General features: G+C 36.6%; 40 protein-coding genes and 1 tRNA gene. 27 read left to right on the forward strand and 14 right to left on the reverse strand.

Annotation, left to right across the window (positions count from 1 at the left end):
- The 5 genes from ACKI30_RS05190 to glyS form a co-directional block, all read left to right on the forward strand.
- Positions 1–204, forward strand: a 204-nt coding sequence (locus ACKI30_RS05190; protein ID WP_407410485.1) for a heterodisulfide reductase-related iron-sulfur binding cluster, incomplete at its 5' end; no start/stop codon positions are given.
- 13 nt (positions 205–217) lie between these two features.
- Positions 218–1,126 (forward strand): TrmJ/YjtD family RNA methyltransferase, encoded by a 909-nt coding sequence (locus tag ACKI30_RS05195; protein WP_407410487.1) that lies wholly within the window; start codon positions 218–220, stop codon positions 1,124–1,126.
- Positions 1,123–1,950, forward strand: coding sequence for a DUF362 domain-containing protein (locus tag ACKI30_RS05200; protein ID WP_407410489.1), 828 nt, complete (start codon positions 1,123–1,125; stop codon positions 1,948–1,950). The genes ACKI30_RS05195 and ACKI30_RS05200 overlap by 4 nt, the downstream gene beginning before the upstream one ends.
- 27 nt (positions 1,951–1,977) lie before the next feature.
- Positions 1,978–2,562, forward strand: coding sequence for a dCTP deaminase (dcd, locus tag ACKI30_RS05205; protein ID WP_295160702.1), 585 nt, complete (start codon positions 1,978–1,980; stop codon positions 2,560–2,562).
- A 15-nt stretch (positions 2,563–2,577) separates the two neighbouring features.
- On the forward strand, positions 2,578–4,272 hold the full coding sequence (gene glyS, locus ACKI30_RS05210; protein WP_407410491.1) for a glycine--tRNA ligase: 1,695 nt from the start codon (positions 2,578–2,580) through the stop codon (positions 4,270–4,272).
- A gap of 9 nt (positions 4,273–4,281) precedes the next feature.
- Here glyS and ACKI30_RS05215 read toward each other — a convergent pair whose 3' ends face one another.
- Positions 4,282–5,058, reverse strand: a complete 777-nt coding sequence (locus ACKI30_RS05215) for a helix-turn-helix transcriptional regulator (RefSeq protein ID WP_407410493.1) — start codon at positions 5,056–5,058, stop codon at positions 4,282–4,284.
- A gap of 186 nt (positions 5,059–5,244) precedes the next feature.
- Between ACKI30_RS05215 and ACKI30_RS05220 the strand changes: the two genes are divergently transcribed.
- Complete coding sequence (locus ACKI30_RS05220; protein WP_407410495.1) at positions 5,245–6,000, forward strand: TatD family hydrolase; 756 nt, start codon at positions 5,245–5,247, stop codon at positions 5,998–6,000.
- Between the two features lie 38 nt (positions 6,001–6,038).
- The gene (locus ACKI30_RS05225) at positions 6,039–6,944 is read left to right on the forward strand and encodes a TDT family transporter (RefSeq protein ID WP_407410497.1); all 906 of its coding nucleotides are present in this window, start codon (positions 6,039–6,041) and stop codon (positions 6,942–6,944) included.
- Between the two features lie 18 nt (positions 6,945–6,962).
- On the opposite strand, the gene ACKI30_RS05230 is transcribed toward ACKI30_RS05225, so the two are convergent.
- Both ACKI30_RS05230 and ACKI30_RS05235 read right to left on the reverse strand, forming a co-directional pair.
- Positions 6,963–7,511, reverse strand: a complete 549-nt coding sequence (locus ACKI30_RS05230) for a cell division protein SepF (RefSeq protein ID WP_407410498.1) — start codon at positions 7,509–7,511, stop codon at positions 6,963–6,965.
- Positions 7,512–7,516: 5 nt separating this feature from the next.
- Positions 7,517–8,569: a DUF1611 domain-containing protein gene (locus tag ACKI30_RS05235; RefSeq protein WP_407410500.1), complete on the reverse strand. Its 1,053-nt coding sequence runs from the start codon at positions 8,567–8,569 to the stop codon at positions 7,517–7,519.
- 208 nt (positions 8,570–8,777) lie between these two features.
- Between ACKI30_RS05235 and ACKI30_RS05240 the strand changes: the two genes are divergently transcribed.
- A complete protein-coding gene (locus ACKI30_RS05240) occupies positions 8,778–9,722 on the forward strand; it encodes a 3H domain-containing protein (RefSeq protein ID WP_407410503.1) in 945 nt (314 codons plus the stop codon).
- Positions 9,715–10,296 (forward strand): ZPR1 zinc finger domain-containing protein, encoded by a 582-nt coding sequence (locus tag ACKI30_RS05245; RefSeq protein WP_407410505.1) that lies wholly within the window; start codon positions 9,715–9,717, stop codon positions 10,294–10,296. Before ACKI30_RS05240 ends, ACKI30_RS05245 begins: the two co-directional genes overlap by 8 nt.
- A 9-nt stretch (positions 10,297–10,305) precedes the next feature.
- On the opposite strand, the gene ACKI30_RS05250 is transcribed toward ACKI30_RS05245, so the two are convergent.
- Together ACKI30_RS05250 and ACKI30_RS05255 are read right to left on the reverse strand one after the other, a co-directional pair.
- Positions 10,306–10,746 carry a hypothetical protein gene (locus tag ACKI30_RS05250; protein WP_407410507.1) on the reverse strand — a complete coding sequence of 147 codons (441 nt, stop codon included), beginning with the start codon at positions 10,744–10,746 and terminating at the stop codon, positions 10,306–10,308.
- A gap of 266 nt (positions 10,747–11,012) precedes the next feature.
- On the reverse strand, positions 11,013–16,676 hold the full coding sequence (locus ACKI30_RS05255; RefSeq protein WP_407410509.1) for a hypothetical protein: 5,664 nt from the start codon (positions 16,674–16,676) through the stop codon (positions 11,013–11,015).
- Between the two features lie 464 nt (positions 16,677–17,140).
- Between ACKI30_RS05255 and ACKI30_RS05260 the strand changes: the two genes are divergently transcribed.
- Entirely contained in the window at positions 17,141–18,274 is a 1,134-nt protein-coding gene (locus tag ACKI30_RS05260; protein WP_407410511.1) for an adhesin, read from the forward strand.
- A gap of 49 nt (positions 18,275–18,323) precedes the next feature.
- Positions 18,324–19,007: an MIP family channel protein gene (locus tag ACKI30_RS05265; RefSeq protein ID WP_407410513.1), complete on the forward strand. Its 684-nt coding sequence runs from the start codon at positions 18,324–18,326 to the stop codon at positions 19,005–19,007.
- Between the two features lie 21 nt (positions 19,008–19,028).
- Here the strand turns inward: ACKI30_RS05265 and ACKI30_RS05270 are convergent, their stop codons facing one another.
- A complete protein-coding gene (locus ACKI30_RS05270) occupies positions 19,029–19,721 on the reverse strand; it encodes a nitroreductase family protein (RefSeq protein ID WP_407410515.1) in 693 nt (230 codons plus the stop codon).
- Between the two features lie 91 nt (positions 19,722–19,812).
- On the opposite strand from ACKI30_RS05270, the gene pyrH reads away from it, so the two are divergent.
- The 7 genes from pyrH to ACKI30_RS05305 all read left to right on the forward strand — a co-directional run bounded on the left by pyrH (position 19,813) and on the right by ACKI30_RS05305 (position 26,069).
- A complete protein-coding gene (gene pyrH, locus ACKI30_RS05275; protein WP_330007968.1) occupies positions 19,813–20,490 on the forward strand; it encodes a UMP kinase in 678 nt (225 codons plus the stop codon).
- 9 nt (positions 20,491–20,499) lie between these two features.
- A complete protein-coding gene (locus ACKI30_RS05280; RefSeq protein ID WP_407410517.1) occupies positions 20,500–21,288 on the forward strand; it encodes a TatD family hydrolase in 789 nt (262 codons plus the stop codon).
- A 12-nt stretch (positions 21,289–21,300) separates the two neighbouring features.
- Positions 21,301–21,492, forward strand: coding sequence for a DUF2116 family Zn-ribbon domain-containing protein (locus ACKI30_RS05285; RefSeq protein WP_292739704.1), 192 nt, complete (start codon positions 21,301–21,303; stop codon positions 21,490–21,492).
- Between the two features lie 7 nt (positions 21,493–21,499).
- A complete protein-coding gene (locus ACKI30_RS05290; RefSeq protein WP_292739706.1) occupies positions 21,500–21,823 on the forward strand; it encodes a YbjQ family protein in 324 nt (107 codons plus the stop codon).
- 2 nt (positions 21,824–21,825) lie between these two features.
- Positions 21,826–22,677, forward strand: coding sequence for a hypothetical protein (locus ACKI30_RS05295; RefSeq protein ID WP_407410520.1), 852 nt, complete (start codon positions 21,826–21,828; stop codon positions 22,675–22,677).
- Positions 22,678–22,981: 304 nt separating this feature from the next.
- Complete coding sequence (locus ACKI30_RS05300) at positions 22,982–25,765, forward strand: transglutaminase domain-containing protein (RefSeq protein ID WP_407410522.1); 2,784 nt, start codon at positions 22,982–22,984, stop codon at positions 25,763–25,765.
- Positions 25,766–25,868: 103 nt separating this feature from the next.
- Entirely contained in the window at positions 25,869–26,069 is a 201-nt protein-coding gene (locus ACKI30_RS05305) for a hypothetical protein (protein ID WP_407410524.1), read from the forward strand.
- 53 nt (positions 26,070–26,122) lie between these two features.
- On the opposite strand, the gene ACKI30_RS05310 is transcribed toward ACKI30_RS05305, so the two are convergent.
- Together ACKI30_RS05310 and ACKI30_RS05315 are read right to left on the reverse strand one after the other, a co-directional pair.
- Positions 26,123–26,488 carry a tetratricopeptide repeat protein gene (locus tag ACKI30_RS05310; RefSeq protein ID WP_407410526.1) on the reverse strand — a complete coding sequence of 122 codons (366 nt, stop codon included), beginning with the start codon at positions 26,486–26,488 and terminating at the stop codon, positions 26,123–26,125.
- A gap of 9 nt (positions 26,489–26,497) precedes the next feature.
- Positions 26,498–27,307: a sulfite exporter TauE/SafE family protein gene (locus ACKI30_RS05315; RefSeq protein WP_407410528.1), complete on the reverse strand. Its 810-nt coding sequence runs from the start codon at positions 27,305–27,307 to the stop codon at positions 26,498–26,500.
- 42 nt (positions 27,308–27,349) lie between these two features.
- Between ACKI30_RS05315 and ACKI30_RS05320 the strand changes: the two genes are divergently transcribed.
- The 4 genes from ACKI30_RS05320 to ACKI30_RS05335 are packed head-to-tail and all read left to right on the forward strand — an operon-like array spanning position 27,350 to position 31,744.
- Entirely contained in the window at positions 27,350–28,426 is a 1,077-nt protein-coding gene (locus ACKI30_RS05320; RefSeq protein ID WP_407410530.1) for a hypothetical protein, read from the forward strand.
- A 7-nt stretch (positions 28,427–28,433) separates the two neighbouring features.
- A complete protein-coding gene (locus tag ACKI30_RS05325; RefSeq protein WP_407410532.1) occupies positions 28,434–29,321 on the forward strand; it encodes a DMT family transporter in 888 nt (295 codons plus the stop codon).
- A 36-nt stretch (positions 29,322–29,357) separates the two neighbouring features.
- A complete protein-coding gene (locus ACKI30_RS05330; RefSeq protein ID WP_407410533.1) occupies positions 29,358–31,262 on the forward strand; it encodes an MJ1255/VC2487 family glycosyltransferase in 1,905 nt (634 codons plus the stop codon).
- A 5-nt stretch (positions 31,263–31,267) separates the two neighbouring features.
- Positions 31,268–31,744, forward strand: coding sequence for a hypothetical protein (locus ACKI30_RS05335; protein ID WP_407410534.1), 477 nt, complete (start codon positions 31,268–31,270; stop codon positions 31,742–31,744).
- 23 nt (positions 31,745–31,767) lie between these two features.
- On the opposite strand, the gene ACKI30_RS05340 is transcribed toward ACKI30_RS05335, so the two are convergent.
- The 3 genes from ACKI30_RS05340 to ACKI30_RS05350 form a co-directional block, all read right to left on the reverse strand.
- Positions 31,768–32,739, reverse strand: a complete 972-nt coding sequence (locus tag ACKI30_RS05340) for a transcription initiation factor IIB (RefSeq protein WP_292739732.1) — start codon at positions 32,737–32,739, stop codon at positions 31,768–31,770.
- 5 nt (positions 32,740–32,744) lie between these two features.
- Positions 32,745–33,032: a Gar1/Naf1 family protein gene (locus tag ACKI30_RS05345; RefSeq protein ID WP_407410535.1), complete on the reverse strand. Its 288-nt coding sequence runs from the start codon at positions 33,030–33,032 to the stop codon at positions 32,745–32,747.
- A gap of 110 nt (positions 33,033–33,142) precedes the next feature.
- Entirely contained in the window at positions 33,143–33,880 is a 738-nt protein-coding gene (locus ACKI30_RS05350; protein WP_407410537.1) for an RraA family protein, read from the reverse strand.
- Positions 33,881–34,339: 459 nt separating this feature from the next.
- Here ACKI30_RS05350 and dnaG point away from each other — a divergent pair, with 459 nt between their 5' ends.
- The 5 genes from dnaG to ACKI30_RS05375 all read left to right on the forward strand — a co-directional run bounded on the left by dnaG (position 34,340) and on the right by ACKI30_RS05375 (position 38,066).
- Positions 34,340–35,572 (forward strand): DNA primase DnaG, encoded by a 1,233-nt coding sequence (gene dnaG, locus ACKI30_RS05355; protein WP_407410539.1) that lies wholly within the window; start codon positions 34,340–34,342, stop codon positions 35,570–35,572.
- A 109-nt stretch (positions 35,573–35,681) separates the two neighbouring features.
- The gene (locus ACKI30_RS05360; RefSeq protein WP_407410549.1) at positions 35,682–36,287 is read left to right on the forward strand and encodes a biotin transporter BioY; all 606 of its coding nucleotides are present in this window, start codon (positions 35,682–35,684) and stop codon (positions 36,285–36,287) included.
- A gap of 41 nt (positions 36,288–36,328) precedes the next feature.
- Positions 36,329–36,715 carry a DUF1284 domain-containing protein gene (locus tag ACKI30_RS05365; RefSeq protein WP_407410541.1) on the forward strand — a complete coding sequence of 129 codons (387 nt, stop codon included), beginning with the start codon at positions 36,329–36,331 and terminating at the stop codon, positions 36,713–36,715.
- Between the two features lie 67 nt (positions 36,716–36,782).
- A tRNA-Gln gene (locus ACKI30_RS05370) sits at positions 36,783–36,854 on the forward strand.
- Between the two features lie 30 nt (positions 36,855–36,884).
- The gene (locus ACKI30_RS05375; RefSeq protein ID WP_407410543.1) at positions 36,885–38,066 is read left to right on the forward strand and encodes an ATP-grasp domain-containing protein; all 1,182 of its coding nucleotides are present in this window, start codon (positions 36,885–36,887) and stop codon (positions 38,064–38,066) included.
- Between the two features lie 271 nt (positions 38,067–38,337).
- Here ACKI30_RS05375 and ACKI30_RS05380 read toward each other — a convergent pair whose 3' ends face one another.
- From ACKI30_RS05380 to ACKI30_RS05390, 3 genes are read right to left on the reverse strand one after another with little or no spacing between them, the layout of a single operon-like run.
- A complete protein-coding gene (locus tag ACKI30_RS05380; protein ID WP_407410545.1) occupies positions 38,338–39,024 on the reverse strand; it encodes a V-type ATP synthase subunit D in 687 nt (228 codons plus the stop codon).
- A 27-nt stretch (positions 39,025–39,051) separates the two neighbouring features.
- Positions 39,052–40,443, reverse strand: a complete 1,392-nt coding sequence (locus ACKI30_RS05385; protein WP_292745135.1) for a V-type ATP synthase subunit B — start codon at positions 40,441–40,443, stop codon at positions 39,052–39,054.
- Between the two features lie 2 nt (positions 40,444–40,445).
- Positions 40,446–42,188 carry an ATP synthase subunit A gene (locus ACKI30_RS05390; RefSeq protein WP_407410547.1) on the reverse strand — a complete coding sequence of 581 codons (1,743 nt, stop codon included), beginning with the start codon at positions 42,186–42,188 and terminating at the stop codon, positions 40,446–40,448.
- Positions 42,189–42,203 lie beyond the last annotated feature (15 nt).

Genomic DNA, 42,203 nt, shown 5'->3' on the forward strand with positions numbered 1-42,203 from the left:
GGAGGAATAAAATCCGGAAAACCTGAAATAGCACTTGATCTTTCAAAATCAAAAGCTGAAATGATTAAAGATACTGAATCTGATGCAGTAATTACAATCTGTCCGTTCTGTCAGCTGAACATTCAGGACGGATTAAATGCAATAGGATGCGAAGACATCAAGTGTATGCACTTGTTAGAATTATTAGATAAAGCTTACGAATAAATTAAATTAGGAGTTGATTAAAATAGGAGATACTGCTGTTGACGAACAGAAAGTTGTTGAAACACAACCAATAAGTTCAGACGAGAAAAAGGAAGAAAGCACTGCAGAAAAAAAGTCAACTTCTACAAAAAAATCAAAACCGAAAGCACAGTCCAGAGGAACCGTAAGAGCGCAGCTTACAAAAGAGCAGGAAGAAAAAGAAACCAAAATGTTTAAAGACAACATTTACATAGTTTTTGTGGAGTGTGAAACTCCAGGAAACATCGGTTTTCTTGCAAGAACCATGGCTAACTTCGGATTGAAGAATTTAGTGTTGATTAACCCTCCAACATTGACCAATGAAGCTTATTATCAGGCAACTCACGGGAAATACATTGTGGAAAATGCAAAAATCTACAAGACCCTTGATGAGTTTTACCAATCACAGAGAATTGATTTTAAGGTTGCTTCAACCGGAATGGCTGGAGGAAGCTATAACTTATCAAGAATTCCACTGAGACCTGAGGAGCTCGGTAAAGCAATGAATGTTTCAAATAAAATAGCAATTTTGTTTGGAAGAGAAGGAAATGGACTTACCAATGCAGAAATTGATGACTGCGATATTTGCGTGTCCATTCCAACAGATCCCACTTACCCAATAATGAATATTTCACATGCGGCTGCAATAATATTCTATGAACTGTTTAAGAACAGGCATGAATATGGAGTTGAAGGCCTGTCCGAAAGCACACCTCTTGAAAAGGAATATCTCGTCAATGATATGAAAGAGCTGATAGACAGTTTAGACATTCCCGACCATAAGAAACGAAACGGCCTTAAAACTTTCAACAACATTATCTCAAGAGCATTCATAACAGGACGGGAAGCACATACATTCAAAGGAATATTGAGAAGATTAAAAAATAAAGTTGGTGAACAATGAGACGACCTAGATTTGCAGACATTAGTATATTTACGCTCAGATACATCTTCAATTGGAGATTTTGGATAGCGGAGATTACCAAAAAATCTAAAATATATAAGAAAATCATCGATAAAATGCTTTTTGAAGATGATGAGATCGTTGTTGTCCCAAATACAATTAATGTTAATAAGAAAATTGAATCTGAAGGCTCCGAATTCCTGCCGACAGATGTTATCAAGGAAGTCATTAAAAGATGTGATGACATCGTCATTATGAATTCCTGCCTTTGCAGAACATCCAACAAATGTACAGATTATCCTCGAGACATTGGTTGCATTTTCCTTGGACCTACCGCCAGAAAAATTCCAAAGCATATCGGTAAACTTTCCACTGTTGAAGAAGCTTTGGCTCAAGTGGACAGGGCAGATGCCGCCGGTTTAAGCCATATTATTGGAAGAAATAAAATTGATACCGTCTGGATGAATGTAAGACCTGGAAAAGGGCTTTTGACAATATGTCACTGCTGCCCATGCTGTTGTCTGTGGAAGGTTTATCCTAATCTGGACGATGATATAAGCGATAAATTGGAAAAACTCGACGGAGTTAATGTGAAACTTCATGAGGACAGATGTAAAAAATGTAAACTGTGTCTGGATGAAGTTTGCATGTTTGATGCAATCAGTTTCGAAAATGGCAGAATAACTATCGATTATGAAGAATGCAAGGGATGCGGCCTTTGCGTTAATACATGTAAATTCGATGCAATAACAATTGACTACAGTGAAAAAACCATTGACAGCGTTGTTGACAGAATTGACAACCTATTTGAAAAAGAATTATAATTTTTATAAACTTACTTGTGTGAAAAAATGGCAATTTTAAGTGATAAAGACATAAAAGAATATTTAAATGAGGGAAAAATAACCATTGACCCTCTTTTAGATGAAAAACAAATTCAGCCATCTTCTATTGATATGAGACTGGGAGATGAGTTTAAAGTATTTAAAGTTATTAGAAAACCTTATATTGACCCTAAAGATGAAGAGGACGTTTCATCTTACATGGAATCAACTACTGTCAGTGAAGGAGAAGCATTTATTATTCACCCTAATGAATTTGCCCTCGCAACCACTCTGGAATATGTTAAAATACCTGACGATTTGGTTGCAAGAGTGGAAGGACGTTCCAGTATGGGAAGATTAGGTGTTACCATGCACGTTACCGCAGGATTCATAGATCCTGGTTTTGAAGGTAAAATCACATTGGAAATCTCAAACATCGGAGCAATGCCTGTAGCGCTTTATCCCGGTCAGAGAGTATGTCAAATTGTTTTTGAAACAATGACCAGTCCTTCAGAAATACCATATGGACACCCAAGTAGAAACAGTAAATATATGGGTCAGACTCGCCCAGAAAGCAGCAGAGTCAAACAAGATTACGAATTGAAAAAATAATTGGAGATAATATTTATGAATCATGATAAAATGTCAAATATAAGTGCAAAAAGAGGATTTTTATGGCCGTCATTCGAGATTTACTCAGGAGTATCCGGATTTACGGATTACGGACCTCTCGGAGCAAGCCTTAAAAACAACATCATGCAAAAATGGAGAAAACAATATGTTTCCGGTGAAGGATTCTATGAAATTGAAGGACCTACCGTAATGCCTAAAGAAGTTTTAAAGGCATCCGGACATGTTGACAACTTCACCGATCCAATGTGTAAGTGTGAAGAGTGCGGAGAAGTGTTCAGAGCAGACCACATCATTGAAGAGGTCATTGGTGAAGATGTGGAAAGCCTTGAAAATGAAGAGCTTGACCAAATTGTCATTGACAACAACATTACCTGTCCTGAGTGTGGCGGAAAACTGTCAAACATCTGGAACTACAACCTGATGTTTAAAACAGAAATCGGTGCCAAAGGAGACAAGGTAGGGTACATGAGGCCTGAAACCGCACAGGGAATATTCATTTTATTCAAGAGACTTGAAAGATTCTTCAGAGGAAAACTTCCATTTGGTGCAGTTCAACTTGGAAAAGCATACAGAAATGAAATTTCACCAAGACAAGGAGTTATCAGACTTAGGGAATTCACACAGGCAGAAGCTGAAATCTTTTTAAACCCTAAAGACAAAACACATCCTAAATTCTCACAAATCGAGGATGTCGTATTGCGTCTAAACTCACAGGAAGTTCAGGAAAAGAATCTTGAACCTATAGAAATCACTGCACGCGAAGCACTTGACAAAGGCATTGTCGCTAATGAAATGTTAATCTACCAATTATACTTAGCCCGTAAATTCCTAACTGAAATAGGCATTCCTGAAGATGTTTTAAGATTCAGACAGCACCTTGCAGGAGAAATGGCTCACTATGCGCTTGACTGCTGGGACGTTGAAGTCTTAACAGACAAATACGGCTGGGTTGAAATCATTGGAATTGCAGACAGAGGAGATTACGACCTAACATCACATTCCAAATACAGTAACGATGAGCTGAACGTGTTCATGGAATACGACGAACCTAAAAAAGTACAAAAAACAGTTGTGAAACCTAACTTATCCAAATTCGGACCAATATTTAAAGGAGATTCCCCTAAGGTAAAACAAGCTATTGAAGATGCTGATGTTGAAGAAATCAAAGCAGCAATTGAAAAAGACGGAAAATATGTCGTGGAATTGGATAAAACTTACGAAATAACTGAAGATTTACTCTTATTCGAAGATGTTGAAGAGGAAATCACCGGTGAAAAGGTTGTTCCTCACGTAATTGAACCTTCATTCGGTATTGACCGTATCACATACTCAGTTTTATTACATTCATTTACCGAAACCGAAGGAAAAGATTACTTCAAATTCAACAAATCTGTTGCTCCTGTACAACTTGGAATTTTCCCACTTGTAAACAAGGAAGGACCTCGTGAAATAGCTCAGGACTTAACCGAACAATTAAGAATGGCAGGTTTCACAGTGGAATACGATGCAACAGGTACCATCGGTAAAAGATATGCAAGAGCAGATGAAATTGGTATTCCTCTTGCAGTCACAGTGGACTTTGACACCCTTGAAGACAACCAGGTTACTGTAAGGGACAGAGACACTGAAGAGCAAGAAAGAATAGCTATTTCCGAATTACCAGAATATCTGGAAAAATATTATAAATGAGTATTCAACTCATTTATTTTTCTTTTTAAAATTTTTAAAAAGCCTATTGGCCCATTCGATACACTCCTCATTTTTTGATGTCAGCAACCTGTTCTGATCAAAGAAGCCATTTTCCATAAACAGCCCCAAAATCATCACGTCATCTGTTACAATCAATAAAAATGAATCCATTTCATTAAATGGAGTCAAATATTCAATGCCTGATTTTTCCTCGAAAACTTCCAAATCACGTTTCGGAACAAGAATTTCAACATCCCTGTTTTTGGAAATCAGGTCATTTAAAACCGTGAAAAACTGTTCCTGATAAAACGGCATAATGCATTTTACAGACTCTGCATCCAGCAGGCATTTTTCAATGAAGTTATAAGTCCGATAGGCATCCACGCCACTTGATTCCATAAGGTTCGCCTTTCCAAGCAGATATAGCTCTGCAACGGATTCGTTGGGAATGACATCAACAATGTGCCCGTCCAAAATATTAAAAAACTTATTCAGCAGGCAGATTACTCTTTTCAATTCAAGGATATTCTGAATCTTGATTTTTGCAGAGCTTGTGAGATAATACCTGTTGTTTTGCCTATACACCATGTCTTTCAGTTCCATGTCATGGATATTGCTTGAAACTGAGCTATAGCTTAGGCCTGTATGGTCAGTCATTGCTTTCATGTTCTGCGGCTTTTCAAATAAACAAGCCAATATCTTCAATCGTACAAATGAGTTTGCTGAGAATTTAACTTCCTCAAAAATCGTATCTAAATCTTCTAAATATTCATCATTTTTAAACATGTGCTACCACCTATGTAGTATTACTTATACTGATATTGTTATTACTAAAGATATAAAATCTACCATAGTGAACCAAAACACATAATAACACTTCCAAAAGATTTAAAAATAAAGACCTCAATCAGATAATTTTTTAAAATATAACAAAGAAAAATGAACACAGATAACAAATATAGGGGAAATATAATGATTGACACACACATGCACGCCGACTCAAGAAGCAGCGAAGATTTCGAAAAGATGTATCTTGCAGGAATCAAAACCGCAATTACCTGCAGCTATTATCCTTACAGGATCGAACATGAAATCATCCTTCTAAACCACCTGAACAGAATCCTGGAATATGACACCAAAAGAGCAGGGGAATACGGACTTGACCTGAAAGTGGCCTTGGGAATACATCCGACAAACACAATCAAAAATCCTGAACCGATTTATGAGAATCTATACAGATGGATTGAAAACAACCAGATTGTTGCAATCGGTGAAATCGGCCTTGAGGATTTAACAGATGAAGAAATTGCCACCTTTAAAAAACAGCTGGACATAGCAAGCGAGACCAACTCAAAAGTCATTATCCACACCCCAAGAAAAAACAAGAGGGAAGTCTTAAAGGAAATCATGGAGATTTTACCACAGCATCTTGATGAAAAGCAGGCTGTTATCGACCACATCAATCCTGAAGTTGTAGGCGATGCGATTGATACCGATTGCATGCTCGGTTTGACCGTGCAGCCTCAAAAAATGAATAAATTTGAAGCCATATCAATTCTAGATGAATACGGATTTGACAGATTCCTCCTAAACAGCGATATCAGCAACAAGCCGTCAGATCCCCTTTCTGTTCCTAAAACAATTCGTGAGCTGGAAAGATTGGGGCATGACGTGGGAGACATTGAAAAAATTTCCCATAAAAATGCACAAGAATTCTTTGAAATTTAATCAATAATTCTAAATAAACTAAAAACAAAATTAAAATTATGAACCTGATTAAAAATATTCCAATACCAATTAGCGGATTGATTCTTGCACTGCTGTCGCTGGGAAATCTCACTCAGGACATCCATCCATACCTAAGGGTAATTTTTGGAGGTATTGGACTAATATTTTTAATTTTAATAATATTAAAACTGATTTTTTACACTGACCTGATTAAAAAGGACTTTAAAAATCCTGTGATTGCAAGCAGTTCGGGTACTTTTTCCATGAGTTTGATAATTCTATCTACATACATCATCACATTTAATCCGAGTATTGCATATGGTGTATGGATTATTGGAATTGCTTTGCATATTCTGCTAATGATTTACTTTACCTATCATTTTATTGTACGTAATTTTAATATTTCGAATGTCTATCCGACATACTGGATAGTCTTTGTAGGAATAACCATGGGTGCAATCACATCAGGAGTTCATTGGGCAACCCCAATAGGATTCATATTTTTCATAATAGGATTTATTGCAATGGTCATAACATTGCCTCTGGTAATATACAGATACATCAGATATCCTGAAGTTCCTGACGGAAATAAGCCATTAATCTGTATTTTCACTGCGGTTTTAAGCATACTGATTGTCGGCTATCTCAACTCAGCTTCCGGCATATCCCTTGAGTTTGTGACTGTGCTTTACATATTTGCCTGCATATTCTATGTCTTTGCCCTTTGGAAATTCATTGAATATAGGAATTTGGATTTTTATCCGAGCTTTGCGGCATTTACGTTTCCTTTTGTTATCAGCGCACTTGCAACAAAAGGAGTATTGTCAAAAATAGGTTCAAATCTAATATTAAACAGCATTTTAGAAATAGAAATTGCAATAGCTGCAGTTATTGTAGTTTATATCCTCATCAGATATAGCGTATTTTTAAAAAATAGTAAATGAAAGTAGAAATTAATCTACTTATCCTTTGTTAATCACTTTCACTTTTTTAGGGGAAACAATGATTAGTTCCTTATCATCAGTTTTAGCAAGCAATAATGCCTGAACACCATATCTTGATCTCATCTGATTAATCTTATCGCCTGCTAATTTAAAATTAGCTGCACTTTCCTTTTCCAAAAAGGACAAGTCCAAAATGACAGGATTGTTTTCCTCTAAAACCTGATCAACAACATAATTTATATCATCAATTGTTTTTGGCCTGATTAGAACAATCTCATAAAATGACTGTTCCGGTGTAATCACATAATCATCGTCGACATAATCCTGAACTGGAGTAGGACGAGGAGCTGGATTTGGATTTGGATTGTTTACTGGCCTTGGTCTTGGTTGATATTGGCTCCTTTGAGGTTGTTGACGTGGGGAATTACTTCTACCTTCAGACCTGGTGAGATTGTTAATCATGTTGGACAAGTTTTCTAAAGCACTATCTGCTGCATTTTTTTCCCTTTTGCTAGTTTCGGTCTCTTCGAAACCTAAACTTCTTTTTAAAGTATCAGTAAAACTCATTTCAATTACTCCTCTAAGTATTCAAAAATAGCATCTAACAATTTAGAAGCTCCATTATTATAAACATCTTCCGCAGGCAATCCATATGTTGACTCGAAATACTCAGGACACATGTCCAATTCAGCATTCTTAAGGTTTACGGAAAGTCCTACAACTTTTGTAGGTTCAACAGCTTCAATAGCTGTGATTTCTTCCACAATGCCGCGAGGTTCCCTGTATGGGTGGTTTGGTCTGTGTCCAACAATTACTGCATCAGGAGAAGCACCAATAAGAATTGCTGCAGACAATCCTCTAGGGTGAGGGTTTCCTTTTTCAGTTAAGCTGGATTGACCTTCAATGAAAATGATATCTGGCTTTTTGGTTTCTTCAACATATTTGATTGCAGATAAAACAGCTGCCGGAACATCCATAGCGGATAGACTTCCAGCCCTGAAATTAAAATCAGTAGGTTCTTCCAATCCCATTTCATCAGTTGAAATTATAGCAGGAGTAAGGCCTCTTTCACTTGCTGCCAGTCCAAGCATTTTAGTGGTGGTTCTTTTACCACATTCCTGGGAGGTTCCTCCAACAAAAATTACCGGAGCGTTAGGAGTATAAGATATTTTTGGTAAAACTTCACATGATTTTTCAGGAGCGATTCCGGCAATTTTTTCCACAACATCTAATCTAGGACCGATTTCCTTAATAACAACATTTTTTGAATCAGCAAATTTCTTTAAAGACAGATTTTCTTCCACTGACAATGATCTAAAGGAAGTGATAACATTCAAACCTGCATCAATAGCCTGAACCGCATACTTCAATGCAGCGCCTTCAGCACCAATAGGCAACATTATAACAAGTGATTTTGCTTCAGGTGCGCTTTCCAAACATTCATTTAGGCTGCCTGCAACAATATGTCCGCAATATTGCTTTCCCTGTTTTCTTTCATCATCATCTATGAATCCTACTGCCTCAACACCTTCAAGATTGGAGAATTTTTCACCTCCTCCACCACATCCGACTACGATGAATGGATTTAAGTCTTGAATCTCTTTAACTGAATTTACTGAATACAAAAATTTCACCCCTATCCTATAATTTATAACTTATAACTAATCATGTAAATCTATTATCTTAATTTTTCAAAAGTAATATTTCAAAAAATAATATATTAATATTAATTATAATTTTTCACATTAATAAAGTATGATGTTTTATAGTGATTATTTATAAATGTAATGACAAAGATAAAAATAAAAAAATTATTGTCAAGGAGAATTTAACATGAGAAAACCTTATGTTATCCTGATTGGAAGCGCATCAGGAATTGGAAAATCCACAATAGCTGCAGAACTGGCTAAAACATTGAATATTAAACATTTAATTGAAAGTGACTTCATAAGAGCAGTTGTCAGAGGCATCATTGGAAAGGAATATGCTCCAGCACTTCACAGCTCATCTTATGATGCATATAAACATTTAAGAAACAAGGAACGTTACGAAAGTTATGATGAACTGGTGTCAGCGGGATTCGATGAGCATGCATCAGCAGTCATTCCGGGACTTGAAAAAATTATCCAGAGGGCAATCACAGATTATGACGACATAATCATTGAAGGGGTCCACCTGGTTCCTGGACTGATTGACATCGAGCAGTTTAAGGAATATGCCAACATTTACTTTTTCATATTGAGCTCCGATGAGGAATCCCACAAGGAAAGATTTGTTAAAAGGGCAGTTCAGATACACCGTGGTGGAAAGCAGCTGGATTTCTTCAGGGAAAACAGAATCATACATGATCACTTAATAGAACAAGCAAAAATAAATGGTGCGAATGTTATTCATGCAGAAGCCATTGACAAGACACTTGACAAGATACTGTCCGCCATAAACAAGTCATGCGCCACAATCAACCTGATAAACAGCGCGGATGAGCTTTCAGACGTAATTGACATAATTATCACAAAGAACAACGGAAGCATGGAAAAGGTTGTATACAACATTAAAGGATTCAGGGAGCCTTTGGTTAGAAACATCAATGTTTCAGATGATGATTCCGCTCACAGATTCATTGAAAAACTTAATGAGGATGAAAGCAAAAAGGAATATCTCAATGAACTGTATAACCTGTCAGAGTACAGGAAAACAACCATCTGTGCTGCTAACGCTGAAAAATTAGATAAAATCATAAAAGAATTAACTGAAAAAGGATATGTTTTAAATGAATGAAGAAGAAATAAATGAAATGATTATCAAATGTCCAGTATGCTTTGTTGAAGGAAAAGCCAAATCAATCATGAGGGAACTGGAAATACCTCATTTTGGAAAGGTTCTTGAAACAACAATCCAATGCCCTGAATGCGGATTCAGACACAGTGACATCATTGCACTCGAACAAAACGACCCTGCAAAATACGTTATCGAAATTAACAAAAGCAATTTAACCGTCAGAGTCGTCAGGTCACAGTCTGCAACAGTTTCAATTCCTGAAGTGGGCATAAAAGTAGAGCCTGGACCAAAATCAGAAGGATACGTTACAAACGTAGAAGGAATGCTCAACAGATTTGAGGATGCAGTAAAAAAAGCCTTGAATCTTTTTGATGATGCCGAATCACAGGAAAATGCTAAAAATACATTAAAGAAAATTCAGGACCTTAAGGAAGGTAATGAAACTGCAACATTGATTATTCTGGATCCATTCGGTCAAAGTAATATTGTCAGTGACAGTGCAGAGATTCTTGAAATTCCAGAAGAGGAACTCAAAGATTTAAAAACAGGTTTCAGTCATATTGAAGAAAATTAAGAAAGAAGATTATTCTTCTTCCTCTTCTTCATCGAGACTTGCTGAGAAGCTTGCGAAAGTGTCTTCTTCAACAACATCTTTTAATTTTAAAGTTTTTTGAACATCCATAGCTAATGCGTTACAGTCCGCTTTGATAGCTTCTAAATGTAATAAGATTCTTTCTTTTTCTTGATTAATTCTTTCAATGTTAGTGTATGGGTAAGTAGATTCTTTAAGCATTTCGTATTCGATTGTAGTGTATGGATAATCGTTTAATTGTTTACATACGTTTTTTAATACTTCGCCTAAAAATTTGTTCATTTCCACTTTTACTCTTTCCCTGATCATTTTGTCGTCATCAAGATTTTCTTTCATTAAACGTACAACTTCAGCTTTTGCGAAAGGTAATTTTTCTTCTTCTTCATCAACAAATTCTTCAGAAGTTTCTTCAATCATTTCTTCTTCAGCCATAATTACACCTCGTTTAATTAATTAAAAATATTGACTCATACATTAATTTTTGTAAAAAAATATAATTTCATCAATATCTAACAATAAATTTGTTGGAACTTTTATTTAAAGGTATTGATTTAATTGAAAAAAAGAAGCAGTATTCGGCTAGTTTTAGCACCAACTATTAAAATAATTTATCGTGAAATTAATAATTTTGGTACTTACAAAATTTTGAAAAATCGTTTGAAAAAAATAAAAAATAGTAGCGTGATAGCTACTTAAAATTATCTTTTCTTCAAGATATTGTTACCATATATTGCACCCAAACTAAACACAAACAAGAGCACGAGCACCATAACAGGATTTCCGGAAGGATATTTTTGAAGAATGGAAGCAGAATAGTGTTTGTGATACTCATCAGAATGTTTTCTGAATTCTTTAGTGACATTGACAGGTTTGTCTTTTTCAGAAACACTGATTGATACGTTATCATCATTGTTATCCAAATCAGGGTCAAAATTATCACTGGTTGCAACAACTTTATTTTCAGCGATTCCTGCTTTTTTAGCAATTGCGCTGATTTTCAGAAATTCTGACTCGCCGACATCAAGCTCATCCAATGACCAGACATCATTGATTATGTCAAAATCTCCTGCGCTTGCATGGAAAGACTTCAACAGTAAAGAATCGTCCATCATTTCCTGAACTTTTATTCCGCTGGCCCTGTCGGGACCGTTATTGGTAATCTTAATGGCATATCTTACAAGGTCGCCTACATTGTATTTATATTTGGATACTGTTTTTGTAACGGAGATGTCACTTGCAGGAGGCACATAGAATGAATCCTCATCCTCATTGTTGCTTAAATCAGGATCCGTTTCCTGCGCCCATACAAATGCAACATTGCTGAATTTACCTGTGGCCTTGATTTTACATATTATTTCCAACTCTCTGGATTGGCCGCTTTTCAAATCGCCAATGTCCCATATTGCATTTTCATATCTTCCCCCAATAACATCAACAACTTCCAAACCGCGCGGGATTACATCACTGACAAATACTCCAGTTGCATCATTAAATCCATTATTGGTTACTATCAATGTCCATTTAACCAAATCCAAATAATTCGCTTGGGAGACATTTGCAAATTTGACAATGGACAGGTCTGCAACAGGATTGGAAGAAATTTTGTCGCTGTCGTTGTTGTTTGACTCATTCCAGTCATGCTGTGACGGGATGACCTTTGCGATGTTTTCAATTTCATCAAGTGCATTTACCAGACAGCGAAGCACCAAACATTCACTGGCGCCGTTAACCAAATGATCAATTTCCCAGACATCTTCAAAGTAACTTCCTGCGCTGCAGCGATAGCTTATCAGCTCCAGACCCTCAGGCAATGAATCAATTACCTGAATATCGTCACTGTCATCAGGGCCGTTATTGACAAGAGTGATCGTCCACTCGACAATGTCTCCATAATCAGGATAGTGATTGTCAACAGTCTTGATTATTTCCAGATCGGATGATTTTGGAACATTTACGGTTACATTATCCCTATTGTTGGTTTTGTTAGGGTCATATTCACTGCCGTTAATTATTGCAACATTGGTGAACTCTCCGGTTTTTACAACTTCACAAATCAATTCCAAAGTCTGGTTTTCACCGGATTCAATGCAGCAAACAGACCACATTCCGTTATCGTAGAAACCTTTGGAAGCGGTGTAGTTTATGAGCTTAAATCCTTCAGGCAATATATCATCAACATATACCCCGGTTGCCTTATCCGGACCGTGATTAATTGCGACTATTGTCCATTTTACAGACTGATGATAATCCACAACGGACTGGTTGACAATCTTGATTATTTCCAGATCTGTTGCATTTGCCACATTTATTGATTCGTTATCCAAATTATTGGACTTGTTCCAGTCAAATTCATTGCCTGAAACTGAAACAATGTTCACAAATTCCCCAGTGGCATTGACTCTGGTAACTATAGCCAATGTTCTGGATTCACCGACACCGACTGTTCCAACATTCCATATTCCAGTGCCTGCATCATAATCACCGTTTGAGTCATCGCTAACCCATACCAAAGATTGCGGAAGAACTTCAATGACATTAACGCCGGTTGCAGTATCAATTCCCCTGTTGTGAACTGTTATTGTCCATTTGACAAGATCCAAATAGTTAGGTTCGGACTCGTTAACATTCTTGGTTACAATCAAATCAGCTGCAGGCTTAACGAATATTGAAGCATTAGCTTTGTTATTGTCCAAATTATAGTCATGCTCATTTCCTTTGACACTTGCAACATTAACAAAGTTTCCAGTGACATTAACACGTGTGTAAATATTGACATTCACAGTTTCGCCAACAGGCAAATCTCCAATATCAATTATGCCATTGACATAAGGTCTTGTGGAGTTCAAATAAACAAAACCTGCAGGCAAAGCATCATAAATCTTAACGCCAGTAGCATCATCCGGACCGTTATTTGACACAGACACAGTCCACCTAACCACATCAGTATAGTTGACAACACTGTCACTGACAGCCTTAACAACAGACAGGTCACATGCAGGACTTACATTAACAATGCTGCTATCGTCATTGTTGGTTTTATTCCAATCAAACTCATTTCCGCTGACGGAAACAAAATTTTCGATAACACCTGTATCGTTAACCATACAAATTATATTCAAACTGACACTAGCGCCATTAGCTAAGGTGCCGATGTCCCATTTACCGGAGTTTTTGTCATATTTTGCGTTGTCTGAGCTGACAAATACCAAAGATTTGGGAAGAACATCCCTAACGACGACTCCAGTTGCAATATCAGGGCCGTTATTGGTTACAGTAACTGTCCATTTAACCAGATCAGTCAAATTAACATCAGATACATTAACATCCTTTACAACTGACAAATCAGCTGCAGGCTTAACGAATATTGAAGCATTGGCTTCGTTATTGTTCAAATTGTAATCATGCTCATTTCCTTTGACACTTGCAACATTAACAAAGTTTCCAGTGATATTTACCATTGTGTAAATATCAACATTCACAGTTTCGCCAACAGGCAAATCTCCAATATCAATTATGCCATGGACATAAGGTCTTGTGGAGTTCAAATAAACAAAACCTGCAGGCAAAGCATCATAAATCTTAACGCCAGTGGCATCATCCGGACCATTATTTGACACAGACACAGTCCACCTAACCACATCAGTATAATTAACGACACTGTCACTGACAGCCTTAACAACAGACAGGTCACATGCAGGATTTACGTTAATTATTTCACGTGCATGGTTATTGGATTTATTCCAGTCATATTGATCCCCAGTTACAGAAACGACATTCTCTATGACACCAGTTGCATTAACCCTGCAGATGATGTTGAGTTTAACGTTTGCACCATTAGCCAAAGTGCCGATATCCCAAACACCATCATTTACATCATATCTGCCGTTTGAATCGTCACTTACCCAAATCAGGGATTCAGGAAGCACATCACTAACCTTAACGCCGGTTGCCATATCAGGACCCTTGTTGGTTACAGAAATTGTCCACTTAACCAGATTTCCCATGTTTGCAACTGAAGCATTGACGGTTTTTTCAATAGCCAAATCAGCTGCGGATGCAACATCTATCTTGGACTGGTCATGATTATTTGTTAAGTTATAGTCATGCTCATCTGCCTTGACATTGACGTCATTAACAATCTCACCGGTTTTATTTACCTGAGTTTTTATTGTCACTATGTAGATTTCGCCGACCTCTAAAAAGTCAATTGTCAGAGTACCTGTTTGAGGGTTATAATCCCCATCGGTATTGTCCTCAAGCCAAATTAACCCTTCAGGCAATATGTCCCTTACAACGACATTGGTTGCATTGCTTGGCCCGTTATTTGTAATATTCAATGTCCAAATCACTATATCGTCATAATTTATCACTTCAGGAGCAACTGACTTTCTGACCTTGCCATCCGCCTGGGCTGTGACCGTAAATGAGGTGGCATTGGCTATGGATTTATAATATTTGTCCTCGAAGTGCTTTGCAGTGACGTAATATTTTCCGACTTTCAGATTGTTTAAGGTATCGCTTACCTCACCAAAGCAGTTTGAGTTCAATGTCTTATTGTAGACAACACTGCCGTCCTCATGTTCAACAGTCAGTAAAATGTCCATGTTATATTCACGGTCATCCTGATATAAACGACCCTGTTCATTAGCTCCTAAAACTGGAGTTTCACCGTCAACATTGATGCAGCTGTTGCCTGCGGCATTGTATATTGCATTTGAAACTGCCAAGTCCCCATATTTTCCGATATTGTTTCCTCCATGAATGATGGATCCGAATTTTTCGCTTTCACCGTAATAGATGTCCTCCGCATAAATCGGCAATGCATAAACCCATGCCTGATTTTCATGCAGAGTATTGTTAACCAATTTCAAATCAATTCCTGATTTGTCGTAATATATTGCACTGCCGTTTCTGGCGGTGTTGTAGTAAAATTCACCGTTTTTCAATAATGCATGAGTACTGTTAATGTAAATCGCTCCGCCCAAACCGTCATTTAACTTATTGACGTCTGGAATAGCATGATTTGATATGAATGAAGAACTTTCAACAAAAGTGTTTGTCCCATTTACAAAAACGGCACCACCGTCAATGTTTGCAACATTGCCTTTAAAAGAGGAATCAGAAATATTGACTGTCTGTGCATTAATGCAAACGGCACCGCCATATTCTGAAGCGTTGTTGTCGTTAAATTCACAGTCATCCACATTAATATTCATTCCGTTTAACTGTATAGCACCTCCAATCGGAGCATTATTTCCTTTAAAAATGCAGTCAACAACATCCAAATCCATAGTTGAATATACCAGATATCCTGTTGATAATGCCCCTCCGAAATATTTAGCTGAATTATCAATAAAAGTACAGTTTCTTATCAGTCCGGATGCATGGTATGTCAATGCACCGCCCTGAGATGCGGAATTATTGATAAATATGCAGTTTTGATAGACTGTACCGTTACGCACACAGCCTGCACCTCCATGAGCATTGACACTATTGGAATAGACATGATTATTCAAGAATGTGCAGTTGAATACGGATGCCCTTGAAATGACCTCATCCAATCCAACCTGGATTGCACCTCCATATGGCACACTGCCTTTGGGATCTCCATAAGCGCTGTTCGAATCAAAAGTACAATTTTTAACTTCAGTATTGTCCCCATGAACACTCATGGCCCCTGCACTGATTAATGCATGATTATTCTTAAACTGACAGTTTGTTATTTTCAGATTTGCAGATGTGTAATTATTTCCAATTGTAGATAATGCCGCCGAACGCAGAGCAACATTATTCTCAAAAATACAGTCCGTAACTTCTATATTTTTCGCTTCGATTCTCACGCCCGCCGTAACGGAATCCGTATATCCATTGATGAATTTAATGTTTTTAAGTGAAGATCCCGCAGATGACGTATTGAAAAACATTATCCGAGACATTTTATTCCCGTCAAGTGTCGCCCCTGAATCAGAGGTGAATATAATCTTTTTGTCCACAACGATACGGTCATACTTCTTTTCCGCCTTATACGTATCCCTCAATATCAGGGTATCCCCATTTTTAGCATTTTTAATTGCATTTCTTATATCGTCAAATGTGTTTCCGGACACCACAGTACTTTTACCAAGAAGTTCACTGTCCTGAGCTACGCCCAATACATTGTTACTTTCCAACATTACATTTTGAGAATTTTCTAGCTTATCTTCAAGATTTAATTCACTTCCAATTCCAGCCCCGCTTTGATTTAAGTTTGAGGCACTTACATCGTCCATACTCACACCTGCAGAGGCAAAAATCAGGACAATGAATAGCAGTGAAATTAAAAAGTGCTTGCCAACAAGTATTTTTTTACCATTTTTAAACATTTAATCACCTATTGAGGACGATTATGAAAACTATTAATTAGTAAAAACTATTAATCAGCAATTAAACTTTTTATTTTACCTTAAATTAGATAAATTCCAACCCCAATAATAAATTTGACAATAACCGACAATTTAATGGAACGGCATTTAATATAGTCGCCCAACACGAGAGTATTTTAGGCCAAATATCCCGACAAAAATTATGCAATTATTCCAATTTACTACATTGAATTAAATTTTTATAAAACTCGATTATATTGTAGTTAAAATAAAAGATAATCTTTTTAAATCCTCAAAAAAGTTATTGGAGATAAAACTATTTAAATTTATGCTTCAAACAGAATTTAAATCTTTAAATTTAAAAAATATGCTGTTTAAAAAGAATTATTATATTAAAAAAGTAATAAAATATTTTAGTTATGAAAATTATAATTATATACAATTGAAAGTTAAGGAAAAGAGATATGAAAAAACAAATTGCAATACTAATACTGGCCATATTAATTGTTGCCCCATTAGTTCAAGACGTAACTGCATCAAAAACCGTTTTCATAACTGCGGACAACATTATTGACCATGATAATGACGTGAAAATGTTAAACTCAATTAAGAGTTACATAGAAGAGATAAGCGGAGGAGAACTTCAAGTAATTGTAGACAATCAAGCCCCATCTCCAGGTGAGGGGTACCGGGCGATACAGGTAACAAGTGACATAAGCATATGCCTTGCAGCTTGCGACGGCGGAAATTATTTACAGCTGGTGCAAGCAACTTCCAACTCAACCAAACAGATAATCCTTGTGAATACCGGAGATTATGATTTGGACAATCACAGCAACTATCTCAGAAGAGCTTGGGATGACAACTATTCCAATGAAAGCTTTATGGGAATGCATGATCCTGGAACATTTATCAAAAATGCAGGAATATACTATGTCCAGCCACTCAAAGAATTCCCAGATAATGGAAAAAACGGATACATCGACAGATACGATGAGGAAATGAACAAAAAAATTGCTCAGGAAGTTGTGGATATTGTAAACGGCCATGCAAACGATACAAAAATAGTGAGCGACAATCTGCTGGTAACCAATAAAATATCACCTGCAGCAATGGCAAATGCAAGTAAAGAATTAGTCAACAGCAATGATACTGAGATGAATGGAACTTACGGAAACTATACAGCTGCCCAATTGCTATATCAGACAAGTTCCTACTTAAATGGAAACGGACTGGACATTCCTCAATCATTCAAAGGACCTGAAAGCCCTATGGGAATTTCCTTTTTGGTAAAAGACAAATATACAATTTATGATTATATGGCAATGGCAGGAATCGTCAGAAACTATATGGATGAAAATGGACGTGCACCAGATTCAATTGAGTACAACGGAGCACATATAGGTTATTACGACCTGTTATACAACTTTGCAAAAATAACTCAAAACCATACCGATGCCAAACATATGGGATTCGATAAGGAATACGAGTTTGAAAAAGTCAACGATTCAATATTACTACACATTTTCCCATTTGTTCTAATATTGTTCGTGTTGTTCCTTGCATACTTGGCATATAAACGGTTTAGAAGATATTAATATGAAAAAGTAATATAAATTATACATGTAAAATTAATAGAGGAAAATTATGAAAAGATATATTTCAGAATTAATTGGAACAATGGTTCTTGTATTATTCGGTTGTGGAAGTGCAGCTATAGCCGGATCAGTATTGGGAAACCTAGGAATTGCATTAGCATTCGGTTTATCCATTGTGGCCATGGCATATGTAATAGGAGACATCTCAGGATGTCACATCAACCCTGCAGTTTCAATCGGCATGTGGATTGATGGAAGGATGGACGCAAAAGACCTAATCATGTATATTGTATTCCAATGTATTGGAGCTATAATCGGTATTGCAATCTTAGCAGTTATTATCAACTGCGCTCCAAGTCTCGGAGGATACACCGCTACCGGATTAGGTGCAAACGGATTCGGTTCCGCATCAAGCGTTGGCATTGATGCTGTTGGAGCTATAATCGTGGAAATAATTTTAACCTTTGTATTCGTATTCACTGTTCTCGGAGTTACTAAAAAAGCAGAAAACAGTGCGGTTGCAGGTATCGTTATCGGTTTAACCCTTACATTCGTACACATAATGGGCATTCCATTAACAGGTACTTCAGTTAACCCTGCTAGAAGTTTAGCTCCTGCATTATTCCTTGGAGGACAAGCATTGCAACAAGTTTGGGTATTCATATTAGCTCCAATTGTTGGTGCAGTCCTTGCAGGTTTATTATACAAAGGATTAATTTCAGAGGATATTTAAATCCTCTAAACTTTCTTTTTTTTAAAATTCAACGCTGCCAATATAGGCATAACCTTTAAGATTCTCAAAACTGGTTTTTACTTCAAAGTTAAATGAGTCCTCATTTTCAACGTATAGATGTGCCAATGCGATTCCCATGTCTATAGGATTCCAATTTTTAAGAACCTGCCTTTTCAGTATGTTTTGTTTTTTCTGGTAAACATCGAAGCCGTCATCGGCGTGTTTGAAATACCAAGGCTGTGAGTTTATAGCTGAAGGGGCAAGCTGTGCGGGAATCAGTCTCTCATCTGCATTATCGCTGATTTCAGATAGGGATTTTCTTTTAAATGAAGACCTGTTCCTGGTCATTTTGTCTGACTTTCCGAATGCGATTAAGATAACAAATTCGGGATCTTTTTCTTTTATGGAAGCCATTCCAACCCAGCAGCTGCCGATTCCAATGCTTTGCATGAAAAGGGAAACCTGCTGATAAATGAAACCCAAATTTACTCCTGACAAAGGTTTATTTTCTGAAAACAAAGCCAAATAATACGGAGCTTTCCAACGGGTCCTGATATTAACTTCATCCTTTTTAAAAATCTTATAATGGCATCCGATTGAATCATCCAAGTGTCTGACATTTGAAATGAACTCATGAATCGGAGACATATCTATTTCATCATCCAAGTAATTGCGACAAGATTTACGAACATATATCTGACTGGCCAAATCCATTAAAAAACCACCTTTAACTAATTATATTTTAATCTGTAATAATTAAAATTTAAATAATATCTATCGGATATATTATATATAAGGTGAATATATGAAAATTGTTATTGCAATTGGAGGATCTATTTTATTAAAAGAATATGACTGTAAGAAATTCCAAGAATACAGTGCTATTTTAAAAGATTTAGCAAAAGAACATGAACTGTTTATTGTTGTAGGGGGAGGAAAACCTGCCAGAGAATACATAAGCGTAGTTCGTGATTTAGGTGCTGGTGAAGCGCAATGTGACGATATTGGAATTGAAGTTACCAGAATTAATGCAAAATTAATGTTATCCGCACTTGGAGATGCGGCATACCAAAGAGTGCCTCATAATTTCCAGGAAGCTTTAGAGTTCTCAGCAAGCGGTAAAATAATCGTCATGGGCGGAACAGAACCTGCACACAGTACCGATGCGGTATCTGCAATTTTAGCAGAATACATTAATGCTGATAAACTTATCAATTTAACATCCGTAGACGGAATGTATACAAAAGACCCTAACAAATTCGATGATGCTGAACTTGTTCCTGAAATTACAGCAACCGATTTGCTTGAATTTTTAAGCGGCAAAGACGTCAAGGCTGGAACCTATGAGTTCTTTGACACCACTGCAGTTCAGATGATTAAGAGGTCAAATCTTGAAACCGTAATCACAAACGGATTTGAACCTGAAAATCTCATCAAGGCTGTCAACGGTGAAAACATAGGAACCAAAGTCATTAATGAATAGGTGAAAAAATTGGATAACCTAATCGATATCGGATTAAATCTGATGCATTCTTCATTTAAAAAGGACAGGGTTGAAATTATTGAAGATGCAAAAAATGCCGGCGTTAAACAATTTATAATCACCGGGACCAATGTAAATTCAAGTCAGCTCGCAGCGGAATATGCATCAAAGTATCTGGGAACCTTATTTTCAACATCAGGCGTCCATCCTCATGATGCAAAGACCTGCAATGGACATACAATGTTTGAACTGGAAAAAATTTCCAAAAGCGACAGCGTAGTGGCCATTGGAGAATGCGGCCTTGACTACAACAGAAATTTTTCACCGCAGGACTTGCAGAGAAAATGGTTTGAAGCACAGATTGAAGTTGCAGAAAGAACAAATTTACCATTGTTTTTACATGAAAGAGAAGCGCATGAAGATTTATACAGTATTCTAGAAAGGCATGACAGCGTTGTTGAAAAATCAGTCGTTCACTGTTTTACAGGAACCAAACAAGAAGCACAGAATTATGTTGATTTAGGCTGTTACATTGGTGTTACCGGATGGATTTGTGACATGAAACGTGGAAGGGACTTGCAGGAAGCGGTAAGTGTAATTCCTCCCGAAAAACTGATGATTGAAACAGATGCGCCCTTTTTAATACCGAAAAACTTTGATAAGAAGCCTAAAAAAAATAGAAACGAACCGAAATATTTACCTCACATCCTCGAAACAATTGCAATGTGCATGGGTATTGACAGTGAAGAGCTGGCAATTCAAGTTACTAAAAATACTAAAGAATTTTTTAAAATATAAGGAGATGAAAAAATGGCAGTAGAACCTCACAAACATTGTCCAATATGCGGAACCCCAATTCCATTAAACGAACTTGTATGCTCACCGGATTGTCAAAAAGTCTGGGACGCAAGATTAAACAGAAGAAAAAGATCACAAATAATTTTATACGTAGTTATTGCAATCTTTTTAATTATCTGGGCAATATTGACCTTTGTGAAATAAAGATAATATGATATTAACTTCAGCAAATACTCTGGAAAATAAGGAAATAATCGAATATAAAGGACTCGTAACAGGAGAATCCCTAATCGGGTCCAACATATATAAGGATTTATTTTCCGGAGTGCGCGATGTTGTAGGCGGAAGAACATCCCAATATGAAGATGAACTTCGAAAAGCACGGGAAGTTGCTTTAGAGAGCATGGAACAAAAAGCGGAAAGCTTAGGTGCCAATGCAATCATAGGACTTAAAATTTCATACGACAACCTTGGCGGAACTATGGGAAACACAATTCTTGTAACTGTCTATGGTACTGCCGTTAAAAGTGAATAGCTATGAATTTTAGAGAACGGGAAGTAAAAATAACCTATTTACGAGAGGCCATTTTATGCATTGCGGTAGGCACTGCAGTCGGCCTTGTCATATATGGATTTTTCCTGCACTTCAACATAGCCATTTTTGGCTGGAATTTAGGCTTGATTTTTGCACCGCTTGGAGCGGGATATGCCGAAACAGTATTGGCAAATAGAATCATCGGTGAAAACATAGGTGCAATCAGTGCATTTATCCTTTTCATTGACACTACTTTTTACAGTTTTATTTTGAAAAATCCTACATTGGGAGTTAATGTCCTGACAATCGGATCAATAGCAGTTATTTTACAGGCTGCCTTTCCTACATTAATAAACTACATTATATTAGTGGGCGGACTCGGAACATTATCCTACTTTTTAGGAATATTTAAAAGAATTCATTCTTACATTAAAAATAATTTAGAATACATTTATTACAAGCATGTCTTAAAAAAGCCATATGAAGTGGAGATTGAGACCGTCCCTATTTTTGATGAAACTGCAAGCAACATCAAAATCAACAATTTGGATTTCTATTTCATCACAAGCACTGATATTTTAGACAGGCACCATACAAATTTGGGACAATTCCATGCAACCGTCATTGTTGAAAGGGATAAACGGTTAATACACACCAATCCGGACATGGCTGAGAGAACTGTTTTGAATAAGCTGAAACAGGCAAAAGATGACTGTCTGATTGAACTTACAGAATGCATTAAGGCTGCCGGTGGAAATTGTGTTGTTGATTTGGAAATACAATACGGATTAATCGGACTTGGAGGAGACCATTTTCAAGTAAACGCAATGGGAATGGGCATATATCTGAATTAGCTAATTGAAAATCATCTGTTAATAAATCCAATACAAATAATCCGAACAATGAAAAAATAAAACTTAATGCCGATGAAAACTGAAAATTAAAAACTACTAATTTTATTAATGCCCTTTTGAGGTAAATAACTTGTTTTTATGAATTATTTTGTACATTAAAGTAATAATAACATTTATATAAACATTTAAACAAATATTTATCCACTCATTATGAAATATTATAAATTTTCGTAAAATTCTCAAGAAAAAATATCATAATGAGAACCAAGAAGGTGTAAATATTTCGATTAAAAAAACAACATTATTGATTTCAGTTGTTTTGATGTTCTTTATTCTATTAGGAGCAGCTAGTGCAGCTGAATTAAGTAATGTTACAAGTACAGAAACTTCAAATTTAATAGTTGACGATGAAAAATTATCTATAGCTGATTTAAGCGAATCAGACTTGGAACCAACTTTACAAACAAATTTAGAAACCAATACTTTACAAAGTGATAGTGGCAATGAGTCCTCAGACAGTGATGATTCAACCAACATTACTCCTGTAAAGACTTCAATAACAACATACACTCCACGTTATTCACAAGCGGGCACAGTATTTAAAATCGCATTGAAAGACGAAAATGGAAATGCGTTAGCTAATCAAAGTGTTTCTTATAAGGTCAATGGTAAAACCTACAAATCCACAACTTCAAGTAGTGGAATTGCTTACTTTACAACACCTGCTTTAAATAAAGGAACATACACTGTAACTGCAACATATAACGGAGATTCCCAGTATATTAAAAGTTCTGTTTCTAAAAGCATTAAAGTTATTTCATCAATTTCAGCCTCAAACATGAAAATGTCATACGGCACTGATAAAACTTATTCAGCGAAGTTTTTAAGAGATAACGGTAACCTTAAAGAAAGCAATGTGAAAATCACACTTAATGGTAAAACATATACCATTAAAACTGACGCTAACGGTAAAGCCCAATTATCTCTTCCGGTTCTTAAACCAGGAACATATAAAATAAAATTATATAATCCTTATTCAAAAGAAACAGTCACAAAGACATTGACTGTCAATAAAGATAGCCCAAGCATTACAGGATCAAATAAATACATACTTCCTAAAACTAAAAGTACATTTACCGCTGTTTTAAAAAGTAGTGAGAAAAAACCACTGAAAAGCGGTAAAATTTACTTTAAATATAATAATAAAGAAGTAACTGCTGTGACTAATGCGAACGGTGAAGCTAAAATAACTATCTCCGCTCTTTCAAAGGGTACTTATACTATTACATATCAGTTTAAAGGAAGTAGTAAAAACAAAGCAGTTTCAGGATCAAGCAAACTGTATGTGAAAGATTCAACTACTACATTAGAAGCAAGTGACTTGAAAATGCAGTACAATGATGGATCTTCATTTTCTGTAAAAGCTACTAACTCTGCTGGAAAAGCATTATCAAATAAAGCTATTAAGTTTAAATTTAATGGTAAAACAACATCTGTTACTACTGATGCCAATGGTGTGGCAAAACTTGCAATTGGCGACTTAAAGCCTAACACTTACGCTGTTACATATTCATATTCAACAGAAGGCTTGAAAGATTACAATATAAAAACAAGCAATGTAGTTATCTCAAAACAAAAAGTAAGTATTGCTGCAGCTGATTTAGTAATGAAACATAATGATGGGTCTGTTTATGAAGTAACCGTGAAAAATAAAACAGGATCCAATCTTAATGGAGTGCCAGTCCAATTTACATTAAATGGAAAAGCAACAAAAGTAAATACTGACGAAAATGGAGTTGCTAAACTCGCAGTAACTGAAAATATCGGATATTATCCGGTAAATGTTCAAGTGGACACTACATACTACACTTCATCAAAAGTAACAAAACATATATTAGTTAACGGTACCAAATTTACCGCAAGCAACGTGACCATACCTACAAGCACTGCATACACATACCAAGTAAAAGTACTTGATGGTCAGGACAAGCCGGTAAGCACTACTGTTAAATTTACATTAAACAATAAAGAAGTATCTGTACAAACGGATGCGAACGGTATTGCAAAACTTCCAATTTCAGGATTAAGTGAAGGCAAATATACTGTTACCTATACCGACGGAAAAGCTTCCGGTTCATCAACAATAACTGTAGTAGACAAGGTAACATTAAAAGAAATCATTGCCGCATCCCAAAATGTTAAAAAATACATTGAAGGCAATGAGGAATTACCTAAAACAGTTAAAATCGGTTCAGTAACATACTCCCTTGCGGAATATGTGTATTTGGCGTCACAGGCAATCATTAACTTAAACAGCAATAACAAAAATTCCATTGCTGTTAAAGATGTAAAAGATCCTAACAGTCCGAAATCAGCATCTAACTTAGGTAATTTATATGATTACCTTGCAGTTGCAAAAAGTATTGTAAATACCTGTAACTCAAAAGGAACTATGCCAGATTCTGTGAGTTCAAATGTCGGAACTATCGGATACAACGGTTTGGTTTATGCTATCGCACGTGTTGTAGCATTTTATGATGATTATTCAATTATGCCAAACTACGTAACCATTAAAACTTATGAATCATCAGGTTCAAGTTCCTCATTGAACACTAAGAATACTATAACAAACTTAGCTCCGTACTTAAAATCTTCCACTAACTGTCAAGTGGGCAATAGTAAAATCAAATCCATCGTGGATTCACTCACCGCTGGATTAACATCAGATAAAGCTAAAGCTACTGCAATTTACAATTATGTACGTGACAAAGTATCTTACAGTTTCTATTATAACACAAAATATGGAGCTGTCGGCACTTTAAATGCAAAAACAGGTAATTGTGTTGACCAATCCCATTTATTGATTGCTATGTATAGAACTGCAGGTCTTGCAGCAAGATATGCTCACGGTACATGTTATTTCACATTAAGTGGAAGCACATACGGACACGTTTGGACACAAGTATTGATTGGCGATACATGGATTGTAGGTGATCCAACTAGTTCCAGAAATTCATTTGGAAATGTAGTTAATTGGAACAATTACAACTATAATCTTAAAGGTTATTATGCAAGTATTGCATTCTAATTAACTTCTTTTTTTTCTTTTTTTACCTGGTCAAATCACTATTTTAAAAAAAAATAATATCTTTTTAAATACCAATTGAAATATAAATTTAAATGGTGATAATATGGAAAATGACGGAAATATCATATGGGCCATTTTAGGTTATATTATAGCACTAATCGCACCAATTTTCGGTTTATTATATGGTGCAGGACTGTTTTACCTTAAAAAAGACATAGCACTATACAGAAAACATGGTAGGCTGATAATATACTTTTCAATATTGCTGTTCGTAATAACAACAATTGTAAAGCTTGTTTTGTAAAAAACATTAACTTAACTTTTTAATTTTTAAAATATATTACCGCCTCGCTTAAACTATCTGTTAATTTCTTCCAATCTCTTTTTAAACTCAGCATTGTCACGGCAACTGCCGATAGCTTTCATCAGAATATCTTTTTCGCTGGCTGCATCGCCCTGCTTTTGATAGATTTTAGCCAATGCAGCATATGCCTTTTGAGAATCCGGCAATGCAAAGATGACCTGTTTATATAGCTCAGCGGCTTCAGACAGTTTGCCCTTGCCTTCAAGATACTTTGCCTCATTCATCAAGTCGCCGATCTTTTTTAATTTGCCGTCCTCTTTTTTAGGTTTTATTTTTCCCTCGACATTTTTCAGCTTGTCGAAAATATCACTTGCAGTTTTTTCATCGAAATTTTCTCCAACTTTTCTCTCTTCAGACATGTTATCACCCTAAGGTAAAATTCCAAGCATTTTCAATGCCATGTATAATACCAATATTGAAAATATAATCTTTAATTTCTTTTGAGGAATCCTATGAGCGTATTTTGCACCAATTGAAGCCAAAGGCACTGAGAAACATGCAATTAACAGGAAGTTAATGATGCTGACATAACCGATTGAATACGGAAATGTTGAAACTCCCCATCCTGAAACCATGTATGATAAAAATCCGCCTATTGCAGTGAGACTTATGAAAATGGAAGAGGTTCCAATAGCCTCTATCATTGAAAAGCCCATAAGAGATGTCAAAATAGCTATTATGAATATTCCTCCACCAACACCCAAAAGTCCTGATGAAAATCCAACCAAAAGCCCAATTATTCCTGTGGACAATAGGTTAAACGGTATTCTAGCTTCCTCTCGCTCCTTGTTGATATTTACAATGTTGTTTACTGTAATGAATAAAAGCAAACATCCAAATATTATTTCCAATACTCTTGAAGGCAAACCTGATGCAACGAATCCTCCGACAGCTCCACCGATTATTCCAAAAACACCCAGACGTATCCCCGGCTGTATGATTCCTTCCATTGTACGTGTATGCCTGTAGGCTCCGCTCATGGATGTCGGAATAATGATGGCCAAACTGGTTCCAAGAGAGATAAGCATTGCCAGGTCAGGATTGACGCCGATGTATTTAAGCAGGAAATATTGAAGGGGCACGATTAGAAATCCTCCGCCAACACCCAAAAGTCCTGACGCAAATCCGGCACATATGCCTATTAAGATTAACCCTATGAAAAATTCTATTGGAAACATAAACATCATTTATATAAACTATTATTACTTAAATTATTGTTAATGAAACTAAATAAAACTTTCATAATCGGATTGATATTCATATTATTTGCTGGAGTGATATTCATCACAGACATTTTTAATCCGATTATCCGACCGATTACATATCTATTCTTGATGGGGTCCTCAAAAGGAAAGGACATAATGTTTTTTGGCCTCTTGGGAGTGTTCATGATACTGCCCCAACTTGTCAAAAGGGAATTTGACCCGACAAAATACCTGAAGATTTCAATTGTAATCGGCAGTGTCCTACTGATTTTAGGAATTGTACTGGAAGTCATATTTAGGTTGCAGATGGGAATCAAACTCAACACTATTTTTTGTGCTATGTCTAACACAATGAGCACTACAAGCATTTTGCATACTCACCTGTTAAAGTCCATTTTGGGAGCGCTTCTAGGCCAAATTATTGGACCGTTTATTCAAAGTGACATTAACACAGGAGTAGGTCTATATCAATATCTTCCAAGTTTTGGATTTTTAGTGATTTTACTGATTCCAATACTTTTTGCAACATTGGTACTGGCCATCAGAAACCGTCCGGCAGTAACAAGTTTCCTGCTTGCATTTTTCTCAAGCTGCCTGATAATCGGCGCAATAGATGGTGGAATGTTTGGAACACCTGCAATGGCAGGGATTTTAGGACTATACATGATTTACAGAAACGGTTTCTATATAAATCTCCACATATATTCCTTTTTCAAAGATGAAAAATCCCTTGAAAAAAACGAAGAGATTCAGCCTGTCTACAGGAATCGTGGATTTCACGAATTGAGATACCTGTTTAACAGAGGCTTGATATTACTAGCTATCGGAATAGTCATATTATTAAGATTCACAATCGCATTTGCCGGTGCGGAACCGGACTATTACACTGTAGACGTCATGAATACAACCGACGAAATTGATCTTGGAAACATAACCACAGAAGTAATCAGCAACCACACAACCGCAAACAAAACCACATACTACATCAGCAATAACTACAACGAAATGAAACTCTTAAACGACCTGAAAATTCCTCTGAACAATTCGTGTGAGTATTATACCGTTTCATGGAACATTTATTCTTATTTGTAGTGATATAATGAAAAAGCTTTATTTGATTTTGCCAATCCTAGCAGGATTTATGTTTGGCTCCAGCGGAGTCTTTGTGAGAACCTTGACACAAAACGGAATCGACTCAACAACCCTTCTGTTTTTGAGGTTTTCAATAGCCATACTTCCCATTCTAATAGCCATTTTCCTAACAGACAAAGAGCTGTTTAAAATTGACCTAACAGACATCCCTCTCTTTTTAGTTTGTGCAATGTGCATTGTCGGGCTTAACATATGCTACAATGACTCAATGAATACCGTTCCCCTTTCCCTGGCGGCAGTGCTCCTATCACTTGCACCGATTTACGTGCTGATACTGGCATACATATTCTTTGGGGAAAAAATCACATCAAAAAAACTGATCTGCATGGCATTGGCCATTTTCGGATGCATACTGATGACAGGAGTTCTGGAAACCAGTCTTGATAACATCCCACTTTTCGGAATCATTTCAGGAATAGGGGCAGGAGTGTTCTGGGCGGTTTATCTTATGAGCTCCAAAAAATCAATTGAAAGGGGAAATCACACATACACAATACTTTTCTATTCAGTGATTTTTATCTCAATCACACTGATTCCGTTTACAAGTTTCAGCCAGATCAACACGTTCATATCAATCAATCCTGCATTGACAGCGCTGTTTTTAATCGTACACTCAACATTCTCATTTGCCCTTCCATACATCCTGTCAACATTAAGTCTTAAATACATTGACTCAGGAGTGTCATCCATTTTCATGTCCGGAGCGGAACCCTTTGCAGCACTGATATTCGGATTTCTGATATATTCGGAATCACCTACTCTCCTGATGTTTTGCGGATTCCTGCTTACAATAATTGCAATGACATTTTTAAGCAGAAAGGAAAATGCAAATTAAAAAAACTTATTAATTCTTTAGGATATAATTAAACATATGATTTTCAGCATTATCATACCTACATATAACGAGGAGGATTACCTTCCGGTTCTGTTGGACAGCATCAAGGAGCAGGATTTCACAGATTACGAAGTCATTGTAGCCGATGCCAATTCTGAAGATAGAACCCGTGAAATTGCCCGTGAATACGGTTGGGTAGTGGTTGATGGAGGTCTTCCGGCCGTAGGTAGGAACAATGGTGCTAAAGTTGCAAAAGGAGAGATTTTACTATTTTTGGATTCCGATTTGCAGCTTACAGAAGATTATCTTGGAAAAGTGTTATATGAATTCAGAATGGAAAGGCTCGGAATAGCAATCACCCAAATGCTTCCCATGTCAAACAAGGTGGAAGACAGGCTTTTCCATGACTTTGCAAACTATTTCATGATCGGCGTTGAAAACATAAAGCCGCACGGTGCCGGATGTTACGGAATCATAGCCAAAAAGTCACTGCACGACGAATGCGGAGGCTTTGACGAATCACTGACCTTCGGTGAGGACACCGACTACATCGAAAGGCTTGCAAAAAAGGAACCATTCAGAGTACTCAGAAATGCTAAAATCGGCGTTTCAACAAGAAGACTTGAAAAGGAAGGAATCACAACACTTATTCAGCAGTATGGAAAAAGTACTGTAAACGATTTTTTAGGCAAAAGAACCGATGCTGCAGAGCTGAACTATAACTTTGACCACGGAAAGGAAAAGGTCACATCATCAGGACTGTCAAGATTTGAAAAAAGTGCCGAAAGAATCAATGAAATTAAAGAGACCTATGACGAATCCATGCATAAAATTACCTCCGCAAGGTCCCAGATCAAATCCATGCGCCGCAACAGGTCTAAAAAGGTAGTATTCTATTGCGTCTGCGGTGAAGGCATGGGACATGCAATAAGAACCGGAGTCATCGTGGATAGAATCAAGGACAAATATGACGTCCACATATTTTCAAGCGACAGGGCATACAAGTATTTAAGCTCAAAATTCGACAATGTTTATGAAATCGGAGGATTCAATACAGTCTACAGGAACAACAAGGTAAACAACCTGAAAACCCTTTCCGATGCGCTTAAGAAAAATCCTGCAAACATGAAGGTCGGATATGACATCCTGTATAAAAAAGCGGTACAGCTAAAGCCGGATATTATGATAACTGATTTTGAGATATACTCCACAGTGGTTTCAAAATTAAGGGGCATTCCATTAATCAGCCTTGACAACATGCACATAATTACCAAGGCCAAAATCGACTTCCCAAAAACCCAGATGGCAGAAATGCTCAAGGCCGCAGGAGTCATCAGAACCTATGTTGTAAAGCCGAAAATATGCCTCATCACAAGTTTCTTCTACCCTAGAATCAGGCCTCGCAAAAATGCCTTGCTCTTTCCTCCAATCATACGTGAGGACATCCTAAAACTGGAACCTAAAGAAGGAGACCACATTATCGTTTATCAGACAAGCCGTGAAAGTGGAAGACTGGTTAAGAAACTTAAAGCACTTAAAAGTGAAAAATTCATTGTTTACGGATTCAATAAAAATGAAACTGACCAGAATCTAACCTACAAGGAATTCAATGAAGATGAATTCTATGACAATCTGGCATCTGCAAAGGCGGTAATCTGCAACGGCGGATTCACATTCATATCAGAATCAATCCATCTTAAAAAACCTATCTATTCAGTTCCGGCCATTGGAAACTTTGAGCAGACATTGAATGCGTTTTATGTCCAGAAGTTAGGCTATGGAGAATATCATGAAACAATGGATGCCAGAAGAGTCTCAGGCTTTTTGAAAAGACTTCCAGTGTATAAGAAAAAGCTTGCCAAAGTCAAGAAAACCAATAATGACGCAATTGTTCGTGAATTAATTTACAGAATCGAGAAATATTCAAAACTGAACTGGTGATGACAATGCCAACCTGTCCAAAATGCTGCAAGAAAACAGAAGGGAAAACCTGTCCGAACTGCAAAAGCAAAGTGAAAAGTGAATTTCCAATCGGCCTAATCTTTATTGTTATTATTTTGGCAATCATTTTGCTTTCCTGCATATTCATTTCACCGTACAAGCAAATTGACACCACATACGTATTGAATCCGACAATCGGCGAGAAGGTGCAGTTTGACGGTGAATACATTGGAATTACATCATGGGGAAGCAATGATGATATACTATACTATATGCCCCCTCCAAATTATGACATCATCAAATATGGCGAGCAATACATCTTTTTAACCGGGGACTACAACAGCCACAATTTAATTGGAAATGAGGGCAGAACTGTCCATATTGAAGGTGAATTTGAAGACAGCATAATGACAAGCCAGCCAATTAAAAACGGTACGGTTGACGGTTATTTCTTTAATGCTGATAAAATTGAGTTGATTTAAAAAAAAAGATAAAAAACGAGTGTTTATAAAGTCACACCCATTTCTAACTGTTCAGTTAATTCTTTGTACCTGTTACGAATAGTAACTTCAGTTACACCTGCAATATCTGCAACATCCCTTTGTGTTTTTCTCTCACCGAGTAAAACTGATGCGATGTATAATGCAGCTGCAGCCACACCAGTAGGTCCTCTTCCTGAGGTCAATCCTTTTTCCATAGCTTTTTCGATAATTTCAATAGCTTTGGATTGTGCTTCACCGGATAATCCCAGTTCGGAAGCGAATCTAGGAACATAGTCCACTGGGGAAGTTGGAGGTAATTTAATATTCAATTCACGAGTTAAGAACCTATAAGTACGTCCCACTTCTTTTTTGGTAACTCTTGATACTTCAGCGATTTCATCCAGGGTACGTGGCACATTACAACGTCTGCATGCTGCATAGAGTGACGCTGCTACCACTCCTTCAATACTTCTTCCACGGATAAGCTTGTTTTCCACAGCACTTCTGTAAACAACAGATGCTGCTTCCCTTACGCTTCTTGGAAGACCTAATCTTGAGGAGTCACGGTCAAGTTCACTTAACGCAAATGCAAGGTTTCTTTCGGTTGCACCGGAAATTCTGATTTTCCTTTGCCATTTCCTTAATCTGTACCATTGAGCTCTGTTTCTTGCAGGAATATCACGACCATAGATATCTTTGTTTCTCCAATCGATCATTGTACTTAAACCCTTATCGTGAATGGTGTAAGTAATTGGAGCTCCTACTCTTGTACGTTTGTCTCTTTGTTCATGGTCGAATGCTCTCCATTCAGGACCCATATCAACAAGATTTTCATCAATGACCAATCCGCAACGAGCACATACTACTTCTGCTCTTTCATAGTCACCGATTAATTCAGTAGAACCACATTCAGGACATACGGTTTGCTTGTCTTGGTTGTAAGAATCATCTTGTGCTTCTTGCTGTCTTGCTCTTCTACGTCCTCTTCTTGGTATTTCTTCTACTTTTTGTGTCGTGGTTTCATCCTCCTTTTTCTAGACTTTTTGGATTTTGGTTTCGATACAAATAGTTTTTCACCGCTATTTATCGCAAGCTTATTCCTATCCGCTGACTTGAATAGACGAATAGAAATATAAGGCCTTTTTGTTGGCCCAAATACATAGCCGACCTTACCTATTTTATTCTTTTTGCTGTCATAAACAATTGCACCTGGTGAAGGTGTTTTATCAGATCGGGCTATCAGTTTTCCAGAGTTTGCCACATGCAAACTGTTTCCTAAAAATTTCATAAAATCAAACTTAAAATCAAATCTGTATCACTTATATAATTAGAAATAGGTTATATATAAACCTATCGATATATTTATATATAAACTTCCATTTCTATTTAAATGTTTTTCTATTTTAATCCGGCAACTTCGGCTAGGGTTTTGCCGCTTGCAATATCTCTGATGATGCATGACTCCTTGATTTTTACGGCCAGTGACTGAACCATTACCTGGCTGAACAATTCCTGCGGGATTATGACAATGCCTGATTCATCGCCCAGGAAGAAGTCTCCCGGATTTATTATGGTGCCTTCAACATCAATCGGTTCATTTAAAGTTCCAAGTCCCAAAGCGGAACCTGCATTCGGACAGAAATTGCTTGCAAACATAGGATAGTCCATGTATAAAAGTGCATCCAAGTCACGTGCGGATCCGTAAATTACGGTTGCCTTGATTCCGTTATCCCTTGCGCAGGTTGAGGCAAGTTCACCCCAAATTGCCTTATCTTCACCATTTACCTTGAAAAATAAAATGTCTCCATCTTCTGCAGCATCAATTGCCAGTGCTGAGGTCCCCCAGTCGTCACAGTCTGTTTCGGCTGTGAAAATTCTGCCCCATACCTTCTGATTATTGATCGGTTTAATAGACTGAATGTTTCCTGATCTTCTGGATATTGCGTTATAAGCGTCTGAAACCTGACATGCTGAAACGTTTTCAAGCAGTGACTGCAGGTTAATGTATTCTTCGTAATTTTTGCCATTAAATATTAAATCATCAATAGTCACATTTTCCAAACTAATTTTTTCTACATCAATGCGTTTATTTAAATTTTTATTTTTATTCAATACATCTTTTGGACTTATTGACATATATCTCATCACCAATTTTACTTAGTATATATTTTGTACAATATCACTAAAATACTTTCAAAAGATATAACACATTTTATATATTAGTTTAACTAAAATAATTAATTGTAGTATTGAAAAAAAATACTTTACATTATTATATGCTCGTAAGAGTTTTTACATATTCATTATTATAATTATTATTAATTTAATCAAAAGACAGGAGAAAAGCAATTATTAAGGAAAATAAGCATTTGAAAACTTACAATTTAAAAATAATCAAATACGTAGATAGTATATTCAGTAAAACCTTAATAGAAACACTCTCTTAAACATGTATTAACTCTTTTTTAGTGTATAAAAGGTCTTAGACCGAAGAATAAATTTATCGTATAATTTATGCAATGTAATTGCTAAAAATCATTTTAATTTTTAGATATACATAAATTATCCCGATTAATAAGCTTAGGAGGCTTAAAAATGGGAAAAGGTGAAGAATTAACAACAACAAAATATTTAATCCATGCTCAAATTACAGCTAATGGAATTGTTGAAAAACCGGATGTTGTCGGTGCAGTATTCGGACAAACTGAAGGTTTACTCAGTAACGATTTAGATTTAAGAGAGCTTCAACGTACTGGTAGAATCGGAAGAATTCAAGTTAACATTCACTCAAACAGTGGAAGAGCAAAAGGTGAAATTGTAATTCCATCCAGTTTAGACAGAGTTGAAACCGCCATTCTCGCAGCATCTCTCGAGACCATTAACCGTGTTGGACCTTGCGAAGCAGAAATTCAAACATTGAAAGTTGAAGATGTAAGAGCCGTCAAAAGGGAACAGGTAGTAAACCGTGCTAAAGAGATTTACAAAAACATGGTTGAAAGTGTCGGTCCTGAAAGCATGAAAATGATTGAAGAGGTCAGAGAAGCCATGCGTGTTCATGAAATATCCGAATATGGTGAAGATCGCCTGCCTGCTGGACCTAGCATTCACACTTCCGATGCAATCATCGTTGTGGAAGGACGTAGCGATGTATTAAACTTACTCAAATACGGAATCAAAAACACCGTAGCTGTTGAAGGTGTCAGCGTTCCACAATCAATAGGAGAATTAAGTAAAAAAAGAACCACCACTGCATTTGTTGACGGAGACAGAGGTGGAGAACTTATCCTAAAAGAGCTTTTACAAATCGGTGACGTCGACTACATCACCCGTGCTCCAAGAGGAAAAGAAGTGGAAGACCTTGAAAAGGACGAAGCTTTAGTGGCACTCAGAAATAAAGTCCCTACAGCACAGTTCCTGGCAACCCACAACCTTTTCAATGATGGAAACGGTAAAAAAGACAACAGAAGACAAGACAGACGTAACAAAAAACAAAAATATGCTCAACGTGAACAACAGCCACCTGTTGAACCTGTAATCGAAGACGATGAAGTAAGCCTGATGAAAGACATGCTAAAAGAATTCGAAGGTACAGGCAGCGGAGCTATTTTGGATGAAGCATTGAACATGACCAAAGAAGTTGAAGTGGAAGAAATCTATGAAGAAATCAAAAACATAGAAGGAACCGCAGACACTGTTATTTTTGATGGTGTAATCAGCCAAAGGTTAGTTGATGTTGCATCAGAAAAAGGAATTAAAAGATTAGTTGCTTTTAATTCTGTAAATATTGTTAAAAAACCTAACAATATCCAATTAATTACTATTGATTAAATGAGAATCATTTTCTCATTTCTTTTTTTAACTATTTTTTTACATAAAATTTTATACTATAAAAAACATATGTTATATGGGATTCGGAAATTGGAGGTATAAAATGAATATTAATATAGACAACTATTACAGTGCTCGTAAGAATGTTTTTGAAAGAATCCAAGACGCTAGTACTGCAACTAAATTGTTAATGTCATTGATGATGGCATGTTTTACTGGTTTAATGGCGCAAATCATTATTCCACTCCCATGGACTCCAGTTCCTATAACTGCGCAGACTTTTGCAGTATTATGTTCTGGTTTATTGTTAGGTAAAAAATATGGATGTTTAAGCCAAATCCTATACGTTGTTTTAGGTGTTGCATTTATCCCTTGGTTCGGCGGAATGACTGGTGGAGTTGAAGTAATGCTCGGATCTACCGGAGGATTCCTCATAGGATTTATCATTGCATCTTACTTTGTAGGACACATTACCGAAAAGTATGCTAAAGCACGTAATTTTACAAGAATGGCAATAGTTATTGGAATTGCAAACTTTGCACTGATATATATTCCAGGACTCGCAGGACTTGCATTATGGTTTAACTTAACCCAAGGCGCAAGCATCGGCATTATTGATTTGTTAATGATGGGTCTCGTACCATTCATCTTCGGAGATATTGTAAAAATATTAGGTGCCGCAGGCGTATCCAAAGTATTTTTACCAAAAGAATAAAAAGGTTAAAAACCTTTCTTTTTTTACTTTTTTTGATTTTTATGAAACTTGTTTTAAGAGGGCATCACCTGTTATGCCTCAAGGGTTTTCAGGGTTACGGATACAGTGAAGAATTCACACACAACATGACTGAAATAAATAAGCTAAGAAAGTCCGAAAATACAACAGTGACTCTTACCAACACTCCCGATGACATCTGCAAGGCTTGCCCAAAGCTAAATGACAATATGTGCCAGGACCGAAAACACAACAGCATAATTGTAGGCATGGACAACGAAGTGCTGAAAAAATTTGATACGTCAAAAGAATATAATGCGCCTGAACTGTTTGATAAAATTGATTCCATTTTCAATTCAAGGGAAAGTGTTCGTGAAATTTGTTTTGAATGTATGTGGCACGAAGAATGCCTGTTTTATCAAAAATTATAAGATAACCGATAGGTTTAAATACTACATGAATTATATATTATATTGTTGTATATGTACAACAAAATATAGTCCCGTAGGGTAGTGGTAATCCTTCTAGGCTTTGGACCCGGAGACGGCGGTTCGACTCCGCTCGGGACTATTTCTAACTAACTATTTTTATTGATATTTTATGGAAAAGCTATTGCTTATTGGAATTGATACAAGAAGTATGCTTAACAGTGCATTGAAACTAGATTTTGAAGTTTATTCTACCAGTTACTTTTCAACTTCAGATACTCCACAAATTGAAAATCAAAAGATTATTTTAAACGAAAGTGACGGCGAAAGCTGCGGAATATTTGAAGATCAGTTCGACAGCAAAAGCATATTGGAAATGTCAAAGGATTATCTTGATGAAGTTGACTACATCATACCAATTTCAGGCGTGTCCCCGACAGACTTTCCGAACAAATTCAAAAAAAAGATTCTGGGAAACAGGGACATCAAAAACATTGAAAACAAATTCAATTTTTACAATAAAATCAAGGATGGATTCTTAACTCCTATGACTTTTAGTGTGAATGATGTAGATGAAGCCATTGAAATTAATAAAAATTACAATGACAAGCAATTTATTTTAAAACCCCTTCAAGGAAGTGGGGGGTATGACATAAATCTTTTAGATAATGAAACATCAATGCAAATAAATGATGGTGAGTTCATCCTTCAGGAATATGTTGATGGAATAAGTCTAAGCTCATCAGTTCTTGCAACCGAAAGTGATGCAAAAACAGTCACAAACACAAGACTCCTAACAGAACATGATTTTGGAATTGATGACAGTTTCATATACATTGGAAACATCCTGCCTTTAACTGGCAAGTCAATAATGGCTGACGTCAATGACATCAGTAAAATAAATGAAACAATGAATGAAACATCCGAGAATTTAGCCCGCAAGTTTAATCTGGTTGGTTCAAATGGTGTTGACTATATCCTGAATGAAAACGGACTTTATGTAATTGAAATCAATCCACGTCTTCAGGGCACATTTGAATGTGTTGAAATGTCACTTGGAATCAACATGCTGGATGCACATATTCAGGCATGCCAGGGAAAGTTGATTGAAATTCCTGAGGCAAAATATTATTCCTATAAAAAAATTGTTTATTCACCAACACGAATGAAATATCAAAAAATAGATTTGGACAACATCTATGACCTACCGCACATAGGATCAATCACTGAAAAATCAGAACCATTGCTTACAATAATCGATTATGATAAGGATTTTGAAAAATTATATGAAAAAGTAGAATCCGCCAGTAAAAAAGTAAATAGCGAAGCTATAAGATACCGACTAGATGCATAATAAACAATATTACTCCAATTGTTATCATTATAGTAGTTAAAATCATTGCACGAGTAATCCAGATAAATACTCTTGCTTTATTATCTGGGTCTTTCATAAATTGGTCAATTGGATTTCTTTTCATTTTTACACCATTTTCTGTAAATTTCTAGAAAATAAAATTTTTACAGTAACTAAATTATAAAATCTTTTTTTAAAAATAAACAACTAAAAATCTTTTAATTAAAAAAATAATAAAAAATAGAAGAAAATGAGAAGATTAAAGAAAAATTTAAGCTTCAGCATTTTCAGCTGCAGCAGCTGCCGCAGCAGCTTTTTCATTTTTCTCAATAGTAGATCTAATCATTTTCAATCTAACGAAGTTTTCCCTTTCCATTTCTTGGAGTCTCATATCAATATACTTTTCAGTATTTTGGAATCTTGGAATCATAATGTGTTCCAAAGCATTTACTCTACGTTTTGTAGCTTCGATTTCTTCAGCGAGTAAGAAAATTGTTTTTTCTACTTCACCCAGTTCGATTAAGTACTTAATAGATTCCTCATATTTCTTAGCAGCTTCGTCTAATTGAATAGTGGTGTCAGAGAATCCGTAACCCCTATCAATAATGGATCTTTTTTCCATTTTGACATCAGTTACAGGTACTGCTACACCCATAACGCTTCTTGAAGTGATATCTACATCAATGGATTCTTTTACAGATAATGCTGCTTTTCTAACAGCCAAGTCACCCATTGCAATTTGAGCTTCAAGTAAAGCATCGTTTGCTTCTTTTAGACTTTGTTCTGCGTTTTCACGAATACCTTTGACACGATCCAAGATATCAAAAAACTCTTTAATTAAAGCATCCCTTTTCTCTTTGAGTAAACCGTGCCCTTTTACAGCAAGTTTAGTCCTGTTTTTAAGGGATAATAATTCCATACGAGTTGGATTAATTCCATCTATAATATCTTGTGCCATTTAATCACCTACATTACTGTAATGAGATTAGTCATCTTTTGGAAGGTATTGTTCAACAAATTCTTCTTTAACCCTTTTAAGTTCGGATTTAGGTAAGATTTTAAGTAAACTCCAACCAAGGTCTAAAGTTTCGAAGATTGTTCTGTCTTCATCTTTACTTTGGGTAATGAATTGATCTTCAAATGCTTGAGCAAATTCTAAGAACTTTTGATCCCTTTCAGTAAGTGCTTCTTCCCCTACAACCGCTACTAAGTCTCTTAATTCACGACCTTCTGCGTAAGCGGAATAAAGTTGGTCAGATACACCACTGTGGTCATCCCTAGTTTTGTCTCCACCGATACCACCACTCATCAAACGAGAAAGTGAAGGAAGTACGTCTACAGGAGGGTAAATACCTTTCCTTGAGATTTCCCTACTTAATACAATTTGTCCTTCGGTAATATAACCGGTTAAGTCCGGAATTGGGTGAGTAATATCGTCTTGAGGCATAACTAAGATAGGCATTTGAGTAATAGAACCTTCTTTACCGTCGATACGTCCTGCTCTTTCATAGATACCTGCGAGGTCAGTGTACATGTAACCAGGGTAACCTCTTCTTCCAGGTACTTCTTCCCTAGCTGCGGAAATTTCCCTTAAAGCTTCACAGTAGTTGGTCATATCTGTTAAGATAACCAATACTTGCATACCTAAGGTGAATGCATAATATTCAGCAGTGGTTAAAGCCATTTTTGGAGTTAAGATTCTTTCAATAGCAGGGTCGTCTGCTAAGTTCATGAATACTGTTAATTTTTCTAATGCTCCAGTACGTTCGAAGTCTCTCATAAAGAAGTTTGCTTCTTCGTTGGTAATACCCATAGCTGCGAAAATTACTGCGAACTCGTCGTCAGCACCTAATACTTTAGCTTGTCTTGCGATTTGTACAGCTAAATCGTTGTGAGGTAAACCAGATCCTGAGAAGATAGGAAGTTTTTGTCCTCTTACTAATGTGTTCATTCCGTCAATGGTAGAGATACCAGTTTGAATAAATTCTTCAGGGAATTCACGGGAAGCAGGGTTCATAGGAGCCCCGTTAATATCTAATTCTTCATCAGGGATAATTTCTGGACCGCCGTCAATAGGTTTACCGATACCGTTAAAGATACGTCCCATCATATCTCTGGATACACCGATTTTTGCTGTTTGACCAGTGAATCTTGTTTTAGTGTCTTTAGTGTTTAAATCATTAGTTCCTTCGAACACTTGAATAACAGCAACGTCTTTAGTTACTTCAAGAACTTGACCACTTCTTTTTTCACCGGTAGGTGTTTCAATATCTACAATTTCATTGTAACCAACGCCTTCTACTCCTTCAACAACCATTAAAGGACCTGAGACTTCAGATACAGTAGTATATTCTCTAGTTTTAATATTTGTATTCATTTTTAAGCCTCACTGCATTGTTTAGTAATTGCTGCTTGAATATCTGCAATTTTTGCATCAAATTCTTCTTGTGGTATGTATTTCATTTTACCAATTTCTTCTTTTACAGGTAAAGCTACAATGTTTGCGATTGGAGCTCCTCTGTTAACAGCTGCAAGAGATTCTTTGTAGAATAATAAAATGGTTTTTAACATTTTGTACTGTTTGTCAGGTGCACAGTATGTATCTACATCATCAAATGCATTTTGTTGTAAGAAATCTTCTCTTAACATACGTGTAGTTTCTAAAGTAGCTTGGTCAGTTTCAGGTAATGCATCAGGACCAACTAATTGTACAATTTCTTGTAACTCAGATTCTTTTTGTAATAAACTCATAGCTTGGTCACGAGTTTCTCTCCAATCTGCAGCTACGTTTTCAGCCCACCAGCCTTCAATACTGTCTACGTATAATGAATAACTTTGTAACCAGTCAATTGAAGGGAAGTGACGTTTGTCCGCAAGGGATGCGTCTAATGCCCAGAACACTTTACAGATACGTAAGGTGTTTTGAGTAACTGGTTCGGATAAGTCCCCACCAGGAGGGGATACTGCACCAACTACAGAAATAGATGCTACGTGTGGTTCTGAACCGATAGTTTCTACTCTTCCTGCTCTTTCGTAGAATTGAGCTAATCTGGATGCTAAGTATGCTGGGTAACCTTCTTCCCCAGGCATTTCTTCTAACCTTCCTGAAATCTCCCTCATAGCTTCAGCCCATCTTGAGGTTGAGTCTGCCATGAGCGCTACGTCGTAACCTTGGTCACGGTAGTATTCAGCAATGGTAATTCCGGTATATACACATGCTTCACGAGCTGCTACCGGCATGTTAGATGTGTTAGCAATAAGAACAGTTCTGTCCATTAATGGGTTACCAGTTTTAGGGTCGTCAAGGAATGGGAATTCGGTAAGTACTTCAGTCATTTCGTTACCACGTTCTCCACATCCGATGTATACAACGATGTCTGCGTCTGCCCATTTAGCTAATTGTTGTTGTGTAACAGTTTTACCTGATCCGAATGGTCCAGGAATAGCTGCTGCTCCTCCTTTTGCAACGGAGAAGAAAGTGTCTTGTGCTCTTTGACCAGTTACTAAAGGTACATCAGGGTCTAATTTTCTAACATAAGGACGGCTTTTTTTAACAGGCCATTTTTGGAGCATTTGAACTTTTTCGCCACCAACAGTAGCAATGTCTTCTAATACAGTGTATTCGCCTTCTGCTGCAATTTCGGTAACTTCACCTTCAAGAGCTGGAGGAACCATAATTTTGTGTAAAACTGCGGTTGTTTCTTGTACTTCACCAAGTACGTCTCCAGCTTGCAGGACGTCTCCGACTTTAGCTACAGGTTTGAAAGCCCATTTTTTCTCTTTGTTGATAGAGTCTACATCAATACCCCTTGCAATGAAGTCACCAGATTCTTCTCTGATGATTCTTAAAGGTCTTTGAATACCATCAAAAATAGAACTCATTACACCAGGACCGAGTTCTACAGGCAATGGACCTCCAGTACATTCTACTACTTCACCCGGTTGAATACCGGCTGTTTCTTCATATACTTGGATAGTTGCGGTGTCGCCTTCAAGCTCGATGATTTCTCCGATAAGTTTTTCGTCACCTACCCTAACCATCTCAAGCATCTGAGCCCCTCTCATACCATCTGCAATAATAACAGGCCCAGCAATCTTAATAATATTTCCTTCAATAATCATTTAACCATCTCTACC

This window comes from Methanobrevibacter sp., from assembly GCF_045539575.1.
Lineage (GTDB): Archaea > Methanobacteriota > Methanobacteria > Methanobacteriales > Methanobacteriaceae > Methanocatella.

Coding starts and splice junctions, on each gene's coding strand:
- ACKI30_RS05365 (WP_407410541.1), top strand. CDS start 36,329: ATGAAACTTGTTTTAAGAGGGCATCACCTGTTATGCCTCAAGGGTTTT.
- ACKI30_RS05215 (WP_407410493.1), bottom strand. CDS start 5,058: ATGTTTAAAAATGATGAATATTTAGAAGATTTAGATACGATTTTTGAG.
- ACKI30_RS05345 (WP_407410535.1), bottom strand. CDS start 33,032: ATGAAATTTTTAGGAAACAGTTTGCATGTGGCAAACTCTGGAAAACTG.
- ACKI30_RS05270 (WP_407410515.1), bottom strand. CDS start 19,721: ATGGATTTGGCCAGTCAGATATATGTTCGTAAATCTTGTCGCAATTAC.
- ACKI30_RS05315 (WP_407410528.1), bottom strand. CDS start 27,307: ATGTTTCCAATAGAATTTTTCATAGGGTTAATCTTAATAGGCATATGT.
- ACKI30_RS05245 (WP_407410505.1), top strand. CDS start 9,715: ATGAATGAAGAAGAAATAAATGAAATGATTATCAAATGTCCAGTATGC.
- ACKI30_RS05230 (WP_407410498.1), bottom strand. CDS start 7,511: ATGAGTTTTACTGATACTTTAAAAAGAAGTTTAGGTTTCGAAGAGACC.
- ACKI30_RS05375 (WP_407410543.1), top strand. CDS start 36,885: ATGGAAAAGCTATTGCTTATTGGAATTGATACAAGAAGTATGCTTAAC.
- ACKI30_RS05330 (WP_407410533.1), top strand. CDS start 29,358: ATGATTTTCAGCATTATCATACCTACATATAACGAGGAGGATTACCTT.
- ACKI30_RS05380 (WP_407410545.1), bottom strand. CDS start 39,024: ATGGCACAAGATATTATAGATGGAATTAATCCAACTCGTATGGAATTA.
- ACKI30_RS05285 (WP_292739704.1), top strand. CDS start 21,301: ATGGCAGTAGAACCTCACAAACATTGTCCAATATGCGGAACCCCAATT.
- ACKI30_RS05320 (WP_407410530.1), top strand. CDS start 27,350: ATGAAACTAAATAAAACTTTCATAATCGGATTGATATTCATATTATTT.
- ACKI30_RS05200 (WP_407410489.1), top strand. CDS start 1,123: ATGAGACGACCTAGATTTGCAGACATTAGTATATTTACGCTCAGATAC.
- ACKI30_RS05220 (WP_407410495.1), top strand. CDS start 5,245: ATGATTGACACACACATGCACGCCGACTCAAGAAGCAGCGAAGATTTC.
- dcd (WP_295160702.1), top strand. CDS start 1,978: ATGGCAATTTTAAGTGATAAAGACATAAAAGAATATTTAAATGAGGGA.
- ACKI30_RS05325 (WP_407410532.1), top strand. CDS start 28,434: ATGAAAAAGCTTTATTTGATTTTGCCAATCCTAGCAGGATTTATGTTT.
- dnaG (WP_407410539.1), top strand. CDS start 34,340: ATGGGAAAAGGTGAAGAATTAACAACAACAAAATATTTAATCCATGCT.
- ACKI30_RS05390 (WP_407410547.1), bottom strand. CDS start 42,188: ATGATTATTGAAGGAAATATTATTAAGATTGCTGGGCCTGTTATTATT.
- ACKI30_RS05350 (WP_407410537.1), bottom strand. CDS start 33,880: ATGTCAATAAGTCCAAAAGATGTATTGAATAAAAATAAAAATTTAAAT.
- glyS (WP_407410491.1), top strand. CDS start 2,578: ATGAATCATGATAAAATGTCAAATATAAGTGCAAAAAGAGGATTTTTA.
- ACKI30_RS05255 (WP_407410509.1), bottom strand. CDS start 16,676: ATGTTTAAAAATGGTAAAAAAATACTTGTTGGCAAGCACTTTTTAATT.
- ACKI30_RS05290 (WP_292739706.1), top strand. CDS start 21,500: ATGATATTAACTTCAGCAAATACTCTGGAAAATAAGGAAATAATCGAA.
- ACKI30_RS05250 (WP_407410507.1), bottom strand. CDS start 10,746: ATGGCTGAAGAAGAAATGATTGAAGAAACTTCTGAAGAATTTGTTGAT.
- ACKI30_RS05385 (WP_292745135.1), bottom strand. CDS start 40,443: ATGAATACAAATATTAAAACTAGAGAATATACTACTGTATCTGAAGTC.
- ACKI30_RS05305 (WP_407410524.1), top strand. CDS start 25,869: ATGGAAAATGACGGAAATATCATATGGGCCATTTTAGGTTATATTATA.
- ACKI30_RS05265 (WP_407410513.1), top strand. CDS start 18,324: ATGAAAAGATATATTTCAGAATTAATTGGAACAATGGTTCTTGTATTA.
- ACKI30_RS05295 (WP_407410520.1), top strand. CDS start 21,826: ATGAATTTTAGAGAACGGGAAGTAAAAATAACCTATTTACGAGAGGCC.
- pyrH (WP_330007968.1), top strand. CDS start 19,813: ATGAAAATTGTTATTGCAATTGGAGGATCTATTTTATTAAAAGAATAT.
- ACKI30_RS05260 (WP_407410511.1), top strand. CDS start 17,141: ATGAAAAAACAAATTGCAATACTAATACTGGCCATATTAATTGTTGCC.
- ACKI30_RS05225 (WP_407410497.1), top strand. CDS start 6,039: ATGAACCTGATTAAAAATATTCCAATACCAATTAGCGGATTGATTCTT.
- ACKI30_RS05335 (WP_407410534.1), top strand. CDS start 31,268: ATGCCAACCTGTCCAAAATGCTGCAAGAAAACAGAAGGGAAAACCTGT.
- ACKI30_RS05240 (WP_407410503.1), top strand. CDS start 8,778: ATGAGAAAACCTTATGTTATCCTGATTGGAAGCGCATCAGGAATTGGA.
- ACKI30_RS05310 (WP_407410526.1), bottom strand. CDS start 26,488: ATGTCTGAAGAGAGAAAAGTTGGAGAAAATTTCGATGAAAAAACTGCA.